This is a genomic window from Photorhabdus sp. RM96S (assembly GCF_042879335.1).
Taxonomy (GTDB): Bacteria; Pseudomonadota; Gammaproteobacteria; order Enterobacterales; family Enterobacteriaceae; genus Photorhabdus; species Photorhabdus kayaii.
The window spans coordinates 115,142-172,812 of the sequence record NZ_JBHFKT010000005.1 but is presented as its reverse complement, the minus strand read 5'-3'; the positions used below and the strand labels follow the sequence as shown (position 1 = coordinate 172,812).

General features: G+C 42.8%; 56 protein-coding genes, 1 tRNA gene, 3 pseudogenes and 1 CRISPR repeat array (2 of these 61 running past the window's edge). Of the genes and pseudogenes, 40 read left to right on the top strand and 20 right to left on the bottom strand.

Annotated features, from left to right (window positions below):
- From ACGF49_RS04970 to ychH, 3 genes are all read left to right on the top strand, one after another.
- Positions 1–37, top strand: partial view of a hypothetical protein gene (locus ACGF49_RS04970; RefSeq protein ID WP_387489938.1) — the final stretch only. 1,289 nt of this gene lie to the left of the window's left edge; only the last 37 of its 1,326 coding nucleotides appear in the window; the start codon falls outside the window, past its left edge; its stop codon occupies positions 35–37.
- Between the two features lie 78 nt (positions 38–115).
- A complete protein-coding gene (locus tag ACGF49_RS04965; protein ID WP_113040682.1) occupies positions 116–1,084 on the top strand; it encodes an Ig-like domain-containing protein in 969 nt (322 codons plus the stop codon).
- Positions 1,085–1,564: 480 nt separating this feature from the next.
- Positions 1,565–1,840 (top strand): stress-induced protein YchH, encoded by a 276-nt coding sequence (ychH, locus tag ACGF49_RS04960; RefSeq protein WP_011146320.1) that lies wholly within the window; start codon positions 1,565–1,567, stop codon positions 1,838–1,840.
- A 105-nt stretch (positions 1,841–1,945) separates the two neighbouring features.
- On the opposite strand, the gene prs is transcribed toward ychH, so the two are convergent.
- The 3 genes from prs to lolB form a co-directional block, all read right to left on the bottom strand.
- Positions 1,946–2,893: a ribose-phosphate diphosphokinase gene (gene prs / locus ACGF49_RS04955; RefSeq protein ID WP_146747441.1), complete on the bottom strand. Its 948-nt coding sequence runs from the start codon at positions 2,891–2,893 to the stop codon at positions 1,946–1,948.
- A 63-nt stretch (positions 2,894–2,956) separates the two neighbouring features.
- Positions 2,957–3,832, bottom strand: coding sequence for a 4-(cytidine 5'-diphospho)-2-C-methyl-D-erythritol kinase (gene ispE / locus ACGF49_RS04950; protein ID WP_113040681.1), 876 nt, complete (start codon positions 3,830–3,832; stop codon positions 2,957–2,959).
- Positions 3,832–4,455, bottom strand: coding sequence for a lipoprotein insertase outer membrane protein LolB (gene lolB / locus ACGF49_RS04945; protein WP_113040680.1), 624 nt, complete (start codon positions 4,453–4,455; stop codon positions 3,832–3,834). Before lolB ends, ispE begins: the two co-directional genes overlap by 1 nt.
- A 377-nt stretch (positions 4,456–4,832) precedes the next feature.
- Here lolB and hemA point away from each other — a divergent pair, with 377 nt between their 5' ends.
- The 5 genes from hemA (at position 4,833) to kdsA (ending at position 9,787) form a co-directional block, all read left to right on the top strand.
- Positions 4,833–6,095 (top strand): glutamyl-tRNA reductase, encoded by a 1,263-nt coding sequence (hemA, locus tag ACGF49_RS04940; RefSeq protein ID WP_113040679.1) that lies wholly within the window; start codon positions 4,833–4,835, stop codon positions 6,093–6,095.
- A 31-nt stretch (positions 6,096–6,126) separates the two neighbouring features.
- Positions 6,127–7,209, top strand: coding sequence for a peptide chain release factor 1 (prfA, locus tag ACGF49_RS04935; RefSeq protein ID WP_262977695.1), 1,083 nt, complete (start codon positions 6,127–6,129; stop codon positions 7,207–7,209).
- A complete protein-coding gene (gene prmC, locus ACGF49_RS04930; RefSeq protein WP_113040678.1) occupies positions 7,209–8,057 on the top strand; it encodes a peptide chain release factor N(5)-glutamine methyltransferase in 849 nt (282 codons plus the stop codon). The genes prfA and prmC overlap by 1 nt, the downstream gene beginning before the upstream one ends.
- Positions 8,041–8,850, top strand: a complete 810-nt coding sequence (gene sirB1, locus ACGF49_RS04925) for an invasion regulator SirB1 (RefSeq protein ID WP_113040677.1) — start codon at positions 8,041–8,043, stop codon at positions 8,848–8,850. Before prmC ends, sirB1 begins: the two co-directional genes overlap by 17 nt.
- Positions 8,851–8,932: 82 nt before the next feature.
- Positions 8,933–9,787 carry a 3-deoxy-8-phosphooctulonate synthase gene (gene kdsA / locus ACGF49_RS04920; RefSeq protein ID WP_113040676.1) on the top strand — a complete coding sequence of 285 codons (855 nt, stop codon included), beginning with the start codon at positions 8,933–8,935 and terminating at the stop codon, positions 9,785–9,787.
- Between the two features lie 146 nt (positions 9,788–9,933).
- Here kdsA and dauA read toward each other — a convergent pair whose 3' ends face one another.
- Entirely contained in the window at positions 9,934–11,649 is a 1,716-nt protein-coding gene (dauA, locus tag ACGF49_RS04915; RefSeq protein WP_113040675.1) for a C4-dicarboxylic acid transporter DauA, read from the bottom strand.
- Between the two features lie 798 nt (positions 11,650–12,447).
- On the opposite strand from dauA, the gene ACGF49_RS04910 reads away from it, so the two are divergent.
- The 6 genes from ACGF49_RS04910 (at position 12,448) to ACGF49_RS04885 (ending at position 16,794) form a co-directional block, all read left to right on the top strand.
- Positions 12,448–12,606, top strand: coding sequence for a hypothetical protein (locus ACGF49_RS04910; RefSeq protein WP_158536462.1), 159 nt, complete (start codon positions 12,448–12,450; stop codon positions 12,604–12,606).
- Positions 12,578–13,144 (top strand): SDR family NAD(P)-dependent oxidoreductase, encoded by a 567-nt coding sequence (locus ACGF49_RS04905; RefSeq protein WP_113040674.1) that lies wholly within the window; start codon positions 12,578–12,580, stop codon positions 13,142–13,144. The genes ACGF49_RS04910 and ACGF49_RS04905 overlap by 29 nt, the downstream gene beginning before the upstream one ends.
- A gap of 400 nt (positions 13,145–13,544) precedes the next feature.
- Complete coding sequence (locus ACGF49_RS04900; RefSeq protein WP_158536461.1) at positions 13,545–13,685, top strand: hypothetical protein; 141 nt, start codon at positions 13,545–13,547, stop codon at positions 13,683–13,685.
- A gap of 19 nt (positions 13,686–13,704) precedes the next feature.
- On the top strand, positions 13,705–15,456 hold the full coding sequence (locus ACGF49_RS04895) for a carbamoyltransferase C-terminal domain-containing protein (RefSeq protein ID WP_228900249.1): 1,752 nt from the start codon (positions 13,705–13,707) through the stop codon (positions 15,454–15,456).
- 96 nt (positions 15,457–15,552) lie between these two features.
- Entirely contained in the window at positions 15,553–15,738 is a 186-nt protein-coding gene (locus ACGF49_RS04890; RefSeq protein ID WP_387489925.1) for a hypothetical protein, read from the top strand.
- Between the two features lie 75 nt (positions 15,739–15,813).
- Complete coding sequence (locus ACGF49_RS04885) at positions 15,814–16,794, top strand: hypothetical protein (protein WP_113040671.1); 981 nt, start codon at positions 15,814–15,816, stop codon at positions 16,792–16,794.
- On the opposite strand, the gene ACGF49_RS04880 is transcribed toward ACGF49_RS04885, so the two are convergent.
- The 4 genes from ACGF49_RS04880 to ACGF49_RS04865 form a co-directional block, all read right to left on the bottom strand.
- Positions 16,754–17,515 (bottom strand): acyl carrier protein, encoded by a 762-nt coding sequence (locus tag ACGF49_RS04880; protein ID WP_387489922.1) that lies wholly within the window; start codon positions 17,513–17,515, stop codon positions 16,754–16,756. The genes ACGF49_RS04885 and ACGF49_RS04880 overlap by 41 nt on opposite strands.
- Before the next feature lie 50 nt (positions 17,516–17,565).
- Positions 17,566–19,266 (bottom strand): beta-ketoacyl synthase N-terminal-like domain-containing protein, encoded by a 1,701-nt coding sequence (locus ACGF49_RS04875; protein WP_387489919.1) that lies wholly within the window; start codon positions 19,264–19,266, stop codon positions 17,566–17,568.
- Between the two features lie 73 nt (positions 19,267–19,339).
- Positions 19,340–19,537: an acyl carrier protein gene (locus tag ACGF49_RS04870; RefSeq protein WP_113040670.1), complete on the bottom strand. Its 198-nt coding sequence runs from the start codon at positions 19,535–19,537 to the stop codon at positions 19,340–19,342.
- 111 nt (positions 19,538–19,648) lie between these two features.
- Complete coding sequence (locus ACGF49_RS04865; protein ID WP_228900243.1) at positions 19,649–20,551, bottom strand: condensation domain-containing protein; 903 nt, start codon at positions 20,549–20,551, stop codon at positions 19,649–19,651.
- Between the two features lie 244 nt (positions 20,552–20,795).
- Between ACGF49_RS04865 and ACGF49_RS04860 the strand changes: the two genes are divergently transcribed.
- Entirely contained in the window at positions 20,796–20,999 is a 204-nt protein-coding gene (locus tag ACGF49_RS04860; RefSeq protein WP_146748033.1) for a hypothetical protein, read from the top strand.
- 220 nt (positions 21,000–21,219) lie between these two features.
- Here the strand turns inward: ACGF49_RS04860 and ACGF49_RS04855 are convergent, their stop codons facing one another.
- From ACGF49_RS04855 to ACGF49_RS04845, 3 genes and pseudogenes are all read right to left on the bottom strand, one after another.
- Positions 21,220–22,734, bottom strand: a complete 1,515-nt coding sequence (locus ACGF49_RS04855) for an MFS transporter (RefSeq protein WP_387489947.1) — start codon at positions 22,732–22,734, stop codon at positions 21,220–21,222.
- Between the two features lie 48 nt (positions 22,735–22,782).
- The gene (locus ACGF49_RS04850) at positions 22,783–23,388 is read right to left on the bottom strand and encodes a DUF1062 domain-containing protein (RefSeq protein WP_228900240.1); all 606 of its coding nucleotides are present in this window, start codon (positions 23,386–23,388) and stop codon (positions 22,783–22,785) included.
- A 537-nt stretch (positions 23,389–23,925) separates the two neighbouring features.
- Positions 23,926–24,084 (bottom strand): annotated as a pseudogene (locus ACGF49_RS04845) (IS630 family transposase); the annotation flags it as partial.
- Positions 24,085–24,634: 550 nt separating this feature from the next.
- Here ACGF49_RS04845 and ACGF49_RS04840 point away from each other — a divergent pair.
- The 9 genes from ACGF49_RS04840 to ACGF49_RS04800 all read left to right on the top strand — a co-directional run bounded on the left by ACGF49_RS04840 (position 24,635) and on the right by ACGF49_RS04800 (position 34,310).
- Positions 24,635–26,077: an acyl-CoA reductase gene (locus ACGF49_RS04840; RefSeq protein ID WP_113040667.1), complete on the top strand. Its 1,443-nt coding sequence runs from the start codon at positions 24,635–24,637 to the stop codon at positions 26,075–26,077.
- A gap of 12 nt (positions 26,078–26,089) precedes the next feature.
- Positions 26,090–27,025 (top strand): acyl transferase, encoded by a 936-nt coding sequence (locus ACGF49_RS04835; protein WP_113040666.1) that lies wholly within the window; start codon positions 26,090–26,092, stop codon positions 27,023–27,025.
- A 90-nt stretch (positions 27,026–27,115) separates the two neighbouring features.
- Positions 27,116–27,262 carry a hypothetical protein gene (locus tag ACGF49_RS04830; RefSeq protein ID WP_228900233.1) on the top strand — a complete coding sequence of 49 codons (147 nt, stop codon included), beginning with the start codon at positions 27,116–27,118 and terminating at the stop codon, positions 27,260–27,262.
- Entirely contained in the window at positions 27,246–28,265 is a 1,020-nt protein-coding gene (locus tag ACGF49_RS04825) for an LLM class flavin-dependent oxidoreductase (protein WP_229015742.1), read from the top strand. Before ACGF49_RS04830 ends, ACGF49_RS04825 begins: the two co-directional genes overlap by 17 nt.
- A gap of 17 nt (positions 28,266–28,282) precedes the next feature.
- Complete coding sequence (locus tag ACGF49_RS04820) at positions 28,283–29,257, top strand: alkanal monooxygenase (RefSeq protein WP_113040664.1); 975 nt, start codon at positions 28,283–28,285, stop codon at positions 29,255–29,257.
- 61 nt (positions 29,258–29,318) lie between these two features.
- A complete protein-coding gene (locus tag ACGF49_RS04815; protein ID WP_271858990.1) occupies positions 29,319–30,431 on the top strand; it encodes a long-chain fatty acid--CoA ligase in 1,113 nt (370 codons plus the stop codon).
- Positions 30,432–31,177: 746 nt separating this feature from the next.
- Complete coding sequence (locus ACGF49_RS04810) at positions 31,178–31,438, top strand: helix-turn-helix domain-containing protein (RefSeq protein ID WP_271858989.1); 261 nt, start codon at positions 31,178–31,180, stop codon at positions 31,436–31,438.
- 168 nt (positions 31,439–31,606) lie between these two features.
- A complete protein-coding gene (locus ACGF49_RS04805) occupies positions 31,607–32,629 on the top strand; it encodes a Gfo/Idh/MocA family protein (protein WP_271858988.1) in 1,023 nt (340 codons plus the stop codon).
- 151 nt (positions 32,630–32,780) lie between these two features.
- Entirely contained in the window at positions 32,781–34,310 is a 1,530-nt protein-coding gene (locus ACGF49_RS04800; RefSeq protein ID WP_113024402.1) for an MFS transporter, read from the top strand.
- A gap of 246 nt (positions 34,311–34,556) precedes the next feature.
- Here ACGF49_RS04800 and ACGF49_RS04795 read toward each other — a convergent pair.
- Both ACGF49_RS04795 and ACGF49_RS04790 read right to left on the bottom strand, forming a co-directional pair.
- Positions 34,557–35,183 (bottom strand): annotated as a pseudogene (locus ACGF49_RS04795) (transposase); the annotation flags it as partial.
- 65 nt (positions 35,184–35,248) lie between these two features.
- A complete protein-coding gene (locus ACGF49_RS04790) occupies positions 35,249–36,013 on the bottom strand; it encodes an aminoglycoside adenylyltransferase family protein (protein ID WP_271858987.1) in 765 nt (254 codons plus the stop codon).
- Positions 36,014–37,123: 1,110 nt separating this feature from the next.
- Between ACGF49_RS04790 and ACGF49_RS04785 the strand changes: the two genes are divergently transcribed.
- Together ACGF49_RS04785 and ACGF49_RS04780 are read left to right on the top strand one after the other, a co-directional pair.
- Entirely contained in the window at positions 37,124–37,534 is a 411-nt protein-coding gene (locus ACGF49_RS04785; protein WP_271858986.1) for a hypothetical protein, read from the top strand.
- A gap of 18 nt (positions 37,535–37,552) precedes the next feature.
- The gene (locus tag ACGF49_RS04780; RefSeq protein WP_181573416.1) at positions 37,553–37,717 is read left to right on the top strand and encodes a hypothetical protein; all 165 of its coding nucleotides are present in this window, start codon (positions 37,553–37,555) and stop codon (positions 37,715–37,717) included.
- A 28-nt stretch (positions 37,718–37,745) separates the two neighbouring features.
- On the opposite strand, the gene ACGF49_RS04775 is transcribed toward ACGF49_RS04780, so the two are convergent.
- The 4 genes and pseudogenes from ACGF49_RS04775 to ACGF49_RS04760 all read right to left on the bottom strand — a co-directional run bounded on the left by ACGF49_RS04775 (position 37,746) and on the right by ACGF49_RS04760 (position 41,726).
- Complete coding sequence (locus ACGF49_RS04775) at positions 37,746–38,834, bottom strand: inositol-3-phosphate synthase (RefSeq protein WP_271858985.1); 1,089 nt, start codon at positions 38,832–38,834, stop codon at positions 37,746–37,748.
- 211 nt (positions 38,835–39,045) lie between these two features.
- A complete protein-coding gene (locus ACGF49_RS04770; protein ID WP_271858984.1) occupies positions 39,046–39,900 on the bottom strand; it encodes an NAD-dependent epimerase/dehydratase family protein in 855 nt (284 codons plus the stop codon).
- A gap of 286 nt (positions 39,901–40,186) precedes the next feature.
- Positions 40,187–41,284: pseudogene (locus ACGF49_RS04765) on the bottom strand (reverse transcriptase domain-containing protein); the annotation flags it as partial.
- 253 nt (positions 41,285–41,537) lie between these two features.
- The gene (locus tag ACGF49_RS04760; protein WP_271859001.1) at positions 41,538–41,726 is read right to left on the bottom strand and encodes a hypothetical protein; all 189 of its coding nucleotides are present in this window, start codon (positions 41,724–41,726) and stop codon (positions 41,538–41,540) included.
- A gap of 306 nt (positions 41,727–42,032) precedes the next feature.
- Between ACGF49_RS04760 and ACGF49_RS04755 the strand changes: the two genes are divergently transcribed.
- The 10 genes from ACGF49_RS04755 (at position 42,033) to ACGF49_RS04710 (ending at position 52,029) form a co-directional block, all read left to right on the top strand.
- Positions 42,033–42,203, top strand: coding sequence for a transposase (locus ACGF49_RS04755; RefSeq protein WP_387489904.1), 171 nt, complete (start codon positions 42,033–42,035; stop codon positions 42,201–42,203).
- Positions 42,204–42,542: 339 nt separating this feature from the next.
- Positions 42,543–43,691, top strand: a complete 1,149-nt coding sequence (locus ACGF49_RS04750; RefSeq protein ID WP_271858983.1) for a Gfo/Idh/MocA family protein — start codon at positions 42,543–42,545, stop codon at positions 43,689–43,691.
- Between the two features lie 14 nt (positions 43,692–43,705).
- The gene (locus tag ACGF49_RS04745; protein ID WP_271858982.1) at positions 43,706–45,049 is read left to right on the top strand and encodes an aspartate aminotransferase family protein; all 1,344 of its coding nucleotides are present in this window, start codon (positions 43,706–43,708) and stop codon (positions 45,047–45,049) included.
- Positions 45,050–45,054: 5 nt separating this feature from the next.
- On the top strand, positions 45,055–45,819 hold the full coding sequence (locus tag ACGF49_RS04740; RefSeq protein WP_271858981.1) for a sugar phosphate isomerase/epimerase: 765 nt from the start codon (positions 45,055–45,057) through the stop codon (positions 45,817–45,819).
- Between the two features lies 1 nt (position 45,820).
- Complete coding sequence (locus ACGF49_RS04735; RefSeq protein WP_113024410.1) at positions 45,821–47,002, top strand: ABC transporter substrate-binding protein; 1,182 nt, start codon at positions 45,821–45,823, stop codon at positions 47,000–47,002.
- A 15-nt stretch (positions 47,003–47,017) separates the two neighbouring features.
- Positions 47,018–48,292 (top strand): DegT/DnrJ/EryC1/StrS aminotransferase family protein, encoded by a 1,275-nt coding sequence (locus ACGF49_RS04730; RefSeq protein ID WP_271858980.1) that lies wholly within the window; start codon positions 47,018–47,020, stop codon positions 48,290–48,292.
- A 2-nt stretch (positions 48,293–48,294) separates the two neighbouring features.
- Entirely contained in the window at positions 48,295–49,200 is a 906-nt protein-coding gene (locus ACGF49_RS04725; RefSeq protein WP_181573418.1) for a radical SAM protein, read from the top strand.
- Between the two features lie 3 nt (positions 49,201–49,203).
- A complete protein-coding gene (locus ACGF49_RS04720; RefSeq protein ID WP_271858979.1) occupies positions 49,204–49,995 on the top strand; it encodes a glycosyltransferase in 792 nt (263 codons plus the stop codon).
- Between the two features lie 64 nt (positions 49,996–50,059).
- Positions 50,060–50,803 (top strand): site-specific DNA-methyltransferase, encoded by a 744-nt coding sequence (locus tag ACGF49_RS04715; protein WP_349010495.1) that lies wholly within the window; start codon positions 50,060–50,062, stop codon positions 50,801–50,803.
- Positions 50,804–51,255: 452 nt separating this feature from the next.
- Positions 51,256–52,029, top strand: coding sequence for an inositol monophosphatase family protein (locus ACGF49_RS04710; RefSeq protein ID WP_271858978.1), 774 nt, complete (start codon positions 51,256–51,258; stop codon positions 52,027–52,029).
- A 230-nt stretch (positions 52,030–52,259) separates the two neighbouring features.
- On the opposite strand, the gene ACGF49_RS04705 is transcribed toward ACGF49_RS04710, so the two are convergent.
- A tRNA-Ser gene (locus ACGF49_RS04705) sits at positions 52,260–52,349 on the bottom strand.
- Between the two features lie 327 nt (positions 52,350–52,676).
- Here ACGF49_RS04705 and ghrA point away from each other — a divergent pair.
- On the top strand, positions 52,677–53,618 hold the full coding sequence (gene ghrA / locus ACGF49_RS04700; protein WP_113040662.1) for a glyoxylate/hydroxypyruvate reductase GhrA: 942 nt from the start codon (positions 52,677–52,679) through the stop codon (positions 53,616–53,618).
- 72 nt (positions 53,619–53,690) lie between these two features.
- Positions 53,691–54,230, top strand: coding sequence for a molecular chaperone (locus ACGF49_RS04695; RefSeq protein ID WP_271858977.1), 540 nt, complete (start codon positions 53,691–53,693; stop codon positions 54,228–54,230).
- 65 nt (positions 54,231–54,295) lie between these two features.
- Here the strand turns inward: ACGF49_RS04695 and ACGF49_RS04690 are convergent, their stop codons facing one another.
- Together ACGF49_RS04690 and mdtH are read right to left on the bottom strand one after the other, a co-directional pair.
- Positions 54,296–54,859 carry a lipoprotein gene (locus ACGF49_RS04690; RefSeq protein WP_387489895.1) on the bottom strand — a complete coding sequence of 188 codons (564 nt, stop codon included), beginning with the start codon at positions 54,857–54,859 and terminating at the stop codon, positions 54,296–54,298.
- 37 nt (positions 54,860–54,896) lie between these two features.
- Complete coding sequence (mdtH, locus tag ACGF49_RS04685) at positions 54,897–56,102, bottom strand: multidrug efflux MFS transporter MdtH (protein ID WP_387489892.1); 1,206 nt, start codon at positions 56,100–56,102, stop codon at positions 54,897–54,899.
- Positions 56,103–56,289: 187 nt separating this feature from the next.
- Here mdtH and rimJ point away from each other — a divergent pair, with 187 nt between their 5' ends.
- Complete coding sequence (gene rimJ / locus ACGF49_RS04680) at positions 56,290–56,874, top strand: ribosomal protein S5-alanine N-acetyltransferase (protein ID WP_387489890.1); 585 nt, start codon at positions 56,290–56,292, stop codon at positions 56,872–56,874.
- A gap of 222 nt (positions 56,875–57,096) precedes the next feature.
- Positions 57,097–57,604: direct repeats of the CRISPR family, unit length 28 nt; unit sequence GTTCACTGCCGTACAGGCAGCTTAGAAA.
- Between the two features lie 14 nt (positions 57,605–57,618).
- On the top strand, positions 57,619–57,671 hold the beginning of the coding sequence (locus ACGF49_RS04675; RefSeq protein ID WP_387489887.1) for a DUF29 domain-containing protein. It continues 382 nt past the right edge of the window; 53 of the gene's 435 nt are visible here — the first part of the coding sequence; its start codon is at positions 57,619–57,621; its stop codon lies beyond the right edge, outside the window.

Sequence of the window (57,671 nt, the reverse complement as noted above, 5' to 3'; positions counted from 1 at the left end):
ATTTTCTATTAATTTTAAACACTTTCCTTTTGTTTAGTGAGCGAGTGCAGCCAACAAAGAGGCAACTTGAAAGATGACGGATATATACATGATAGTGATAAATTAGGAGAATAAAATGAATGACGGTCAAGCACCAAAAGAGGCTAAAACATTAAATTGGCTATCAAGTGAAAAAACGGAAACTGCGGATAAACCGATAGATATCGGTGTAAGCGCAATCCAGGATGGTTATTTATTGCATGGGGTGAATATAATTTTCACGTTAGATAATCAATCTATGGTATTTAAAGAGAATAATGATCGTAAAATTATAAAAGGTACAGGAGTACTGGGTAAGGTATCAGTTGAAATAATCTCTACTGATTCAACTCCGTGTCAAGGGAATGTGTATGCTTGCTTGGAAGATGATACTCAAATAGAAGCCCCTCCTCTCCAGGTCGAGTTTACTGTTGCTCCTCAATCGGTGGCAGTGCTTAATCTTGACTTAGAAAAAAATAATGCATGGATTAATAGTCCCGATGAGAATAAGGTAGTTGCAACGGTGTATGATCGGTTGGGTAATGGAATTAAAAACCAAGAAATAACCTTCTATGCAGATAGTGGGGCAACAGTAGTTCCGTCGTCGGGGATGACAGATAAAGATGGTAAGATAACGGCGTCAATACAATCTAGTAGTGCTGGTGAAGTGATGCTAATGGCACAAGCGGGAGCTATTGAAAAAGCTATAGCTATGTGTTTCACGTATAATCCATATCAGTTAAAGATTATAAAATTTCCGGCTGTGCTGTATTCATTTTCAAGCGGTATTATAGCTGGATATTTATATAAGAATGGCGTAGGTGAACCTAATGTAACCATAGGAGTATCTATGGGATCTTATCTGTCATTGAGTGATCAAGACAAACATATGACTACCGATAAAAATGGCTATTTTAGCTTTAGAGTTTCTTCTTCTTATACTCGTGGGTATTCGCCTCATAATCATGTACATCCCATGAATGAATCTGCATCGGTGTATATAAGTTGTATTGATGGGCGGGTATATTCTCAAGCGTGGATAGAATTAACCCCAGGGCTATATTAGGCGTTGGATATTTGGGGATGCTGATTGATGGTTACTCATTGAAAAATTAGACAAATCCCCTGTTTTTAGCCGTTATCATGCAGTGTGAAAATAAGATGATTTTTATTATCCCGGTAGGAATCATTGATTAAGAATATATAACCTGGGTGGAATTTCACAACTATCATTGTTATACATCAATATTTAGTTAAAAACCTGAACTTCTCTTTAAGCGAAGTTCAGGCTATGTAATTCATTATTTCTTCATGTTATTTCTCACAATGATGAGGGAATTGTTATTAAATCTCCTTTAGTTGTGATCGTGTCCGCAATGACCTTTTATGAAATAGGGCTATACTATAAATAGGCTATAAAGTTATATAGAGTCAATTAACGTTAGCTGTTAAATTTTCGGTTCTTAGTGTTCACGGAGAGTGTGTATTAACGGAGAGTGTGTATTAACGGAAAGTGTGTATTAACGAAGAGTGTTGGAGGTAACATATGAAACGTCAAAGTGCCTTCATAGTCGGTAATGTATTGATGGGTGTCGGTATGTTCACCATAGTGAGTAGCCTGGTTTATACATTACTGCCCCACATCTTCGGTTTTGGCTGGCCTGAGTTTTTATCTGAAGCAGCGCTATTGGGCGTTTTTATTGGTGCGCTTGTTTGGTTAGCTGGTGCCGGTGTGGGAGGCCGGGAAGGTGTGGCAGATCGTTATTGGTGGCTAAGAAACTATGATGAGCGTTATCGTCGTGGTAGTCATCGGTATCCATAACAAAAATGGAGAAGTATTATTCTTCCAGAGTAAGCAGAAAACCCGTTGAAGCTCTTGTACAACGGGTTTTTTCTTAAATAGCGATATATGAGTACAACTTATTTATTAGTGCTCAAACATCGCAGAAATTGATTCTTCATTACTGATACGCCGGATCGCTTCAGCTAACATACCGGACAAAGTGAGAGTACGAACTTTATTGAGTGCTTTGATCTCAGCAGACAATGGGATGGTGTCACAGACAACCACTTCATCAATCACCGAGTTTTTAATGTTGTCCACCGCATTGCCGGAGAAAATCGGGTGAGTAGCATAGGCAAAGACACGTTTTGCTCCGCGTTCTTTTAATGCTTCAGCCGCTTTGCATAAGGTGCCACCGGTATCGATCATGTCATCGACTAGCACGCAGTCGCGGCCAGAGACATCACCGATAATATGCATCACTTGAGAAACGTTAGCGCGTGGGCGGCGTTTATCGATGATTGCCATATCCGTATCATTCAGCAGCTTAGCAATAGCACGTGCGCGGACAACCCCGCCAATATCCGGGGAAACAACGATAGGGTTTTCTAACTCTTTCTGTAGCATATCTTCCAGCAGAATTGGGCTGCCAAATACGTTATCAACCGGAACATCAAAGAAACCTTGGATCTGTTCAGCATGCAGATCAACAGTCAGTACGCGGTCTACACCGACACTGGACAGGAAGTCTGCAACAACTTTGGCGGTAATTGGCACACGGGCGGAACGGACTCGACGGTCCTGACGGGCATAACCGAAATAAGGGATTACTGCGGTAATACGTCCTGCGGAAGCACGACGCAGTGCATCAACCATAACGACTAATTCCATCAGGTTGTCGTTAGTCGGTGCACAAGTGGACTGGATGATGAAAATATCACCACCGCGCACATTTTCGTTAACTTGTACGCTGACTTCACCGTCGCTGAAACGGCCGACAGCAGCATCTCCAAGATTAGTGTACAGGCGGTTGGCAACACGTTGTGCTAGTTCCGGGATAGCGTTACCAGCAAAAAGCTTCATATCGGGCACGAGAAAGACCTCAGGCTTGCGTCCAGAGAGATATTGTTGACCAATGTTAAATAACATATTTATTCATTGGTTCAATAACACGGGTATCCCCGAGCGGAAACTGTGCAAAGGTGAATTGTTAACGCCACGCGCAACAAAACCCTGCAACCACTCAGGGGCTTGATTTAACACCTTACGGGCCGATGCTTCTGATTCAAACTCACCGAATACACATGCACCGGTTCCGGTCAGGCGTGACGGCGCGTATTCTAGCAGCCATGAAAGAAGCTGTTCAACCTTACGGAAACGTTTTCTTACAAGAGATTCACAATCATTTACGTACGGAGCCTTTAATAATGCGGCCAGAGAGCGAATTGGTGTATCACGTTTTAATTCTGGATCTGTGAAGACACGCAGAGTTGAGATTTCAATACCAGGATGCGCAACCAGATACCACTTTTCTTCCGGCTCTGCTATGTGCAGGATTTCACCAATACCTTCTGCGAATGCGGCATGTCCTTTGACAAAGATGGGCACATCAGCACCAAGACTCACGCCGAGGGCTGCCAGTGTTTCGTCTGTGAAACCGGTTTGCCAGTGATAATTCAGGGCAATGAGTACGGTAGCGGCATTGGATGAACCTCCGCCTAACCCACCGCCCATTGGCAGACGTTTGTTGATCTGAATATCAGCACCTTTATGAGCAATACCCGCATGGTGCTTGTCGCTGTAGGATTGTAAAAGACGTGCTGCGCGAACAATCAGGTTGTTATCGTGTTCCACCCCTTCTACGGGGGTCAGTAAACGGATTTCATTATCCTGACGAGGGGTAACCGTAATTTCATCACCATAATTAAGAAATTGAAATAGCGTTTGCAACTGGTGGTAACCGTCAGCTCGACGACCGGTGATATAGAGAAATAGGTTAAGTTTTGCCGGTGAGGGCCAAGTTAATGTCATTATTTTGTGGTCCAGTTATCCATTTTCAGTTTAATGCGGCGATCACCCTGAATCAGTTCCAGACGGTTGGGAAGGGCGGGGGTTGTTGAGGTATCGTAGGATTGATAGTTAACCTGCCATATCGCGCCATTTTGCTGATAATTGACGGTTTTCAATAGATAGCTAGCATCCAGTTTAAAGTTTTTGGCATCACCGGGGAGACCCGTTATCCAATGCCGCAGATTATCTAATGGAATATCCATATTGGTGAACTGATAAATTATCTCTTCGGGATTATCACTAAAATATTTTTTACCTTGGCTATCGGTTAATTGCGTCATGTTTGGCTGAACGATCAGCTCTAATTCAGTGCTGCCCAGTGGGTTAGTCAGTAATAAACGGTAGCGTTCAGGATGATATTGTTGCCAGAAAAAGCGGGCATAAACTTTTTTCTCATTAGACAGATAGGCAAAAGATCCACGTGTTTGATATTGATTTAATTGCTGTAGCTGCTGGGTATGTGTTCGCCATTGGGGAGAATCCGCCGAACCTGTTCCGCCAGGTTGCGTTAATGTACAGGCGGTCAACAGTACACAAGAGAGTGGCAATAGGCGGAATAGTGATAATTTTTGTATTGGCTTCATCGGTAATCCCTGTTTAATAACGTGAAAACTTTTACATCACTTAATAATGAAGAATGAACTATTAATCCAGTTAAATTTCAAAAAAATGTTCTGAATAATGATATCAGACACTGCTGATTGTCTTTTATTGAGCTGAGGTATCAAGTAGAATGCACAGCTTATAAGAGTCCTTATTAAGGGTGATGATTTCATCAATATTATACCCTATGGATTTCAAGATGCGTCGCGACGGCAAGGGAGTGAATCCCCGGGAGCATAGCGAACTATGTGACCGGGGTGAGCGAGTGCAGCCAACAAAGAGGCAACTTGAAAGGTAACGGGTATAGAATGTTTTTTACGATGAACGATCTCTCTGCTGATAACTCAATGAAGTTGATATGACTTTATTAGCACTTGGTATTAACCATAAAACGGCTCCTGTATCCTTGCGTGAACGGGTGACTTTTTCTCCAGACACGATTGGTGAAGCGCTTGATAACCTCCTCCAGCATCCCCTGGTGAAAGGGGGGGTTGTATTGTCAACGTGTAATCGTACAGAGCTTTATCTCAGCGTAGAACAGCAAGATAATCTGTATGAGCAGTTAATTGGCTGGTTGTGTGAATATCATCAACTCAATCCCAGAGATCTAAAATCCAGTATTTACTGGCATTGTGATAATGAAGCTGTTAGCCACTTGATGAGAGTGGCGAGTGGGCTGGACTCGTTGGTACTTGGAGAACCTCAGATTCTTGGGCAAGTGAAGAAAGCATTTGCCGAGTCGCAGCACAGCCGCTCTTTATCGAGTGAACTGGAGCGACTATTTCAGAAATCATTTTCTGTCGCCAAGCGCATCAGAACGGAAACCGAGATTGGTTCGAATGCGGTTTCTGTTGCATTTGCCGCTTGTACTCTGGCGCGGCAGATTTTTGAATCACTTTCTGAACTGAATATTTTGCTGGTCGGTGCCGGAGAAACCATTGAGCTAGCGGCTCGTCATTTGAAAGAGCATCGTGTGCACCATATGATGATTGCTAACAGGACGAAAGAGAAAGCACAGGTACTGGCTGATGAAGTTCAGGCGGAAGTGATCACCTTGCCTGAAATTGACATACGTTTAGCTGAAGCTGATATTGTTATCAGTTCGACTGCCAGCCCGTTGCCTATTATCGGTAAAGGGATGGTTGAACGTGCATTAAAGTTACGGCGTAACCAACCGATGTTGCTCATTGACATTGCGGTTCCTCGTGATATAGAGCCTGATGTGGAAAAACTCAATAACGTCTATCTCTACAGTGTTGACGATTTGCAGGCAATTATTCAGCAGAATCTTGCGCAGCGCAAAGCAGCGGCGGTGCAGGCTGAATGCATTGTTCAGCAGGAAAGCCGTTATTTTATGGACTGGTTGCGTTCGCAGGGCGCAGTGAATTCAATCCGTGAGTATCGTAATCAGGCAGAACAGGTGCGAGCTGAAATGGCTGCTAAGGCACTGACTGCTATCAATCAGGGAGCTGACGTAGAACAGGCAATCAATCAATTGACTCATCAATTGATGAACCGCCTGATACATGCTCCTACCAAATCACTCCAGCAAGCAGCCAGCAATGGTGACCTGGAGCGTCTTAATTTATTACGTGACAGCCTAGGGCTGGAACATAATTAACCATATCTCGGAATAGGGTCTGAAACCAAGAATGAAGCCTTCTATTGTTGCTAAATTGGAAGCATTGCAAGAACGTCACGAGGAAGTTTTGGCTCATCTCGGTGATGCCGATGTGATTGCTGATCAGGAACGTTTTCGTGCTTTGTCGCGGGAATATGCTCAACTGACTGATGTGACGAACTGTTTTAAGGCCTGGAGTGCGGTTCAGGATGATCTTAAAGCAGCCGAAATAATGCTTGATGACCCTGAAATGCGGGAAATGGCACAGGAAGAGATCAGGGACGCTAAGGTTCGCAATGAAGAATTAGAGCAGCAACTGCAATTGTTGCTGTTGCCGAAAGATCCTGATGATGAGCGTAACTGTTTTCTTGAAGTGCGTGCAGGAACCGGTGGTGATGAAGCGGCGATTTTCGCCGGGGATCTGTTTCGTATGTACAGCCGTTATGCTGAATCCCGTCGTTGGAAAGTTGAGGTCATCAGTGCTAACGATGGTGAGCATGGTGGCTATAAGGAAATTATTGCTAAAGTTTCCGGTGAGCAGGTTTATGGTCATTTAAAATTTGAATCGGGTGGTCATCGTGTTCAACGTGTACCGGAAACTGAATCGCAAGGGCGTATTCACACTTCTGCTTGTACCGTTGCGGTTTTGCCCGAGATCCCGGAAGCCGAGTTGCCGGAAATCAGTCCAAGTGATCTGCGTATTGATACATTCCGTTCATCGGGGGCGGGTGGACAGCATGTCAACACCACGGATTCAGCCATCCGTATCACTCATATTCCAACTGGCATTGTCGTTGAATGTCAGGATGAACGTTCACAGCATAAAAACAAAGCAAAAGCGATGTCTGTATTGGCGGCCCGTATTCGCGCTGCTGAAGTTCGTAAACGTCAGGAAGCGGAAGCTTCTGAGCGCCGTAACTTGCTGGGTTCCGGTGATCGTTCAGATCGCAATCGTACTTACAATTTCCCGCAAGGACGGGTGACGGATCACCGCATTAACCTCACTTTGTACCGCCTTGATGAAGTGATGGAAGGCAAATTGGATATGCTTGTTCAGCCGATCGTGAATGAGTATCAGGCTGATCTATTATCGGCTTTGTCAGAGCAGGATTGATGGATTATCTATCTTGGCTTAAACAAGCCACAATACAGTTATCGGCAAGTGACAGCCCTAAACGAGATGCGGAAATTTTGTTGGGGTTTGTCACTCACCATTCCCGAACGTATATATTGGCGTTCGGTGAAACGCAACTGGCGCCAGAGCAGTTCAGCCAGTTGGAGGCTTTACTCGCTCGCCGGGTGAAAGGTGAACCCATTGCCTATATCACCGGTGAGCGTGAATTCTGGTCGTTGCCATTAAATGTCTCTCCCGCTACGTTAATCCCGCGTCCTGATACAGAATGTCTGGTAGAAAAGGCGCTTGAACGGCTATCGTTGACACCTTGCCGCATTCTGGATTTGGGAACGGGAACCGGCGCAATTGCATTGGCAATCGCGAGTGAGCGCCCTGATTGCCGGGTTACCGGGGTTGATATCAATCCTGATGCGGTGATGCTGGCGCAGGGCAATGCTGAAAAACTCAAAATACAAAATGTGGATTTTTTGTTAAGCAATTGGTTTTTTTCGTTGAATAATCAACAGTTTGGTATGATTGTCAGTAATCCGCCTTACATAGATGAAACCGATCCACATCTATCTCAGGGCGATGTTCGGTTTGAGCCAGATAGTGCATTAATTGCGGCAAAACAGGGAATTGCTGATCTAAATACCATTATTGATCTATCTCGCCATTTTTTGTTACCTGGTGGGTGGTTGTTATTGGAACATGGTTGGAAACAGGGAAATGTTGTAAGAAGCCTGTTTTCTGAAAATGGTTATCGGCAGGTAGCTACTTTTCAGGATTATGGCGGTAATGAGCGAATAACACTGGGTCAGTGGAAAAGTGATGAAAGCCATAGCTGATTATGAATTTAATAATACATCGTTAAGTAGCGGTATCCTGTTAATTTCCCGAACATTGCGTTCTGATTTTCCTCAGCATTCAGTGGAAATGCAGCTTCAAGCATTGATTGATGAAGCCAGACGTGAAATATCTCCGCAGCTAAATATAGAAGAACGGTTGGAAAAATTACTGAGGCTTTTTTATCAAAGCTGGAAATTCGGCGGTGCCAGTGGTGTTTATTGTCTGTCAGATACATTATGGCTAGATAAAGTACTGCAAACTCGCCAAGGTTCCTCTGCTGTTTTAGGGGTAATTCTTATCCATATTGCTCAGGCTTTAGAGCTATCGTTTATGCCGGTTGTTTTTCCAACACAGTTGATTTTGCGTGTTGATTATCCAGATAACACGGCGAGGTTTATTAATCCACTCAATGGCGAAGCATTAAGTGAATACGTGCTTGATGTGTGGCTTAAAGGTAATATTAGCCAGACAGCTAAATTAGCAGCCGATGATTTGCAAGGAACTGATAACGCCATCATTGTACGTAAAGTGCTGGATACGATAAAAGTCGCGTTAATGGAAGAAGGTCAAATGGAACTGGCACTGAAAACGAGTGAAGCTGTGCTGATGTTTGATCCCGATAACCCCTATGAAATACGTGATAGGGGGCTGATATATGCGGAACTTGATTGTAATCATATTGCGGTTTCTGATTTAAATTATTTTGTGGAGCACTGCCCGGAGGACCCGGTGGCAGAAATGATCAGAATGCAGATATACGCCATTAAGCAGCAATGCCTTGTTTTACACTGAAATATCGTTTTGCACTGAACTGAATAGTGCACTGCACTGATTTATCTCATTAATTTATTGGTCTCTAATGGAAGGTATAAGTATGCAACAGAAAGTGGTTCATATTGGTGATATCAAGGTCGCGAATGATCTGCCGTTTGTTCTCTTTGGTGGTATGAATGTCCTTGAGTCACGGGATTTGGCCATGAGTATTTGTGAGCACTACGTGACAGTGACACAAAAATTGGGCATTCCTTATGTTTTCAAAGCCTCCTTTGATAAAGCAAACCGATCATCAATTCACTCTTACCGCGGCCCCGGTCTGGAAGAGGGAATGAAGATTTTTCAGGAGCTGAAACAAACTTTCGGTGTGAAAATCATCACTGACGTGCATGAGCCGGCACAGGCACAGCTGGTGGCGGAAGTGGTTGATGTTATCCAATTGCCGGCATTTCTGGCGCGTCAGACTGATTTAGTTGAGGCGATGGCGCGTACTGGTGCGGTGATCAACGTTAAAAAACCCCAGTTTATCAGCCCAGGTCAGATGGGAAATATTGTGGAAAAATTCAAAGAAGGCGGCAACGATCAGGTGATCCTATGTGACCGTGGCAGCAACTTTGGTTATGACAATTTGGTGGTGGATATGTTGGGCTTCAATGTTATGGCTCAGGCAACCGGGGGGCATCCGGTCATTTTTGATGTCACCCATTCACTGCAATGCCGTGATCCGTTAGGTGCTGCGTCCGGTGGTCGTCGTGCTCAGGTTGCTGAACTGGCGCGTGCGGGAATGGCAGTTGGTATTGCTGGCCTGTTCCTTGAAGCGCATCCTGATCCTGCGAATGCGAGGTGCGATGGCCCATCAGCATTGCCGTTGGCAAAACTTGAGCCATTCTTGAGCCAGATGAAAGCCATTGATGATGTGGTGAAAAACTTCCCTCAACTGGATACCAGTAAATAAAGTGGCTTTTTGATGTCATGACATCAAATGATGGCGAGATTTGGTGATAAATAGATTTGGCGCTGGTTTACAGCGCCATTATTTAAAAAAGAGTTTAAAAAAAAGAGTTTTTGAAAACAGAGCTAGCAAACTTTTATCTGGTAATTTCAGCTATCCATTTTGCCATTGAAATTCAACTCTTCCATTGCTCGTGGTAATGTCGCATGGAAGCTAAGGTGATTTTCAACCAACTGGATTCTGGCTCTGGCCAATGTTTTTAACGGCTGAAATGGAATATCACAAACAGCGATATATTTATCTTTTCCCACTTCATCAATAAAACGTTGGAAAGCATGCAGCCCACCTGCATCTAGCACGGGAACGGCATCCCATTGCATGAGGATCGTCTGATAACTGGCACTTTCTTCCTTTAATTCTGTGAAGATACGTTCAGCGGCGGCAAAGAATAGCGGGCCATTGATACGAACAACCAGCAGAGCTTTATCGACATTGGTTTGTGGCAATTGACTGATGCGAGTCATATTGGCTATTCGACGCATAAACAGCAGTGAAGCTAATACGATACCGATCGTAATGGCGATAACCATATCAAACAGTACTGTGAGCGACATACAAAGTACCAGCACAATAATGTCATCCCTTGGTGCGCGGCGGATCAGATCGATAACTTTATGTATTTCGCTCATATTCCAGGCGACCATGAGCAACAAGGCGGACATAGCGGCCAGAGGAAGATAGGAGAGCATGGGGGCCAATGCCAGTAAAGTCAATAAGACGAGCAGAGAGTGAACAATGGCTGAAACCGGTGATGTTGCGCCGGCCCTGATATTTGCGGCTGAGCGGGCGATTGCGGCGGTAGCTGTAATACCACCGAAGAATGGCACGACAATATTTCCCAATCCTTGACCAATCAATTCACTGTTTGAGTGATGCTTCTTACCGGTCATACCATCCAAAACCACGGCACAAAGCAGTGATTCAATAGCGCCTAACATTGCCATTGAAAAGGCGGCGGGTAATAGGGCTGAAACCGTTGACCAACTGATATCAACCTGATGAGCATCCATATCAGGTAAATGCCACGGTAAAACAAATTGCGGTAGGATGGGTGGGATACCTTGCCCTTGTGTACCGTCATTCAATATATAACTAAATTCAGAACCAATAGTAGCAACATGTTGATCGAATAAGTTCATGATCCCCATCACAGCAGTTCCTGCAATGAGAGCAGGAAGATGCCCGGGTAATTTCAGCCCAAGCTTAGGCCAATAAATTAGAACGGCAAGTGTCGTCAGGCCAATTAGCGTATCACTCAAATATAGCGTTGGCAGAGCTTGAAACAGAGCCGCAACCTTATTGATATAATTCTCTGGCATATGTTCCAATCGCAGACCAAAAAAATCTTTTACTTGCATGGTTGCGATAGTTATCGCGATTCCAGAAGTAAAACCGAGCGTTACGGGTAGCGGAATATACTCGATCAATTTACCAACGCGGGCTAATCCCATCACCAGCAAAATAATGCCTGACATTAATGTAGCAATGAGCAAACCACTCAGACCAAATTGTTGAGAGACCGGATAGAGAATGACAACGAAAGCGGCGGTAGGGCCGGAAACACTATAGCGTGAACCGCCGGTTATCGCGATAACTATCCCGGCAATTGCGGCGGTGTAAAGCCCATATTGTGGCGCGACACCACTGCCGATGGCTAGCGCCATAGCGAGAGGGATGGCGATAATACCGACAGTAATACCAGCGATAATATCTTTAGTTAAACGAGCAAAAGAGTAAGATTCCTTCCAACAAGCATCAATTACAGCACTAAACGGCCGTATGCCGTTCATTCTACGAGTTTTCATCTGTGCATAAACCAAAAATATAGAGGGAAAAAAGTAATAAGGTCGTTACAACCAAATTGCAAGACCGAATTGTAAAAATAGTGCTTTTAGTTCAAAGCGATAGCGCTATAGATCAAACTTAATGTTAATAGCTTAACGTCAGGAAAGTGAAAAGTAAAAGGGAGAATAGTGTTCTTATCACCATAAAATAGGCTGAAACCGATTCTATTAAGTATCTATCCTTATTGGTGAATATTATTGAATTAACTTCATAAAGAATTTAATTAATATTTTTAAAATTGAAGCTATTTGGATTCACATAATTGATCACAATTTTTAATTGTTATTGTTAGAAAGTTAAATAATTAATTATGCATTCACCACAAGTATTGATTATGACTGAATTAAACTAGCTGTATTGAATATTTTTACGCAGAATGTTTTTTTATTTAATTTTTGGGTGTAATTTAACCAATGCTTTGATATCTCTTAAATATTAGATTAATAATTTGACAGATATAAGAACTCACCCTATTATTTAAGAATGAGATTGAACAAGTGAGTTGAAAATAGATAAGCTAAAAATATATACGTTAATAATATATGAATTAAAAATGTTTTTTTGTTTAGATAATATTTATTTTGAATGCTTTATTTAAAGTAGGGATTCCTGTTGGAAAATAACTTTTAGATAAGGTGGAAATATTTAAATGCATAAAATACTTATTATTGGTTCATCAAGTGAAATTGGGAATGCAATTTGCCGACATGCGGTTGCAAGTGGTTATCAAGTATTAGGCACTTCACGTAAACCGTGTAATGAAGAAATTTATTTATACCCTATGGATTTCAAGATGCATCGCGACGGCAAGGGAGCGAATCCCCGGGAGCATAGATAACTATGAGACCGGGGTGAGTGAGCGCAGCCAACAAAGAGGCAACTTGAAAGATGACGGGTATAGATGTTATGTCGGATAACAGTGTTAGAGAAGCTATTAGCATTGCCATTGAAAAAATGAAATGTATTGATGCGGTTATCTATACGCCGGCAATGTCATTGGATGGCTTATTACATGCTCAAGATATTGAGGGTTGGCATGATGTTTTTAATGTCAACTTATTTGGAGCAGCAAGAGTGGCAAAATATTTGCTGCCACATTTTATGAAGAATCGTAATGGCGTGATGCAATTTATTTCTTCTACGGCAAGTTTACGTGTAGAGACAGGCGCCATCGCTTATTCTTGTTCGAAAGCAGCCATGAATGCATTGGTAAAAAGTATCTCTAATGACTATGGTCGTTTTAATGTTAGGGCCTACACTGTCATGCCGGGATATGTTGATGGTGGTATGTTGCGTCATATTTCTCCAGAAAAGAAGATGGAATTCGCTAGAAGCACTGCATTAAAACGAATGGCAGATGTTAATGAAATTGCCAGTTTTTGTGTGGGGACGCTGAGTACATCAACTTATATCACAGGAACATCTCTTTGCATTGATGGGGGATTAAGTGGTTAGTGACAATATTATAAATCGTGATCCGTAAGTATGCGTTCATCAATTAGCTGGATTAGCGGGTTGGATTTATAATAAATGTATTTCTTCACTTGGTCTAATATTGCCAATCGTTTTAATGAGAAAAGATTATTGGTTATTATTCCAATGTTGGTTACGCTATTTTGAATAGAAAATGATGATCAGATATCTTTATTTTTATATCGTTTATGAGTTATTTTTTCTGGGTAAATGAGAGTCTATCCCAATAGGCATAATTGTTGCAGGCAGTTAGTCGGAGTGCGTTTTTCGATATATATTTTGCCGGAGGGTTTTAAATATTAATTTAATTGCTTATACCCTATGGATTTCAAGATGCATCGCGACGGCAAGGGAACGAATCCCCGGGAGCATAGATAACTATGTGACCGGGGTGAGTGAGTGCAGCCAACAAAGAGACAACTTGAAAGATGACGGGTATATATACCCTATGGATTTCAAGATGCATTGCGACGGCAAGGGAACGAATTCCCGGGAGCGTTTAATTTTTATGAAAGAAAAATAACAATTTGGAGGTGAAGAAAATGGTTATATTAGGTATCAGTGGCCTTCCTAATGCTCAACGTTTTCTGAGAGAGAATAATCCAGAGGTAAGTAAATTAGACGAACGTATTTGTCAGGGAGTCGATAGTGCGGCCTGTGTGATTATTGATGGAAAAATTGTTGCCGCGGCGGCGGAAGAGCGTTTTACGGGAGAGAAAGGAACAGGGCGGTTTCCTGCTAATGCCATTAATTATTGTTTAGTAGAAGCAGGTCTTACGCAAGACGATATACAGGTTATTGCCCACGGTTTTAATTATGATAATTATCGCCGATTTTTCATGTCTAATGAAGCGTTATTCGAGGAGGTTTTTAGTGGAAAAACCGTGATTAATGCATTAGCTGATAAGGGATGGCAAAATATTGAATCACGTTTTCGAGGGGTAGATCATCATTTGGCTCATGCGGCATCAACCTTTTATCCCAGTGGCTTCCCTTCTGCATTGTGTATTATTTCTGACGGTATGGGGGAAATAGAATCCCTAAGTGTTTATCTTGCTAAAGATCAACAATTCCAGAAATTGTACAGTCAACCAATTAGCTCTTCATTAGGAATATTTTATTCTATCTGTACCCGGTTCCTTGGCTTTGTATTTAATAGTGATGAATATAAAGTCATGGGACTTTCTGCGTATGGTAACCCTGAGCGATACCGCGATATTTTCAATGAATTAGCTCAATTCGATGTAGAGAGCGGAACGATACAGATAAACTGGTTACCGCAAACATTTGATAATGCGGAATATGGTTTTCCCGGTGCAATGGCACAACTTAGCGATATGTTTGGTTTTACGCCGAGAAGAGAAGATGACACTTTACTGGATGTTCATCAGGATTTTGCTGCTGGATTACAAGAAAAATTTACACTGCTGCTGAAACAGTTAGTGACCTATTGGCTGCGAAAAACGGGTGAAACATCCCTCTGTCTTGCTGGAGGAGCATTCTTAAACTGCAAAGCAAACCAAGTCCTTTGTCAGCTTGATGGTGTGGAAAACATCTTTATTCAACCGGCATCGGGGGATGATGGTTCGGCTTTGGGCGCTGCGCTTTTTGTGGCTGGTGAATACCACAATGGTGCAGATCCTTGCTTTAATCCTTACCTCGGTCCTCGTTTCTCCACCGATGAAGTCCGTAATGTATTATTCCGACATGGTGGCAATGCAGGAATGAAATGGCGTTATTTAGGGCTGAATGATGATTATTTTGCTACTGCGGCTAAAGATATTGCAGAAGATAAAATCATTGCCTGGTTCCATGATCGAATGGAATTTGGCCCAAGAGCACTGGGTAACCGTTCTATTTTAGCTCTGCCGGCAGGTGAAGAAATAAAGGACAGAATTAATAGCACAGTAAAATTCCGCGAGGCTTTCCGTCCATTTGCCCCGGCAATTCTAGATGAGGATTGCGACACTATTTTTGAGACACGTAATTTAATGCCGACTCGATATATGCTTTGCACCGCCAAAGTAAAACCAGAAATGATGAAGCTGGTGTCAGGTATTGTCCATGCTGATGGAACGGCGCGTATTCAGCTTGTTGAACGAGCTTTTAACGCAACTTTTTGGCGATTATTGAAAGAGGTACAGAAGATAACGGGTTATGGTTGTCTGGTGAATACTTCATTCAACGTTAGGGGACAGCCGCTTATTATGTCGCCGGAGGTTGCAGTAGATACATTTTTGAAGACTTCACTGGACAAACTTTATATTGAAGGGTTTATCGTATGGAAAGAATAACCCTGATGGCGTCCTGATTAAAATGTCAATTAATTAATTGATTTTGGGATAAAATGTGTGTTTTTACCATCTTAGAAAAATATCTGGAGATGATATTTGATTATATGGAAACACATCCTTATTATCAGTCGTGTCAGTGATAGTTCTATGCATTCCGCTTGTATTGCATTTGGAATTGAGAGATTACTTTTGGCGCTGTTAGCACATACTTTGAATTATGAACCTGATTTACTTGTCGAAAATATAGCACAAGCAGCCGCAATAATATTGGAGGAAAAATAACAGTGATTACAGGGTGTAATATACTTGGTCAGTTATTCATAAATTAGTCCATTGTATCGAGGTGATAAAATACTCATGGAAAATGTGACGGATAAATCATACGCAAATGTTGCGATAAATTGTTTTACCGGTAGCTTGACAAGATTACTTAATCTACAGGGTAAAGAGATTTTTGAGGCAGAGATCTTTGAAGCTGGCAATGGTTATCTATTTCGTAGTGGGTATGATGCACTGAATATGCCTGAATATACTTTTTCGGTTGAAACCGTTGGGCTAACTGGTGCCGCGACTTTGGGTACAAATATAATTTCATTACCGATAGATTACGCTCATTGGCGTCTTCAATTATATGAATTATTATGTCAGAGGAAGGGTGTCGTTGCTTGGGTTAATTCGGTACATTTATCTTATTCTGAGGTTTATATTAATAAACCAGAATATTTGCATGCTGTGTTGATCTCCGCTATTACGGATGATTATTCACAAGCGTGTATCTTTGATTCTTTGGTGGTTGATCGGGAATCCTATGCTTGTGAGGCATGGATGCCATCTGAGCAATTTTATTTAGCGCTTTCTGATAAAGTGCCCAATGAAACTTATGATCATATGGGTAATTTTTATATTATTGACTCACTGAAAGATCAGGAAGCTATACCGGTAAGGGAATTACTGACGCATCAGGCCGAATTATTTAATACCTTGCCTGAATATTATGACGCGTTGAAAAATTATGGCAAATTATGTCTGAACGCGTTTCAGCAGGCAGAGGAAGAAGCTTGCCGGGCGGCTAAAAGATTGTTTGATCATATTAGTGTATTGTATGTGATACCCAATTTGAATTTGTTAAAACATTCTTTAATTAGAGCTGATATTGCACCTTCTCTGATTGAACGTTGCACGGAATTGATTGAACACTGGAAAGTTTTATCTATTCTAGCGTTGAAATTTGAGGCTACATTATCACCGCAAATATTGGATAAAATAGCAGGGCGTTTTGATCATATTGAGAAAATAACTAATATAATGTGGGGAGAGTTATATCGGTATAAAGGTTAAGTTTGAATATTTCAATTGAGAAGGTTAGTGAGATATGATAGGGATTGCCGCTAGCAATAATCGTTTCTGTCACGACCGCCCCAGCACTATGAGCGATAAACTGACGAATATCGATGTAATCATTACCATCAATATCCTGGACGATAGGCCCGGAAAATTTGGTGCAGACTATTGGGTAAAGTAGCTCTTTTATGGAGGGTTTAAAGCCAATCCCAGAGCGGCTATCTGCAATATTTTTACGCACAGCTACCGAATGCGTTTTGGATTTAATCGTTCGCTCGTTATATTTAGGTATGAATGAAGCCAGATACTTTTTTCTCTCCTCAGATTCAATCGATGGCGCACTTCTTGACATCCATTGGAAAAGGCGTTCTTTCTTAACCGGTGGAATATTTAGCGTATCGGATTGTTCAGACCTTTTTTCTTGATCAGCCAAGGCGGGTTGAGTGACTGAATGGTTATCTGCCGTAACCTTATTTTTATCCGCCATCAAGATATATTCACTGAGTTGACGAACCGTTTGTAATTCTGCGAAAAATTGCCGCACTGAAAGTTTTATACCAAATCGTTTATGGATGGGCTCCAATGCTTCGAATAACAAGAGTGATTCCGCCCCCAATTCAACCAACGGTATTTCTAGTTTTATCTCTTCTTTCGGTAAACCAAATGTTTCTGCAAAAATAGCGATTATTTCTCTCTGAATAATTTCAATATCACTCATATCAACCTCACTTTCCTCAAAATGAAGACGATCTCTACCGGTTTTACAGCTCAGATTGCCGTTCTTTCAAATGGATAAGTTGGCAGCGGGAGCCGTTTACGATATTCGCTCTGGTAAAAAATATCCCAATTGATACTTCCCCCGGCCTGCCAGACAGAGGCAGGCGAAATAAACATCTCTTGCAGTTCACTCAATTGAGGGGTCACCACTAGGGCTTTATCTAGCAGGCTCGATATCAGCTCATGGATATCACGTGCGACAATCGCCTTGCGTATGGGTAAATGTCGTCGCCCACGCTGCAAGGTGAATGCCACATCAGCGATATTCGTTTCTGGATTCTGTTCAAGGTATTTCACTAAATCTAAAATTTTTTGCGCTAACGCTGTCTCGGTACGTGCGCTCAGCGGGATCAGATGTACTGCCGCCGAGGAAGGTGTGTCAGGCTTTGCCGCCGGTGGTTCAGCAACGATAACATGAACATTGGTGCCACCGATCCCAAACGAGCTAACACCGGCAATTCTCGCCGCTTTATCGTTATCCCAATCTCTGGATTCAGTAGGCACATAAAACGGGGATTCAGGGTCCCGCAGTTCAGCACAAGGAGATTCACAATTCATTGATGGCGGAATAATGCCTAAGTTGACAGCATAGATGGCTTTTATCAGCCCGGCGATACCTGATGCACAATCAGCATGACCAAGATTGGATTTAATCGAACCTAAAGCACACGATCTGGCCGATACGTCGGCAAATACTCGCCCTAGTGCTCGTAATTCAATCCCATCACCAACAGGTGTGCCAGTCCCATGTGCTTCAATCAAACCAATCTGCTCAGCTCGGACATCAGCCGCAGCAAGCGCACGACGGATCACCTGCTCCTGACCTGAAACACCCGGAGCGCTATAACCCGCTTTGACCGCCCCATCGTTGTTGATTGCCGATCCTTTGATAACCGCTAAAATCGGCTCGCCATTAAGCAGAGCATCCTCCAGACGGCGTAAAACCACGAACGCGGTGGCATCAGAGAAAATCGTACCGTCAGCTTTCTCGTCGAATGCACGAACGCGTCCCGTCGGGGATAATATTCTCCCTGCATGGTAAACATAGCCAACATGAGCGGGATACCTGACGCAAACACCACCCGCCAACGCCATGTCACTTTCACCTAGCAACAAGCTGTTGCAAGCCATGTGCACAGCAACCAGCGAACCTGAACAAAAAGTGCCAACACTGATAGCAGGTCCTAAGCAGTTGAGCTTATACGCCACACGCGTTGCCAAAGCATCTACAGAACTTCCGCCAAATAGCAGCATGGTGTCAGCAGGAGAATGGTTCTGCGTCGATATATCGGTTTGCCAGGTACTCTGGCGAGAACCGACAAACACTGAACAGATCCCTGCGTCTGCCCCGCTGGAATAACCGCTAAGTTCCAGTGCCTCATGGCAAACCTCCAGACAAATCCGTTGCTGAGGGTCCATTTTAGAAACTTCTCTTGGCATCATTTGAAAATAGCTGTAATCAAACGCCTCTGGATCTTGCAGGTACGCACCACGCGGAACGTAATGCAATCCGGTTTCATCAGTATTAACGCCCTGATCGTGAAGTTCTTGATTGGTATAACTCGAAATCAGTTCTCGTTTCCCTAAGATCGCATCCCAAAGATATTGACTTGAATCCGCATTAGGAAAACGTCCAGCTATGCTGGTAATCGCAATATCTGTTGAATAATGCATTTGTGTTTTTGATTTCATGCTAATTTCCTTGCCCGAACATGTTGGTCTTGCTGATCCGCGCTAGAGTACATCACCTTGATTGTGCTTTTTTCTATTTGCATCGTTTTTTCTCTACTTGCATAGAAAGAGACACCACGGTGCTCGATTCGAAAAGATCAACCATAGATACCGCAACATTAAAATGAGCATTAACCTGTCTCACCAACTCCGCCCCGACCAGTGAATCTCCCCCTAAATCGAAAAAGTTCGATTCATGATCAACAGGGCAGCGCAGTACACCATGCCAAATGGCTGTTCAATTCCAAGTTCTCCAATTATGTCTAACCAAAGATCCATTAAACGAGGTGGTAAAATCTGTAGATGGCAATCTGGTCTGGAAGAAATAGTGACCTCCATCGTATCAGCATAGATCTCTATATCCATGCTCAATGGTATCTCTTGCGCATCTTGATCCGGTTTCCCAATATCCCACAAAATGAGGACTGACCCACAACAGCATATTCAGGCTACCTTTCCTAAAAACAGCCGCTAGCGCCTTTAACCAACCACCTAACAACAAATCTGCAACACTGACACGATGGCGTTTGGCCAAAAGGCGTATCCTATTTAAGGCGTCGCCATCAAGCTGCTTGACTTCTGTGACGGTCTCAGACAATCGGCTAATGGGTAGTGACTCAACACTCCGCCCACCGAGAATATTCAAGGTAGGTTGTTCAACTTGTTGTTCACCATCAGGGATAACAGCTTTTACGATTTTCCGATGTCGATCATACAACTCAGCACAAAATTGCTCATAATTTGTGGCATTCTCAAGTGCAAGTGGCTGACCACTCACTGATATTCGGTATGCCTTTGAAAGATCTCGCCATAAGATCCTACTGGAAATACCATCACAAACTAGGTGATTGAATATCAATACTAATCTTTGATCATGTGCACAATTTCCATTAAACAGGCAGTAACGCAATAACGGCGGATTTGCCAAATTCATGGCAGCTCTAACCTCAGCAATGTAGTTTGTTATTAAGCGCCGGCGATCACATGGACTATCGGTTTGCTCTCTGACTTCAAAAGTTTGATGCAATAATTCACTACTAGGCGGCACGAAATCCATCTTCATATCCATCCCGCTACCGACAAACCGTGCTCTCAGGACAGAATACTTATTTAATAGATATTCAATTGCTACCTTAAGGTGTGCCGGTTCCAATCGTTCCAAGGGCATTAATACTTCACCGACACATAATTGATCAACTTTCAGCGAATATCGCAAATCATATAATTGCCCTAATTGAACACGCATAATATTCACCTTTCCATTGCAAGCCCTGCGGGCAGAAACGAAATTAAGACGTTGTGTAGACTCCGTATTTTTCTGTATATAAACTAGTGGGATAACACAACGTTTACTTTTAACTACCAGAGAAAGCGAGCATGCAAAGTAAAAAAACGGGAATTGATAGCCCGGATACCCTGCATATACCCTATGGATTTCAAGATGCATCGCGGCGGCAAGGGAGTGAATCCCCGGGAGCATAGATAACTATGTGACCGGGGTGAGCGAGTGCAGCCAACAAAGAGGCAACTTGAAAGATGACGGGTATAGAATGATAATTAGCGTCATTTACTCAGATACTAAAAACACAGTAACGATTTTAAAAGTAGCAATAAAAAAACAAATCTCCACGAATCAATCCAGATATTTGAGCTGGACCAAAATAATTAATACATTATTACTATCAAATAAGTAATCTGGTTAACGTTTTGTTTTAACCATACTGGCACTTTTCGGCTTTTATGAACTCTTCTACATGATGAAGAAAAGAGGCCGCCCAGAATACTGGGTCGAGGAACTTACCCGACTAGTCGCCGGTGTGTTAGGTCAGGGAACCAGCCAAAAAGCGGTTCCCTTATTCAACCATTAATTTCCTATTAAGAAACGATGAGTACAATCAATCCGGCTCATCTATTTCACTGACGATGAATCGCGGCATGAGATGCATCACTCTGTGAGGAGCGGCGGAAATTGAACCACACCAACACCGCCATCATCAGAAGAAACAGGGACGCAGCACCCATCACAGAAAAAACAGCATCATCAAATGCTGACTTAGCAAGGCTGACCAAAGCCTGCCCCGCATCCGGCGCCATCTCTTTTGCCGCAATCAATGCGCCATCAATACCATCTTTAGCCACATCGTAGATAGGAGAATCCACTGGAATTTCAATAAAATAGCTATAGATGACTGACATAATACTGCCCATGATGGCAATGCCCAACCCACCGCCCAATTCATAGGAAACTTCTTCAACGGACGCCGCCATCCCTGCCCGATTAGGCGGTGCTGCCTGCATGATAGTACTGGATGCCGCAGTCATTGTTGCTCCAAGACATGTCCCGAGCGCAAAAAAGCAAATTATCTGCAAAGGTAGCGGCGCTGAAAAACTCGCCATGAGCGCCAGTATGGCAATGGCATACATCAACAACGAGGTTATAAGGAAGCGTGCACTCCCTAAGCGAGGAAGAACCCAACCACTCACAGGACTTGCAACAATCGCACCCAATGAGAATGGCAGAAAATAGAGCCCGGATTGCAAAGGCGTTAATGATAATACCAGTTGCAAACGCTGGCTTAACACCAGATTAAGGCCCATCAAACAGGCGGAAGCCACCAGCCCGGCGATAACCGCAGATGAGAAGGCCGGGCTTTTGAACAGGTCAAAATCAATCAACGGATGCACACTGCGTTTTTGCCGTCGAATGAACAACGTCAGAAAACCTATCGTCAGGGTGGAAGTTATCAATATTCCGATATAAGAAGGCTCCCGTTTGGCAAATTCTTTGATGGCATAGGCGAAGCTTATCAAGACAACCATGATCTGCAATGAGCCAATAAGATCCCACGGGTGAGACGAATCTGTTTTCGCTGTTGGGACAAACAACCACGACAGAATGAGTGTCAAAATCACCAGAGGAACGTTGATCAGAAACACTGATCCCCACCAAAAATATTCAAGCAATACGCCGCCAATCAGGGGACCTATTGCCGCGCCGCCAGAAGCAACCGCTGTCCAAATCCCAATGGCAAATGATTTCTCATCTTCATCTTCGAATGTCAAAGCGATAATCGACAGTGTGGCAGGCATCATGATTGCCGCCCCAACCCCTAATAATGCCCGAGAAACCACCAACATTTCTGGCGAATAGGAGTAGGCCGCTATCAAGGATGAGAAGCCAAAGATGATGAGACCATAAACAAACAACCGTTTATGCCCGATACGATCTCCCAAGGTACCCGCGCCTAGCAACAGCCCAGAGACGACAAGAGGATAGATATTCACTATCCATAACTTTTCCGTTGTATTCGCCCCCAAACTGTGGGTCAGACTCGGTAACGCGGTATATAACACGGTCATATCGATAGCAACCAGCGATAACGCGACTGAAACAGCAGTGAGCACCCACCATTTTTTTATCGTATTCATTTCATTCATTTTTACTGCCTATGTCATCTCCAGGAAATCTGGCGTCATTTAGACGCCATAATTATCATATTCTTGCAATAAATTGTTAACGTTAACGCTAAGAGTGATATCACGTTTCAACTTTTTGTTTAATTCCGTTTCCGTTACCCCCTGAATAGTGCCTTGCCCAACGAGCTTCTCCACTCGACTACGTGACAATGCGAGCTTTTTGGTCAAGATTGAGATCAACCTGATAGGAATGGGATATTCAAGCTGAATTGTGATCTCTGCCGCTGGAATTTGAGCGATGTCCTGAAGCTTTTTACCTTCGATGATAAAGTCAGGAGCAGCGCCGAGTTCAGCTCTATTTTTTGCCAATACGCGGTAATCAAATGCATACCGTCGTATTTCATCTTGATCATTATGCAAAAACCGTTCATACAAATTGCTTTCCAATTTGTTGACATGAATCCTGGAAAAAATATCAATATTCCAGGTGTAATCACATTTCTCACATTTATAGATACTCCACACATCTAAGACTTTTTTCTGCGCATTAACCCTAAAAGTGCCGGCTGGATAAAACGCCTTTTTTACTTCACAGCCAGGGCAACGTTTCAAAATGGCCTGATAACCTACGGGCCTTACTAACCAGATAACATTTCTATTTGTCATGATAGATCCACGTTTAAATTGGTTAAGTTAGTTACTAGTTACGGCTAAATTGGTCAATTTCAGATCTGATTTTGATGATATTCTATAACATCAGATCTTGAAACCCTTTATCAATTCGTTGCTTAGGTGATATTGATGTTTATGTTTTGCAGATCTCGTTACAGTACACAGCATTCAGATAACAGAAGACTTTGACTTGAATTGCCATAAGCCTGCAAGCAGTGTCTTTTCTGGACAGTTTTTGCATCAGGCGCTGTTCATTTGGGGATATCATAGACATAATTCGAGCCGGTTAGTGTTATGTGTTGATTTAATGATTACTTAAATCGTTCAAACCAGATTGTATTTCCTCAAATGGGGAGACTATTTTGTCGAGCTGTTTAATATCATTAATTATTTCAATTAATACGTTTCGCTATTTTTTTCATAAAAAATATCATGAAAGGGAAAAAGAATAAAACCCAAAAAACTAGAAATTAAAAGATTAATGTTGCACCCTCTAAATAACTTTTTATAATTATGATACACCCTATTTTATTATTCTCTGTTATTCCTATAGGAAAATGAATTAAAAAATATTTTCATTTTTTTGAGCAACTGCCACATATACTGACAGCAATGATTTCGTGTTACTGTTTCACGCAGGGATTGCCACAGGCGTTCAATTTTATTCAATTAGGGTGAATAAACAGGTAATTTTTTTCATCTGGCGTCGTTCATTGCAGAGTATGGGGCTATGACCGGGATAACTCAGTCCATTTAGTAGTTTGAGATTATTTTGCAATTGTTCAGGTCGCAAAAATTGGACTAAGCTCCCTCCAAGTGATCTACTATTTTGAAAAGTTATTATAAGGATTCATTGAATGAATAATCGATTTAATAATCTTCATGAATATTTCTCACATAAAGAAGACCTTGATTTCCCTGATTTAAATTTTTTATTAATAAATTTTGTTGATATGAAAATTTTATTTTGCTATTTTAAAGACACTAAGAATGGAAAGGGAATTATATTTATGAGCGCCGGGTTACATTAATGCTTCTGAGCTGAAAGTTCAGAGTTTTATTATTTATGATTAAATTTATAATTTAAGTTTCTTATAATCATAAATTTTATTTTCTGGATATTTTGTTATTTTCATCATCGTAACATAAAAGTGAAATAAGCAAGTGTTAGGATAACCAGTTTATAAGATGGTTAAACAGCAACTTAAGTTGGAATTACCCTATTAAATGGATGGTAAATATGACTAAAAAAATTTCATTCATTATTAATGGTCAGGTTGAAATCTTTCCCGAAAGTGATGATTTAGTACAATCCATTAATTTTGGTGGTAATAGTATTTACCTGCCAATATTGAATAATTCTCATGTAAAAAACATTATTGATTATAATGAAAATAATAAATTACGGTTGCATAATATTGTCAATTTTCTCTATACGGTAGGGCAACGATGGAAAAATGAAGAATATTCAAGACGCAGGACATACATTCGTGATTTAAAAAAATATATGGGATATTCAGAAGCAATGGCCAAGTTAGAGGCCAACTGGATATCTATGATTTTATGTTCTAAAGGTGGCCTTTATGATGTTGTAAATAATGAGCTTGGTTCTCGCCATATCATGGATGAGTGGCTGCCTCAGGATGAGAGTTATATTAAGGCTTTCCCAAAAGGTAAGTCTGTACATCTGTTGGCAGGTAATGTTCCATTATCTGGGATCATGTCTATATTGCGCGCAATTTTAACCAAGAATCAGTGTATTATAAAAACATCATCAACCGATCCTTTTACAGCTCATGCATTAGCGTTAAGCTTTATCGATGTAGATCCTAATCATCCGATAACGCGCTCTTTGTCTGTTGTATATTGGCAACATCAAGGGGATATATCACTCGCAAAAGAAATTATGCAACATGCGGATGTCATTGTTGCTTGGGGAGGAGAAGATGCGATTAATTGGGCTGTAGGACAAGCGCCACCTTATGTTGACGTGATTAAATTTGGTTCTAAGAAGAGTTTTTGCATTATTGATAACCCAGTTGACTTGACATCAGCAGCTACCGGTGCGGCCCATGATATTTGTTTTTACGATCAGCGAGCTTGTTTTTCCACCCAAAACATATACTACATGGGAAGTCATTATGAAGAATTTAAGCTAGCGTTGATAGAAAAACTTAATCTATATGCGCATATATTACCAAACGCCAAAAAAGATTTTGATGAAAAGGCGGCCTATTCTTTAGTCCAAAAAGAGAGCTTGTTTGCTGGATTAAAAGTAGAGGTGGATATTCATCAACGTTGGATGATTATTGAGTCAAATGCGGGTGTGGAATTTAATCAACCACTTGGCAGATGTGTGTATCTTCATCACGTCGATAATATTGAGAAAATATTGCCTTATGTTCAAAAAAATAAGACGCAAACCATATCTATTTTTCCTTGGGAATCAGCATTTAAGTATCGAGATGCGTTGGCATTAAGAGGTGCGGAAAGGATTGTAGAAGCAGGAATGAATAACATATTTCGAGTTGGTGGATCTCATGACGGAATGAGGCCGTTACAACGATTAGTGACATATATTTCTCATGAGAGGCCATCTAACTATACTGCTAAGGATGTTGCGGTTGAAATAGAACAGACTCGATTCTTGGAAGAAGATAAATTCCTTGTATTTGTCCCATAATAGGTAAAAAGAATGGAAAATAAATCCAAATATAAAACCATCGACCATGTTCTTTGTGTTGAAGGAAATAAAAAAATTCATGTTTGGGAAACGCTGCCAGAAGAAAACAGCCCAAAGAGAAAGAATACCATTATTATTGCGTCGGGCTTTGCCCGAAGGATGGATCATTTTGCTGGCTTGGCGGAATATTTATCGCAGAATGGGTTTCATGTGATTCGCTATGATTCACTTCACCACGTTGGGTTGAGTTCAGGGACAATTGATGAATTTACAATGTCTATAGGAAAACAGAGTCTATTAGCCGTTGTTGATTGGTTAAATACACGAAAAATAAATAACCGTGGTATTTTGGCTTCAAGCTTATCTGCACGGATAGTTTATGCAAGTCTATCTGAAATTAATGTTTCGTTTTTAATCACCGCGGTCGGTGTTGTTAACTTAAAATATACGCTTGAAAGAGCTTTAGGATTTGATTATCTCAGTTTACCCATTGATGAACTACCGAATAATCTGGATTTTGAAGGCCATAAATTGGGTGCTGAAGTCTTTGCGAGAGATTGCCTTGATTTTGGCTGGGAAGATTTAACTTCTACAATTAATAGCATGATGTATCTTGATATACCGTTTATTGCTTTTACTGCAAATAATGACAATTGGGTAAAGCAAGATGAAGTTATCACATTGTTATCAAATATTCGTAGTAAGCGATGCAAAATATATTCTTTGCTGGGAAGCTCTCATGACTTGGGTGAAAACTTAGTGGTCCTGCGCAATTTTTATCAATCGGTTACGAAGGCCGCTATCGCGATGGATAATGATCGTCTGGATATTGATATTGATATTGATATTGATATTATTGAACCCTCATTTGAACATCTAACTATTGCGACAGTCAATGAACGTCGAATGAAAATTGAGATTGAAAATCAAGCAATTTCGTTGTCTTAAAACCTATTACTTAAATAGAAATATACCCTATGGATTTCAAGATGCATCGCGACGGCAAGGGAGTGAATCCCCGGGAGCATAGATAACTATGTGACCGGGGTGAGCGAGTGCAGCCAACAAAGAGGCAACTTGAAAGATGACGGGTATATAAGGACTCACTATGAAATTTGGAAACTTTTTGCTTACATACCAACCCCCCCAATTTTCTCAAACAGAAGTAATGAAACGTTTGGTTAAATTAGGTCGTATTTCTGAGGAGTGTGGTTTTGATACTGTATGGTTACTAGAGCACCATTTCACGGAGTTTGGTTTGCTTGGTAACCCTTATGTCGCTGCTGCGTATTTACTTGGTGCAACCAAAAAATTGAATGTAGGGACTGCGGCTATTGTTCTTCCCACAGCTCATCCAGTGCGCCAACTTGAAGATGTGAATTTATTGGATCAAATGTCAAAAGGACGATTTCGGTTTGGTATTTGTCGGGGGCTTTACAACAAAGACTTTCGTGTATTTGGCACAGATATGAATAACAGCCGCGCTTTAGCGGAATGCTGGTACGGGTTGATAAAAAATGGAATGACCGAGGGATATATGGAAGCTGATAATGAACATATCAAGTTCCATAAGGTAAAAGTAAACCCGACAGTATATAGTAAAGGTGGAGCACCTGTTTATGTGGTTGCTGAATCAGCCTCGACTACTGAATGGGCCGCTCAATTTGGTTTACCAATGATATTAAGTTGGATTATAAATACTAACGAAAAGAAAGCACAACTTGAGCTCTATAACGAGGTGGCTCAAGAATATGGGCACGATATTCATAATATCGACCATTGTTTATCATATATAACATCTGTAGATCATGATTCAAATAAAGCGAAAGAGATTTGTCGGAATTTTCTAGGGCATTGGTATGACTCTTATGTGAATGCCACGACCATTTTTGATGATTCAGACAAAACAAGAGGTTATGATTTCAATAAAGGGCAGTGGCGTGACTTTGTATTAAAAGGACATAAAGATACTAATCGCCGCATTGATTACAGTTACGAAATCAATCCCGTGGGAACCCCGCAGGAATGCATTGACATCATTCAAAAAGACATTGACGCCACAGGAATATCAAATATCTGTTGTGGATTTGAAGCTAATGGAACAGTAGATGAAATTATTGCCTCCATGAAACTCTTCCAGTCTGATGTCATGCCGTTTCTTAAAGAAAAACAACGATCGCTATTATAGTAGCTAAGGAAAAAGAAATGAAATTTGGATTGTTCTTCCTTAACTTCATCAATTCAACAACTGCTCAAGAACAAAGTATAGTTCGCATGCAGGAAATAACAGAGCATGTTGACACGTTGAATTTTGAACAGATTTTGGTGTATGAAAATCATTTTTCAGGTAATGGTATTGTCGGTGCTCCTCTGACTGTTTCTGGTTTTTTACTCGGTTTAACAGAAAAAATTAAAATTGGCTCGTTGAATCACATTATTACAACTCATCATCCGGTCCGAATAGCGGAGGAGGCTTGTTTATTGGATCAATTAAGCGAAGGGAGATTTATTTTGGGGTTTAGTGATTGTGAAAAAAAAGATGAAATGCGTCTTTTTAATCGCCCTGTTGAATATCAACAGCAACTATTTGAAGAGTGTTATGAAATTATTAACGATGCTTTAACAACAGGCTATTGTAATCCTGATAACGATTTTTATAGTTTCCCTAAAATATCTGTAAACCCCCATGCTTATACCCAAGGAGGGCCTCGGAGATATGTCACAGCAACCAGTCATCATATTGTTGAGTGGGCTGCTAAAAAAGGCATTCCTCTCATCTTTAAGTGGGATGACTCCAATGATGTTAGATATGAATATGCTGAAAGGTATAAAGCCGTTGCTGATAAATATAGCATTGACTTATCAGTGATAGATCATCAGTTAATGGTATTGGTTAACTATAACGAAGATAGTAAGAAAGCTAAACAAGAGACACGTGCATTTATCCGTGATTATGTTCTTGAAAGGTATCCTAATGAAAATCTCGAAAATAAACTTGAAGAGATAATCACAGAAAACGCTGTCGGAGATTATACGGAATGTATAGCTGCGGCTAAGCTGGCAATTGAAAAGTGTGGTGCAAAAAGTGTATTGCTATCCTTTGAACCCATGAATGACTTGATGCACCAAAAAAACGTAATCAATATTGTTAATGATAATATTAAAAAGTACCACATGTAGTAAAAGAGTATGGCAGCGTTGTTGCCATACTCTCTAAATTATCGGGAGGGGTAAAACAGGTATGACTTCATATATTGATAAACAAGAAATCACCGCAAGCTCAGAAATTGATGATTTGATTTTTTCGAGCGATCCATTAGCTTGGTCTTACGATGAACAGGAAAAAATCAGAAATAAACTTGTGTTTGATGCATTTCGTCATCACTATAAACATTGTCAAGAATATCGTCATTACTGTCAGGCACACAAAGTAGATGACAATATTACGGAAATTGATGACATACCTGTATTCCCAACATCAGTTTTTAAGTTTACTCGTTTATTAACTGCTCAGGAGAACGAGATTGAAAGTTGGTTTACCAGTAGTGGCACGAGTGGTTTAAAAAGTCAGGTGGCGCGTGACAGACTAAGTATTGAGAGACTCTTAGGCTCTGTGAGTTATGGCATGAAATATGTTGGTAGTTGGTTTGATCATCAAATGGAGTTGGTCAACTTGGGGCCAGATAGATTTAATGCTCATAACATTTGGTTTAAATATGTTATGAGCTTGGTAGAGTTATTATATCCCACGACATTTACCGTAGCGGAAGAACGAATAGATTTTGTTGAAACATTGAATAGCCTTGAACGAATAAAAAATCAAGGTAAAGATATTTGTCTTATCGGTTCACCATACTTTATTTATTTGCTCTGCCAGTATATGAAAGATAAAAATATCTTATTTTCTGGGGATAAAAGCCTGTATATCATAACGGGGGGCGGCTGGAAAAGTTACGAAAAAGAATCCCTGAAACGCGACGATTTTAATCATCTTTTGTTCGACACTTTCAATCTCAGTGATATTAGTCAGATTCGCGATATATTTAATCAAGTTGAACTCAACACGTGTTTCTTTGAAGATGAGATGCAACGTAAACGTGTTCCGCCGTGGGTATATGCGCGAGCACTTGATCCTGAAACATTGAAGCCTGTACCTGATGGAACGCCGGGTTTGATGAGTTATATGGATGCGTCATCAACGAGTTACCCAGCATTTATTGTTACCGATGATGTCGGGATAATTAGCAGAGAATATGGTAAATATCCCGGCGTGCTCGTTGAAATTTTACGTCGTGTCAATACGAGGACACAGAAAGGGTGTGCTTTAAGCTTAAACCAAGCATTTGATAGCTGATACTCTTTGTCCAATGCTTTCGGGGTAAATTTGTCGAATCCTGCTCTAGGGTTCTCGACCTTCCCGGCATCGATACCCTGTGGATTTCAAGATGTTTCGTGACGACAAGAGAGCGAATCCCCGGGAGCATAGATAACTATGTGACCGGGGTGAGCGAGTGAAGTCAACAAAGAGGCAACTTGAAAGATAACGGGTATAATACATATTAGCGAACAAACTGGGGTTAATTTAGGTGTGGAATATGCTGGGATTTCGGTTGAGTAGTTTTATGCGTATAATCATTGTGATATCCATTCTCATTGGATGTGCTTTGGTTTTTATTATGTCGCTTGCAAATATTAACTTGTCATATACAAAAGAGAATTTTATTTATTATAATATGTTTACCTTTGAGGAAATTAAGAATATTCCATTAATTTCAAATGATTATGTCATATACTATGATTCACCTGATGGAATGCCAACAATGACTAACAAAATTGTTTTCTCAAATGTAAATTCGAATAGTAAAGCAGAGTTAATAAAGTATGGGTTTTGAAAAATACTTTGACGAATATTGGAGTGATGGATATTGGCGTAAAGATAATGTACTCATAAATATAAAACAAAATGATACGAAGCGTACGGTTTTGTTTTTAGTTGAGAAGAGTTAAAATACATTATCTTTTCTTATGCTGTAATCTGTGACTTTTTAGACCTTGACTGACCGTTTTATGTCTATTTAACATATGTTAGTTGAGGTTAATATGAATAAGAAAGAAAAACAGGAAGTTAGAAAGAAGCTCAAAATGTTGCTTCATGCTCAAGAAGGCAATAATGTCAGCAAGACTTGTCGTTATTGGGGAATATTTTGGGATACTTTTTACCACTGGAAAAAAGACTATGTCGCCAAAGGAGAAAAAGGGTTAATTAATAACCGTGCTCGGAAAACCCTACTATATCGTTTACCCCTATCATTGAAGAGAAAATTTTATATCTGCGCCAAAATAGTCTGGTATTTGGCTTGAGAAGTGAAAATATCACCTCTATTACGGTGACCAAAATCAGTGTGCCACATCACAGTAATACAATAAAAATCCTTTCTTTCTCCAAGATTATGCCATACTCGCTTCGTATGGCTATTCTGAATAAGTCTCTTGCATGCATGAGTTCCACAATTTAATGAGGTAACCAACATGAAAGGTGCAATTATAGGCTTCGGAGTGATAGCTGCTGGACATCTCGCAGGATATCGGCAGTGTGGTGGGCTTTCGGTAACATCCATTGTCGATGTGTCACCACAGAGACGACGCATAGCGGAAGAATGTTTTGGACTCACTGCGTATCCCACATTTGAACAACTTGTGCAATCTGAAGATCTTGATTTTATTGACGTGTGTACGCCACCTAGCACTCATGCCATCTATAGTGCTCAAGCACTAGATGGCGGGTTCCACACGTTATGTGAGAAACCTGTCTTTCTGCCTGATCTGTCGGGATATCAGGATCAAATATCCAAAATAAAGTCAAGCAATAAACTATTTTATCCTTGTCACGTATACAAATTTTCTCCCATGCTTACCGAAGTGCGAAAAATTGTGCAAGATGGAAAGTTGGGAAAAATCGTACGTGCGGATTTTAAAACGCTACGTCTAGGTCATGCCTTAGGTGTAGAAGATTGGGATCCAGATTGGAGGAGGAAATTGAGCATATCAAAAGGAGGGATTCTTCGTGATCATGGACCACATAGCATTTACGCAGCAATGTATCTAACAAACTCAGTACCTCTATCAGTTTCATGTATCTCTGGGCGGTTTGGTGATGGATTTCTAGAAACTGAGGACACTGCTTTTGTTCGCATGCAGTGCACAAATGATGTAGAAGTCAGCTTTACGTTATCATGGTCGGCAAGTCATAGAAGCACCTGTTACAGCATATCAGGAACTCGCGGATCAATAATAGTAGATGACGATGAACTGACCTATGCATCAGATGGAAAAGTCACTAAAAAGATAATTAATTCTGGATTCAATGACCCTTCACATAAAAGTTGGTTTCGAGACATGTTTCTTGACTTTGAGGACTTAGTTAGAAACCCGGCACGTTGTGTTCCGCTAATAATTGAGTCGCTTGTGACATCGGCGGCTATAGATGCAGCATATAATTCCAGTTGTCAATCTGGGGGATGGGTTGATTTAGATGCTCCTAAATACCCCTAAGCTTGAATCGTGGATTCAAGCTTAAAATAACAAAGGGTTTTTCTTCGGAGAGTTTTGCGAGTAGTCGCGCTTTGTCTTGCTACCTAGAGGCACCTAGATTTAATCGAAACTTATAAAAGGTACAATTCTGGATCGAATAGGAGAGCTTGTAATGTCAATAAAATCGGGTCAGCCAATTACTTCGGACGCGCCACGATCTTGGCTAGCACTTTGCTTGCTTTGCTTACCAACTGCAGTGCTCGCTCTCGATATGAGCGCACTATACTTAGCCCTAGCTCACATCGCTGCCTCTCTTGACACCACATCAGTAGAAGAGTTGTGGATTCTAGACATCTACCCCCTCATGATAGCTGGATTCCTGATACCGATGGGAGGAATGAGTGATCGTTGGGGGAATCGCCGCGTCTTACTAATCGGTGCCGCTGCTTTCGCAGTACTTTCGGCAATAGCCTCCATGGCACCGACAGCCTCTACTCTGATTGTCGTAAGGGCTGCACTTGGTATTGCCGGGGCAGCCCTTATGCCCGCGACCCTCGGATTGATAAGTGAACTATTCCAAAATCCGCAACAGCGGAGACGAGCGATTTCGATATGGACTTCTGCATTTATGGTAGGATTCGCTCTTGGGCCGATAATCGGTGGAGCTTTATTGGAGTTTTTTGGATGGGGTGCAATTTTTCTCTTGGCCGTTCCCGTCATGCTCCCTCTGCTAATGGCTGGTCCGATGGTTTTTCCGAAAGGTTTCAAGCCTGAAGGTCAAAAACAGTACGATTGGTTTAGTAGCATACTTTTTCTTGCTGCTATACTTCCTCTTGTTTATGGGCTTAAAGAACTTGTCGGTGCCGAAACTAAGCTAAGTGCTGCGTTAGGTTTATCGTGGGGATTAGTCGTCGGAGGAGTGTTCGTTGTGCGTCAACTTAAAGCTAGCAACCCTCTCTTGGATCTCAACATGATTTTATCTAATGCCGGGCTAGCGGCTGCCTTGACGGTACTTTTATTGGGACCCGCCATTGTTGGCGGCTTAACCCTTTTTGTGCCGCAGTACCTCCAGCTTACTTACGGATTAAGTGCTGTTGCCGCGGGTGCATCAGTCGCACCGGCATCTCTTGGGCTAATTATCGGGGCGCTTATATCTCCCGCTCTTTCAAGAAAAATGAGAAGCAGTGGAGCGATTATTGGAACGGGGTTTCTCGTGATGTCAGTAGGTCTTGTTACTATAGCGTTTGGAGTCCAACTAGGTCCAGCATGGGTAGTGGCCGGCTTTGTTGTAGTGTATTTGGGGTGTGGTCCTTTCGACGCACTCGGTACTGACATCGTGATTTCCTCGGTCCCTGAAGGCAAGAGTGCTTCAGCTGGTGCGGCGGCAGAGACAGCGTCTGAACTCGGCATGGGACTGGGCATAGCCCTTTTCGGTACGTTAGGAACAGCTGTTTACCAGCGAATTTTGACAGACCGCCTCATTGGTGGTGGTATTGATAGCTCTGTTATAGAACGTGTTGCGAATTCGTTTTCGATCGCTATGGCAGAAGCCTCCTCGTTTGGGGGGGCGGAAGGTGCATATCTCCGAGAACAAGCAAGTGGAGCCTTCGCGTCGGGCTTTGCGACAGTGGCCGGTTCCACCGTAATACTTGCCATATTTTTATCCATACTATCTTTTGCTTTTCTTCGAAAAATTGCTTGAAGCAATTTTGGGCGGCCGTCTGTATGCTACCGCAATTTCAGCCTGCCCCATTGTGTCTCGTCACTACCCCTTTTGGTATACGGATTTAATGGTTGATGGGGCACCTTCACCCCACCAACCTGATACCATCCTCAGATGGTTGATAGATTGACCTCGTAGTTGAGTTCTTCTGCGAAGTCTGGCTCCCCATAGCCGATGGTTTTCTTGTAGAACGGAGAGACCTTCGCAGTCGGGGCCTTATTCTTGTTTATCAACCACGATACGGGCTTATGGCAGCACCACCTTATCGCCTCGTAGTGGGAGTTCCACATGTCCATGCTGACGATCTTGACCTTCTGCCTGTTTTTCATCCGCATCAGGTAGTTGGTCACTACGTCCTGACGACGGCTGGCCAGCAGGTCGATCAGAGTTTTCTATTTGGTGTTGGTGAGGATGCAGAGATAATGTTGGTTCAGGTATTATTCGCTGATGCCTAGAATACGGGAAGTCTCGAAGCGGTGCCAGCGGCTCAGGTACTCGGTGCGGGCATTGAAGATGTTCTGCACCGTCTTCTTGCGTCCAGGCCAGTCTGCTTGGCTACGTAGGTGTAGGGGGGGGGAAAAGATTCCTTCTCCATGTATTCATGTAGACGCAGCGTCATGTGGAAGTCGTTCACCATTCCCGGTAGTTGAGCCTGAAGGTGGTCTTGCAGGTACGACAAATGTAACGGCGACGGATTATCTATGAGGGGGGACCCGTTTGCCGAACCGCACGGAACTCGCCTTGAACGCCGCATTCCTCACCGGCGATGGGATCAGGCGCGTCTACCTGTAAGTGTATTTCGTCGTCGGTGGATTTGCAGTTCAGCACCTGGTATTCCGACAGATGCTGGATGTTGTCGGGCTTTCAGTCATGCGGGGCCTATGTTGTGAACACATAGCGGCAGCATGATGGGAGTGTTATAGATTTGTTAGCACACAATCGCGCAATGAACTTACTGTGAGCTGAAGTTCTTGCCGGCGATTTTGCCAATCTTCTTCACGTTCTCTCAAATAGGTCTCCCGCGCATAGGCTAAAACTGAGGCTTGTATGGCTGGAAGGCGAGCAACTGCCCAATCGGCAGCAACATCCTTAGAGACAAACTCTCCAGTAACTAACGTTCGCCACATACGCGCCAGCGTTAGCAGAACATTGCGTTCATCTCCCTGTAGAGTCTCAATTAAATTCGGCAGGACATCTTTAATAGCTCGACGAATGTCCAATCTTGGAATAGCTGGTATAAGACTGCTTGCGTTCGGACCGACCAAGGGTATCGCTTCTTGTCGTGATTGAGCCAACACTAAGGTAAGTTCTGGATCATAAACAGGCTTGGGAATTTCTCCTACCTCATATTCGTGACGCAGCCATTCACCGTAAATGAATTCGCTCCGGGCTGGATAAAGCGATGCAGCGAGATCGGAGTGCAAGAAAACAATCAGTTCAACAGGGCGACGCCCATCAGTATCAGAAGGATATCGGCCCGATATCATCATTAAATCGGCAGCAAGGCATTCCCGAATCTCAGGCGTCATAGGTTGGTCAATAACCACGAGCAAATCTACGTCGCTGTGGGGACGAAGACCACCAACTACAGCCGAACCATGAAGGTAGACAGCCACCAGCGATTCCGTTAATCGCTTCTGGACAATTAACAACGTTTTATCTGCTTCGGAAGGAATAGTCACTAAACAGCTCATCTTGAATATAGCTAGAATGATGTTTCTGAGGATTCTATCTCTTCATGCGGCTCCGTCAACTATATTTTTTGTTGTTCGTATAAACATTACAAGCTACCCTATTGAACACATTGACCAGATTTTCCGAATGCCATTTTTAAATAAAGGTGTATTACAGTGCACAGTGGCTGGGAGAAACATCAGCAGTTAAGTAAGGTAGAGAAAGCAGCGAGACGGAACATGTTGAAGTAAATTGGGATAGTGCCAATATTCGTCTCTCGAAACGGGTTATGGTACATTTCTAGGAGTAATTCTGTGTTAATAAGGCTACGCAGGTGTTTCAATTCCATACCAAAGCCTAGATCTGCAAGTCAAGACACTCAAAGAAGCAGGGGAACGACAAAATCTTCACTGATATTGCCAGTGGTGCTAAAGCAGTTAGGCTTGGTCTCAAAGATACTGAAATGGTTCTTCGGGAGGGTAATGCGTTGGTGGCCTAGAAACCGGATCGTCTGGGGCATTACATCCAACATTTAATCGAGCCCATCAATAACCTTAAGGAAAAAGACATTGGCTTTTGCAGTCTCTAGGAAGCCATCGACACACAAACCAGTGGCGGCAGACTGATTCAGTGTGCTGGCTGAGTTTGAACTTGATCTAATCCAGGAGTGAATGTTAGGTTGGAAGTCGTACGCGCTCAGGGTGAAAAGGGAGACGCCCTAAGTCATTGGTTCAGTCTAAAATTGTTAAGCTTCTTAAGCGGATGCAGCAGATGCGTGCAGATCCAAATTACTCAATTAGGTGATATTTGCAAACCCTTGGATATTTCACGTTCCGCCTTTTACCGCTATTTAAAGTCCGATAATAATGAGAGGACGACTAATGGAACGAATTTGGGATATTGATGAGTTGGTGGAGTATTGGAGTTTAAAATTCGAAGAAACGCAGCTACTCAAAACCAAAATCGGCGAGGGATCATCTAGCGTTTGTTGCACAGCTTAAGTACTATCAGAGCATAAGACGTTTTCCTCTCACAACGAACAACATGCCAGATATCCCTCTGCATTACCCGGCTGACCAGTTGGAAGTTACCGTCACTCAGATCCATGAGTGGATTGGTTGGAACGAACCGGTACACGGCACCGGAAGGAAATCCTCGAATTTCTCGGTATTCGTCGCGTATCAGTGTCTGACAAAAGTGTATTTTCAAACTGGCTGATTGGCAGTCTATGTCCACATGGAGTTGATGCTACGGACGCCACTGGCTCAGCTTTCGAATGGTTCAAAAAACACCAGGTGGAATACCCGGCAGGTAAAGAGCTTGATCGTCTGGTATGCTCAGCCTATCAGCAGCTTGAATTCAACCTGTATGAACATATTGCCAATCGCCTATTGATGGAAAGCAAAGTACTGGCCGGAGTTTCTGGGCTAGGAATTTTGCTGATCTGTCGGCCGCATGCTAGTAGGCCGACTTCGTCCGCTGGTACAATGGGAGCATTGCCATGGCGGCCTGCTTTATGTCAGCCCTGAGCAACGTCATGCTGGGCAGTGCAAAGTTATCCTGTCGGCACTACATCAACTGTACTAACAGGCGCACCAGACCCGCAACTAGATGCAGATTCCGGCGGTGGCGCTCAACCCGGAGAAGGAGGCCATCGTCACGGCGCACACCGTCGAATTTGTTACACCTGCTTCTTGGGAACACTAGGCTAGCAATAGGATAAAGTTGTCATAAAAGCATTCACCTTTGTATCTCGCCTCGTATAAAAGCCTCGACTTTTTCGTAGGCGACTTCGTCGGAAAATTGTTCCGGTGGCGACTTCATGAAGTAACTGGAAGCGGCAATTAATGGCCCTCCGATCCCACGGTCTAAGCCAATCTTTGCCGCCCGCACAGCATCAATGATCACACCAGCGGAATTAGGAGAATCCCAAACCTCAAGCTTATATTCTATTGAGATAGGAGCGTCACCAAAGTTACGGCCCTCCAGTCGGACGAAGGCCCACTTCCGATCATCTAACCACTGGACATAATCAGAAGGACCGATATGTACGTTCCTCTCCGACAACATAGCCGAGGTATTTGAAGTGACAGCTTGGGTCTTGGAGATCTTCTTAGACTCTAGACGTCCTCTCTCCAGCATGTTTTTGAAATCCATGTTGCCACCTACGTTCAGTTGATACGTGTGATCGAGAGTAACTCCTCGCTTTTCAAAGAGCTGTACCAACTCGCGGTGAGTTATCGTCGCACCAATTTGGGATTTAATGTCATCACCTATAATTGGGATTCTCGATTCCTCGAATTTCTTAGCCCATTCGGGTTCACTAGCGATAAACACTGGTAACGCATTCACGAAGGCAACACCTGCATCAATTGCAGCTTGTGCATAGAAACGGGCTGCTTTTTCAGAACCTACCGGAAGATAGCAGACTAGAACATCAACTTTGGCACTTATTAATGAAGCGACCACGTCAACCGGAGATACGCTAGACTCTTGAATAAGCTGCCGGTAGTAATATCCTAATCCGTCAAGCGTTGGGCCGCGAAGCACCTCTATGCCAGTCGGCGGAACATCGGAAATTTTGATAGTGTTGTTTTCAGACGCATTAATTGCCTCCGATAAGTCGAGACCGACCTTGGCCGCGTCGACATCGAAGGCCATGACAAACTCAATATCAGAGACGTGATACTTTCCAAAGCGGACATGCATTAGACCTGGAACCTTCTGGTCATCCGGTGCATCCTTGTAGTACTCAACACCTTGGACCAACGAAGACGCACAGTTGCCAACGCCAACAATTGCCACACGGATGGGATTTTTTTGACTCATCATATTTCTCCTTGCAAGTACCTGTGGATGATAGCTTATGATCACTATTACGACTTTAAAACGTATCTGGTAATTCATTCAGTTCCCGCAGATGAACTACACAATTCCTTGACTACGCCGATTAAAATAATATGAGGCTGAGTTAGTTATGATTTTTTATTTATTTACTTGGTCTCGTCTAGACCCATCAATAATGTTGGATACGGTTACCTCATGTTTTATTTTTAGATGAGAAAGCAGCCTCTAACACACCTTTTACTCCTACATCGAGTGGGATTTTGGGCTGCCAATTAAACAATTTCTTCGCTAAGGAAATATCGATTGAAACAGAGTTTGTATCAAACGCTCTAGCTGGTTTTTTGAACACATTAATTGGCCGACCTGCGGCTTTTACGAAGGTTTCATAAAGATCGCTAAGAGTAACTGTATCTCCAGATCCTATATTGACAGTTAATCCCGCATAACACGACTGGGAGCTGCTCATAATTTTTAGTGCGATGTCTACTAGGTCAAAGATGCTGAGATAATCCCTCCCTGAATTTCCCATCATTTCTATTGATTCGTGACTGCATACCTTTTGCGCCCAATGGGCTATGACCCCAAATCCCGGCTTGGGTTTCTGGTGAGGCCCGTAGATGTTCGAAAGTCTCAATATAAGAGGGTCCACCCATTCAGATTGTCGCACCACTGCTTCTTGATCTAACTTGCCTCGTCCATAGAGGTTGACCGGTGATAGCTGAGAAGATTCTCTATAAGGCTGAGGCCCGGAAGGGTCATATATTGTTCCTGCTGAAGAAGCAAATACGAACAAAGGGCGTGTTTTAAGATTTTTTAATCTATTTAGAAATCGCATAAGACTATGCAAATCAAAATCGACATGTTCGACGTTATCTGCCGCGTTATGTGGTGTGGACGATCCAGCTACATAGAACACGATGTTTGTATCATAATTTTCGATTTTACTACTGCGGATGACAGTGACTGGGTTGTAGCCGTTTTGACAGAGTCCCTTGACCACGGCGCTTCCGATAAACCCATCTGCTCCAACCACTGTGACATTTTTCATCGGACTCTCCTTAATTTCACTAACGACTTTTCTTTCATGAAAGTTTTGCCGTTTTGATCATGTTTAAGAGTACCTTTTAAACTTGCCTCGTAGCTCATTGAGGCAAACTAATAAGCCCCACTATAGCGTAGGTGCACCGCCCCGGCTTTCGCAAAGGCAGCTTGGGCTGGCCCGCTTGTTGCCGATAACAAGTCGCTTCGGTTTTCCGCTGGTGGGACGTGCCAGAGCGGCCCCTCCTACAGGCGGTAGACGAACTGGACGTGCTCCTTTCAGAGCATCCGGCTCTCCAGTTACCCGACAACATTTGGGTTAGCGAGGTAGCGAAGTTCCTGGCCTTATACCGGGGAATGGTGCTGACCACCCGCATATCACTGTAATGGCTGCGTTTGCGGATGATCCGGTGTACAAAGGAGGTGAAGCCATCATTAACATGGGTAATTTGGGTCTTTTCCATGTTCAGCCTCAACTGACCTTCGAGCTCTTGATGACATTTGTCCCGAATAGCTTCATCCTGAGCTTTGGTCTCTTTGACTATGATGATGAAATCATCAGTATAGCGGCAGTAGGTGACTCTTGGCAGACACTGCCAATGGCCTTTGATAGCAGAACTGCGTCTGAGCTTGATGCTGTAATTGTGATACCATCGATCTTTTCGTGTTTTCTGGCTTAGGTAATGTTGTTCCAGATACTGGTCGAACTCATACAGCATGATATTCGCCAGTAGCGGAGAAATAACCCCACCTTGCGGCACTCTTTCGTTGGCTGCACAAAACAGCTCAGAGTCAACATGGCCGGCCCTCATGATTTTCCAGAGCAGTGACAGAAACTGCTGATCGCAGATACGCCGCCACACGGCTTGCATCAATAATCGGTGATGCACCGTATCAAAGTAGCTGGAGGGATCTCCCTCAATTACCCACTGTCCCCAAGTCTCATGGTTATCTGTCAGTTGAAGCTTCATCGTACGGATTGCATGATGAACACTATGCTCAGACCGAAATCCACAGGAAAGCGTGTGAAAATCACTCTCCCAAATAGGCTCTATCACCATCAGCATGGCGCGCTGGACGATACGATCCTGTAACGTCGGGATCCCCAGCGGGCACTGCTTGTCGTTGGCTCTCGGGATATATACCTGCCGGCCAGGTGCCAGTTGATAGTCTCCTATCAGCAATTTCTGTCGAAGCTGGGCTAGGGTTTCCGATAGCCGACTTTGCATATACTGTTCGACCATGCCATCAATCCCCGGCGTCAGGCTGCCACGGGACGTCAGTGTTTTCTGGACTGCTTCTGCCAGCCACTGTGGGTGGGCAATCAGACGCAGCAACCTATCGAACTTGCGTTTGGCCTCAGCTATCGCCCACGTTGCGAGCTTGTGTTGCATTTCACTGATTATCAAAGGTCTTCACCTCACTAAAGTCAGATAATTTGCTTTGCAAGCTTGTATAAACTGCTCCCTATAGCGGACTATTACGGGAGCTCCGCTAGTCTGTTTGTTATCGTGGTCATGCTCTCTTGACAGCCAAACAGACCTTCCCCCGGTTTACGGGTTTGAACTCAAACATATTGATGGGGATGCCGGCCGCAATCTTTGACCTCATCGTGTTGTAAGGCGATAACGCACTGATGTCGCCGTATCAGCCTCCCCACGGTGCAACGTGCCACCCTTCCCGCACCAGCCGCAACTCACGTACCTCGTGTGCAAGCGCCTTAAACCGTGCCTGCTCGTCATTCATCAGTCCTAGCCGTTGGCCTTGATCACGCTCGAAATCTGCGGCTGCGGAGATAGTACAGCTAAAGTGCAACCACAACTGAGGTATAATCAAAAATACTTTGGCTAAAAATGAACAGTGAACTACATTAAGTTATATATTAAAAAAAATGAACAGTGAACTACACTAAGTTATATATTAAAGAAGTAATAATGTCTAGAGCAGTTCCAGAGAGAAGGCAGAGATATTTCCCATATTAAGAATTTTATGAAAAACAAAGAGTTAAAGCATATTCATGACCATGTTGTACAGGAAGTTCTCTAGACCAGTGTAGGAGCTCCCCAGCTTTGCTCTGGGAGAGTAATTCCGAAGTAGCTAAGGAAGGCGTTATTCGGGCATATATGCGGAGATCTGAGCGAAGTGCTTCATCGTCTGACGGAACAGAAGCAAAGCCAGATCGAGGAAGGCCGTCTTATGTCGGATCATGTGTACATAGTGATTATGGTTACGTCGAAGTACGCGATGACGCAGATTGTCGGATTTATCAAAGGGAAGAGTGAGATTCGTATCGTGTGGACGTACATGGAGTGATCGCAAAACTACAAATAAACATTTCTGAGGGCGAGGCTATTTCGTTTTGACGGAGGAGCGAGATGAGCAAGTGATTCGTGAGTGTACATCCGTCATCAAGAGAAGAAGGATTCGGAGCTGGCCAGTTGCAGATGCCAGTTTGAGAGTTTCTCCCGTCAGGGGAGCACAAGTAATCGTTTAGTGGTTCATGTTCTGAAAGTCCTGATTTTGCTGGGGATGGTTACTGTTATTTAACTGAATCATTGTATAGATTTGATTATAAATGAAATATATTGGCTGCACCATGATAGCGGTGGTTTATTTGGTGTTTTCCCTTCATCAAGGCGGAGCGAGATAAAAATGCCAGAGATATGTCGCATTAAAGTAGGAGTAGTTGGATGTGGTGCAATTGCTCAGATCATGCACCTTCCGCATTTAAAAGACCTCAACGAGCTTTTTGAACTTAAAGCCATATGCGATTTTTCTATTCACCTTTTGAACTCTATAGGGCAAAAATATGGTATTGACGCTAACTATAGATATACCGACTACACGTCGTTTCTTGAGTCAGATATTGATGCAGTATTTGTCCTAACCGAAGGCTCTCATGCCCCGCTTGTTTCGCAAGCTTTAAAGGCAGGAAAACATGTTTTCTGTGAGAAGCCACTTTGTTTTACGGTGAAAGAAGCCGAAGAAATTGAAGGACTTTTAGAGCAAACTGACAAAATCGTAATGGTTGGCTATATGAAACGTTATGATCCTGGATTTAAATACGCTCTTGATCTTGCTAAGCAGATTGAAAACCCTCGTTATACGCAAGTGACAATTCTCCATCCGGACGAGCAGCAGTACTTCGACATGCATGGAGTTCTCCGGTTCGATGATGTATCCGAAGATGTAAAAGAAACTAAAATTCGAGAGCAAAATAGGATTGTAACTAGTGCCGTGGGGAATATTGAGGAAAACCTTAAATATGTTTACCACGATGCTATGCTCAGTAGCATGGTCCATAATATCAATGTAATCCGTACTATCTTTGGCGAACCAATCAAGGTGCTGTCAACGCAAATATGGCCTATACATTCTTGTTACCCGACCATAACTACGGTTTTAGATTACGGTGAAAGGCACCACATAATATTGACTTGGTCATACTTATCCGGGGTTCGAAACTATGTTGAAGAGCTCTCAGTGTATTCAGACTCTGAACGTATAAAGGTAAAATTCAGCTCTCCATTTTTGAAAAATGTACCAACCATAGTGTCCCAAGAATACATGCAGAACGGGAATCTAGTAACCAGTGAGGTAGAGGTTTCTTATGATAATGCATTCAAAGAAGAGCTACGAGTTTTCTATCAATGTATTACTACTAACAAAAACGTAGCTACTGATGTTATTGATGCCAAAGCAGATATAAAAATACTCCAGTCTATATTGGCAGCTAACCAGCCGAAAGGGCTTGGCGGGGAAGCCTTCGCACGACTAATTACTTCCAAAAAGTCTGAATAATTCTAGGGGATCACATGGTAAGCAGAAGGAATAAGCATCTATCTCCCACAACTCAGAAAATAATTTCGCAATTCTCGAGATACTCGCTACCAGGGGGGGCATCAATTACTGAATATGCAGGTATCGTAGTAGACCATGCTGAAAATGCGTACATTTGGGATATGGAAGGGAATCGGTACATCGACTTCTTTACTGGAGTCGGTGTTTGTAACATTGGACATTCTCACCCGAAGTTTCAAGAATGTATGATGAAGCAGCTTGCGCGGTTTACTGTCGGCAGTTTCTATACAGATGTACGTGCCCAACTCCATGAAAGTATAATGGAGTTTTTGCCGTCAAACCTGAAGCAAATGCACATGTTTTCTACTGGCAGTGAAGCGGTAGAAACCGCTATTCGATTTGCACGGGCTGCAAGCGGTCGAGAAGAAATAGTTAGTTTCTGGGGTGGTTTTCACGGCAAGACCCAAGGAGCGATAAGTCTCCATGCCGGGCCACGAAAACGAGATGTAGGCCCCTTGCCGACAGGCGCTCATCATATTCCCTACGCCTACTGTTATCGATGTCCATTAAACCTCAGCTTCCCAGATTGTCATTATGCCTGTGTTGAACTTGCAAGAAACACAATAAAACAGAGTACTACAAACAACATCGCAGCCATAATTATAGAACCTGTTCAAGGTACTAATGGAAATATCGTTCCCCCTCCGGGGTATCTTAAAGAGATACGCAATCTGGCCGACGATTTGGGGGCATTATTGATTTTCGACGAAGTAATTACGGGATTTGGAAGAACTGGGCGATTTTTCGCTTATGAACATGAGGGCGTAGTACCCGATATTTTGGTGCTTGGTAAGGCTATGGGCTCTGGTATACCCACGAGCGCAATAATTAGTGATGCAGCCCTAGTTGAAAATACGTCATTTTCTTCTCCAAGTGCTGCTTCTTCAACATTTGGTGGAAACCCTTTAGCCAGTGCAGCAGCCTTAGCAACGGTTGAAATCATCCGCGATGAACATCTAATCGAACGAAGTCGTGAGTTAGGCAAGCTAGCGGAAAGTATCATTGAGTCATGGTCCAAAGATCTGGCAGTGGTCGGGAATACTGGAATCTTAGGGCTCATGATCGGCTTAGAGTTAGTCTTTCCAGGCACAAACCGTCCTTTACCTTCTGAGGTAACGCGCCTGTTTTTTTCCTCTTTGCTGAGTCGCGGGGTTATCGCTATGGCGTATGACAGCCGGATAAGATTATATCCGCCACTATCTATCAATGATTCTGATCTCCAAGAGGGGTTGTTAGCTATACAGAGTGAACTTCAATTGCTTTCGAAGTTTATCGATGATTATCCTTTTCAGGATTAATTATTATGCGTATTGGATGTGTTATTTCTGATAGTAGACATTTAGCATGGACTGAAGAATGCGCCTTTGATTACCTAGAAATAAAAGGTGACTTTCTTCTTCAACTTTCTAGGGCCGGAAATATCGAGAAATTGTTAGGGTTAGAGCGTATATCTTTCGAAGCTATGACATCACCATTGCCGCGAGGGCTTGGCGCTAGAATTGTTGGAGATGACGCTGATCACACATATGCGCTTAACGTTTTTACGCAGATGGTTGATCTCTCTGCCACGTTAGGTGTACGAAAAATTGTTCTTGGTAGCGGCCAAGCACGTACTGTACCTAAGCATTTCAAACGGGACTGGGCATACGAGCAGCTTATTGATTTCATAAATAAAGCCAAGAGTGTGTGTATTGAGAGAAAGCAAATGCTTAGCATTGAGCCATTACACAGTGGTGAAACAAATCTAATAAACTCTTGTATTGAAGCCCAGAAGGTAGTGAGCGATATTCCTGAAGTTTCAATAACGGCTGACTGCTACCATATTTTTACCGAACAACTGAGCGTTAACGACGAACTATATAAGAGCAAAATAATGCATGCTCACACATCATACCTTCCACGTGGATCAGGAATATTTCGAGAGAAGTATCAACGGTCGTTTTTAAAAAAATTACAGTCCATTGGTTGTAATGATATATCAATAGAAGAAATATTTGATAGCAAGAGGAATATGCATGAAATGCTATTAAAAATACGCAAATTAAGCAGCAATAGCGCAGGAGGTTAAGATGACTATTTCATTTATAACAGACCAAATTACACCGGTGACAAAATCTTTTATAAAGCAGGTGGTGGACTGTTGGAATAGCAATCAATCAAATAGATCCGTTAATCTTATTTTCATAGATCATGAGGAACTTAGAGACTCGCTTGAAAGTTACCTCACCCGAGTAAGCCCGCCTGATGTTCTGACTTGGTTTTCAGGAAATCGCATGAAGTCTTTCATGGAGCGTGAACTCATGATTAAGACTGAATCAATCAAAGGAATTGAGAAGTTTTATGAGCTGCTCCAGCCTAGATTTCAGAAGATGTTTGATGAAGGAGATGCACGATATTTTGTTCCAACATCTTACTTCTGGTGGGCCATATATTATTGCCCATCAATTTTTAGACAAGTGGGAATAGACACGCCAATCAACAATTGGCAGGAACTTACCGTCGCGGCTGAAAAACTACGTTCAAGTGGTATTGTCCCTTTTTCGCTAGGTTCACGTTACCGTTGCCCTGCGGTAGCATGGTTCGACTACCTTAATATGAGGTTAAATGGCCCAGATTTTCATCAGCAACTTATGGATCTAAAAATACCATATACAGATGAAAGAATTAAAACGGTGTTTTCATTCTTTAGAAAGCTGCAAGACAACGGTTGGTTTCTCGGTAAAGCAAATTCTTATGATGAAGAAGAAGCTGTAGAGGCGGTGTTGAGTGGTAAAGCTGGAATGACTTTGATCGGAAGTTATGTCCAAGATGAATACGTGCCTTCTGACTGCATCGAAAAGCTAGATTTTTTTAGATTTCCTATAATAAATGAACATGTTGCAGTTGGAGAAGACACCCCAATAGATGGATTTTTTGCTGCGGGACGTTCAAATAATCCACGAGACGCTGGAGATTTTTTACTATATTTAGGTTCCCGGGACGTTCAAGCACTAGCAACAAAGTTAATCACAGCTTTACCTACTCGCTCAGATATTGATATTAGAAATCTTAAAGGCGATTTAGCCAAGGGGCGCGAAATAATAGATCATGCTGATAATCTTTTTCAATTTTATGATCTTGATACACCGTGGGAAATCGCTGATGTAGGCATGTCTTTTATAAATGACTTCGCTAGTTATGAGGTCGATGAGTCTATAGTTCAACATCGTATTGAAGACGCCCGCCTAAGATTTTTAGGCTGTTTTGATTAAAATGGAGAAATTTCTATGAGTGTTTCTGAACTTGTAATTACTGGAGGAAATCCGGTCCGCACTTCACCATGGCCCGCATGGCCGATCGTTACTAAGCAAACCATGGCTAACCTTGAAGCTGTAATGCTCTCGGGACGATGGGCGATTAGTGGATGCTACACTGGTGCGAAGGGCTATGAGCAAAGGTTCTGCCGAGCATTTGCTGACTACCAAGGTTCCCCTTACGCTATAGCGACTACGAATGGGTCTGCTGCGATCAAGATTGCATTGCAGGAGGTTGGTGTGGGGCCGGGGACTGAAGTTATTGTACCCGGATTGACTTGGGTAGCTTGTGCATCGACAGTTGTCGAACTGGGGGCTGTGCCAGTACTTGTGGATGTCGATCCGAACTCGCTTAGCATTTCTGTACAAGCAGCGGAAGCGGCCCTTAGTGACAAAACCGTTGCAATTCTTGTGGTGCATGCTTACTGCTCTGCCGCTGATATTGATGGCTTTATCGACCTTGCAAATCGAGCCGGTATAGCTTTGATCGAAGATTGTTCACAAGCTCATGGTGCTGAGTGGCGAGGACAAAAGCTAGGATCATTTGGGCAGCTTGGTGTTTTTAGTTTGCAGCAAACAAAGGTATTAACTTGTGGGGAAGGAGGAATTGTAACATGTGGTTCACCAGATGCTTATAGCCGTCTTCAACAGTATCGCTCAAATGGTCGAATTTACATCACTCACCCTGTGGTGGGACAATTGGAACTCGTTGAAATGGGAAAAGTATGCGGTGCTAATCATGCTTTGTCAGAAATTCACTCTGCGATCGCACTTGCTCAGTTTGAGCGATTAGATGAACAAAATGCAGTGCGTGAGGCTAATGCTTCATATTTAACGAATGCCTTAGAAACAATATCTGGTGTGAATACCGTCATTCCACCTATTGGACTGACCAGACGGACTTATTATGATTACGTGATTCAACTAGATGCTGATATTGTAGGACCGTTCTCTATACATCGAGTAGTCGAAGCGATGTCCGCAGAGCTGGGTACTTTTATTGAAACATTAGACGCGCCGATGAATTCAAATATTCTCTATAACCCGCTATTATTTAAGACTGCCAATACGAAAGAATTGATTCACCAGTTAAACCCGAAGAGATTTGATTTACCCTTTGCGCATAAAGCTTATGATACTAGTTTCGCATTTCTTCATCACCTTCTCCTAGGTACCACTAAAGATATGGATGATATTGTATCTGCCGTATTAAAAATACTAAGATGCATGGAAAAACTGCGAGGTTAAAAATGAAAAATATCCGGCTCCGAGACGGCAAAGTTTTTAACCCTGAGGGAATTGAGATTAACGCAGTCTTGCATTGCAACATGAGTTGTAAGTCTTGTGCGCATTTGTCGCCTTTGTTTAGAAAAAAAAATGCCGACCTTGGCATGATGCGTCGCTATTTAGAAATTCTCAGTCACTCGTATCATGCATCTTATGTGAAAATTATGGGAGGTGAACCACTTTTAAATCCAAACTTACTTGAGTTGATCAAAGCGGCGGCTAGCTCCGGTATTGCTGATGAAATTTTGTTAACTACAAATGGAACACTTCTTCACAAGGCACCAGAAGAATTGTGGGAGATAATAGATAGCCTTGAGCTTTCACTTTACCCTAGCAGACTACCTAACGAGGAAAAGATTGAATCCTTCAAGTCCAAAGCTGCGTCACATAAAGTTAAATTACTGATTAACTATTACGATAATTTCCGTTTCAGTTACTCAGAAAAAAGAAATGAAGATTTTCCCCTAGTTCAAGATGTTTACGATACTTGTAAGATGGCTCATTTCTGGCATTCGCACACGGTTATAGACGGTTGGTTTTTCCTTTGTCCTCAGAGCGTTTTTATCCCACAGCAAGGTATAGCTGGGGGTTGGAATAGTGAAGTAGATGGTCTTCGTATTAGCAGTGAACCGGGGTTCGTAGAATCCCTGTATAAATTTCTTACACGTTCGCAACCGCTTAAGGCTTGCGAGTATTGTTTGGGGAGTGTCGGAAAACTTCACTCACATAGGGAATTACGAAGAGCCGACTGGCGACCACTAGAGAAATATGAAGATCTAGTTAGCCGTGAGTTTTTAGAAGTTTGCCGAAAAGACATAACAACCGATGATGGCTGTGTGCGGTCATCCGAAATTTACCTAGTGGAGTAGATTATGGCTGGAATTTCAGTAATTACGCTGACACGTTATAGGCCAATAGAGGTTAGAAGGGCGATACTGAGTGTGCAGCGCCAGACTGAGTCTGCTGCGGAACATATTGTGCTGGTCGATGGGGATCGTTGGATTGAGGAAAGTATAAAAGAGTTTATTGATTCTAGTGGTATTGATCGATGTAAGGTTCACTTTGTGCCTCGGGCATCAAATGATGTGTCTGGCCCCGGCCGATCGTCGGTTTTAAGGAACATAGGGATACACATGGCGGAGAATCCTTGGATAGCTTTCCTTGACGATGATAATGAATGGTTGCCCAATCATCTGTCGTCACTCAAGGCACTTGCCTTCCAGAGCGATTCTCCTGCGGTATATTCAGAAGTCGCTCTTTTAACTACTACGGGGGAACCGTATCTCGAACATAGATGGCCTTGGGCGCGCACACGTGAGGAAGGTGAACAGAAGTATTGGGCTTATGTGGAGCAAAGAGTCTTAGTTCCGGGGTCCAATGTGATCCATGACCGCCCTGAAGTTCGAGATGTGCCGGTTGATACGAGCGCTTGGCTTTTGGACCGAGATTTGCTCTTGTCCGTGCCATTTCATGAAAAGTTTAGCATAGATGACGCTAGAACGCTTACAAGTGAGGATGACAAACTGTTCCACTCGCTACTCGAACGCGAAGTGCGGTTCGCATGTACCTATCAGCCTACTTTGCTTTATTACTTGGGAGGGTATTCTAATAGTGGTGCCACAGTACGAACAGGCGAGACCATTGAATGGTCAAACACCGAATAATAAATCTTTGGTATAGGAGGGATGTTTAATGATCAAGGATATATGTATTGAGACGGATTTAGGGGTGTACCTATGGGGCGATAGTTTATCTGTCATGCGTGATATTTCGGATGGCAGCGTTGATGCAGTGATATGTTCTCCACCCTTTGAAGGAGACTTGAGTATTCGTGATGCTGACCGATTGGGAGAAAGGTTTGTCAATTGGTTTGCGAAGTTTCTTAATGAGTTCGAACGATTATTGACCACTCATGGAGTAGTTGCGTTTGAGCTTGGCGGTATGTGGCTTGATGACGCGTCGGGCAAGTCTATACAACAGTCTTCTTTTTTGCGGTACCTGATTTCTCGCGGCTGGAAGTTAATTCAGGAGCTTTTTTACTTTAATCCTCAACTCCTTCGTCCTCAGCCTAACGTTGGATTATCTCGGTTGCCAGACTCGATTACTCCAATCTGGGTGGTGAGTAGAGATTATACTGGATATTACCAAGTGTCGGTCGCTGAGCGAGAGCCGTATGCGCGATATATTCGAGGAAATTTGCTTGAATTTGATACCTCGGATAAGTATGACCAACAGTATGAACTATTTCTTGCGGAAAGAGGAGAAAGTGCCTACGTGGATCGTTGGCCGAGTATTCTTCCGGCTTTTTTAATTGAACTATTGACGATGCCTGACCAGACCATTTTAGACCCTTTTGCAGGTACTGGTGCCACTTGTCATGCGGCGAATCGCCTTGGACGTCATTGGATTGGTATCGAGCGCGACAGATCTCTTTCTCGGCATGTAGATGCAATGTTCTCTAACCTTGTTTGAGTTCTAACTTCATTGAAGGTAGCCCATGTTGTTAGACCAAGAAGGGGAACTGATCCATGAATCCCATCTATAGGGGGCTGATTTAGGCTGGTAGGTTGAAAAAAGCGGCCAATGGATATACCGAACCTACCGCCACTGCGCTATATCTCTACTCTACCAGATGGGTTGGGTCGTCGAGGAAACCTGATTGAGTACTCTATCGGGTTTGTCAGCCTTGCCTTTGGGCTGAAGCAGCTAGGCTTCGGCGAACTTGGGTCGTGCATGTGCCAAGCAACCGGTATGGGTGATGCCGTTGCGGCGTAAGCGCTCCGCATGCGCTTGGCATAGCCTTTGTAGCTATCGGTGACGGTGAACCGCATTAAATTTGAAGGTTCCTCCAGCCACCTTGATGGCAGTGACTCTCAACAGCATTTAAGTTGTCATCACGCCGCCAGACTTACGCAGGAGAAAATATGGAAACTTGCCTTACAAAAGAAATCATTACAAGTCTAGTTACGCGTTGTGCTACAGCTGCACGTGAGGCAGCTAGATATCTGCCTAGTACTACGAGTCAAGAGTACTTAATAGCGGCCAGTAAAGGACCTTATCGAGAGGAAGTAACAATATACGATAAAGAGCTTGAGGAAAAAATTCTGCAAAATTTAATATTGTCAGACAAGGATGACGGCTATTTGGGAGAAGAGACAGGTCACTACAATGGGAGTTCTGGAATTAAATGGATAATTGATCCAATTGATGGAACATCAAATTTTATTCGCCGAATTCCAGCCTATGCTATTTCAATAGCAGCTGAAGTCGATGGAAAAGTTGTCGCGGGAGCGATATATGATCCATCTCATCGAGATATCTTTACAGCCGGCCTCGGTTTAGGCGCTAGATGCAATGGTTATAAAATTAAATCCAGTAACACTTTTAATCTATCAGACGCCATTGTATCGACTGGTTTCTCGAAAAATCCAGAAATTCGTCGAAAGCAGGCTAAAATAATATCTAGACTTCTGACTGAAGTGCGAGATATTCGAAGTTGTGGCTCGGCTGCCTTGGACCTTTGCTGGCTCGCAGCGGGGAGATTAGATGCTTACTACGAGCATGACCTAGGCTATTGGGATTTAGCCGCAGGATCGTTAATAGCCAGCGAAGCCGGAGCAGATATACTAGTTCAAGGTAATTTCGTTATTGGGGCCGCTCCAGCGATATCACAGAAACTTAATATTCTCTTGAAGTAGTCGTCCTGCAAAATTCTTACACCCGCATGACCTCACGGCGCATAAGGAGATTGCCAATGGGTGGCAAGAGTGTACTAGGTTTCGTATGCTTGGCTCTACGGGCCGCCGTTGGCGGTCCAAAACGGCAGGTCGTTTTGTCAAACCCTAGTCGAGGGTTCTCGACCCTCCCTGCATCAGGGGTATATACAAGAAAAAAGCCCAGGTATTTAACCTGAGCTTTCTTTCGAATTTGGCGGTGAGGGAGGGATTCGAACCCTCGATACGTTTTCACGTATACACACTTTCCAGGCGTGCTCCTTCAGCCTCTCGGACACCTCACCATTTTTTTCATTCCAGCAACTTTGTCTAACATCGTCGCTGCAACGGGGCGCTACTATAGGGAAAAGCGTTACAAGCGTCAACACTCTTCTGATATTTTTCTTTGGTTTTTTGATTGGTTAGCTAAATAAGAGTCAATTCGGTGGATTGATATCCACCTGATGCCGATGAAATAGAAAATGTACAAGTCCTTTGATAAGAAAAAAATGAATTCGTTAACTACTTAACATTCTCAAAATTTTCGTAATGATGATTAACAAAGGGACTTGCAACCTACACTCAATCATCAGATAACCCTGTATGAAAATGTAAGATGAGGATAAATAGTCATGGAGATTATCTTTTACCACCCCTTTTTTGATGCTGCTCAGTGGATTCAAGGTATGCAGCAACGATTGCCCAATGTCAATATCCGCCAATGGAAACGCGGCGATAATAAGCATGCGGATTATGCAATGGTTTGGGCTCCCCCCTATGAGATGTTGGAAAATCGCTCTGGATTGAAGGGGATTTTTATTTTAGGCGCAGGAGTAGAGGCGATTTTAAAGCAGGAACAGCAAAAACCAGGGATGTTACCCGCCGGTGTGCCACTGATGCGGCTTGAAGATGCAGGCATGGGGCTGCAAATGCAGGAGTATGCGGTAGCAACGGTTTTACATTATTTGCGACGCATGGATGAGTATAAGCTGCAACAAGGGCAGAGGATGTGGAAACAACTCGAACCTCATGATCGCAAGGATTTTGTTGTGGGTGTGTTGGGCGCCGGTGTTCTGGGCAGCCGTGTTGCACAGACGTTAGTTGAATGGGGCTTTATTGTGCGTTGTTGGAGCCGTACTCCAAAACAGGTTAATAATGTAGGTAACTTTCACGGTGAAGATCAATTGGGCGATTTTCTCTCCGGTAGCAAGGTGCTTATCAATTTGCTGCCCGATACACCAAAAACCCGTGGTATTCTGAATTTATCGCTGTTTAGCCAGCTAAAACCAAAGTCATATCTGATTAATATCGCACGAGGAGCCCATTTAATAGAACATGATCTGTTGGTGGCGATTGATAAAGGTTATATCGCTGGAGCTTCATTGGATGTGTTTGTTGAGGAACCACTACCAGAGATGCACCCATTCTGGACTCACCCCCGTATAACGGTGACGCCACATATTGCGGCTATTACTATTCCCGATATTGCTATGGATACGATTAGTGAAAATATTCGACGAATTGAAAAAGGGGAATTATCAACCGGCGTTGTGGATATAAAACTAGGATATTAATAACGTCTCTTTACAATAGGGGCGGCTATTGGAGACAATAACAGCAAAATTGCTATTTATTTGGAAACTGAGATGAATGAATTTTCAATAGTCTGCCGTATTTTAGGGACTTTATTTAATCGTCAACCGCAAGACCCGATTTTGAAACCACTTCTGACGATGATTGTCGAAGGTAAATTGAAGCAATCATGGCCATTGGAGCAAGATGCATTGTTGGATCGTTTGCAACAAAACTGCGATCTATCCGCAATGCAAGCTGATTATATGGCACTGTTTTATGGAGATAATGCTAACGTACCAGACCGCCGTTCTGACTATACCGGGGAGAGTGAAAACGATATTCGTCAATTTTTGACTGAACGAGGAATGCCATTGTCCGATGGGCCAGTCGATCAGTTTGGTTCTCTGTTATTAGGGGCTTCATGGCTGGAAGATCAGGCAGCAGAAGATGAGGTTCAGGGGCAAATTGTGCTGTTTGATGAATATTTGCTGCCATGGTGTGGGCAATTTCTGGGGAAAGTGGAAGCCCATGCAATAACTGTTTTCTACCGGACATTAGCAATGATAACCCGTGAAGCATTACAGGCGTTAAGAGAAGAACTGGATTCTTAATTTTTAAATGATAAAAAGGCAAATAATGTCGAATTATTTGCCTTTTTACTATATTTTGATGAAAATTATTTATCGGTCAGCATAATAACTAATTTGCCAGGTTTCACTTCTAACCTTTTTGCTAATGTTTTAGCCGCGGCTTCAGCTTTACTGTGATCTGCTTTTATTACATAAATAGGATGAATATCAAAGAAAGCACTGAGTGATTTATTCAGATAAGGAAGTAATGCGTTAATCGGTTTTTCCATTTTTTCCTGCGTAATTTGGTAATCAACGATTTCCAACTCTTTCAGAAAAATAGCCCCTTTTTCCTGCTCAAAAACAGGTTGTGCTTTCAGGGTGAGTTTCATATCGGCTTTAGCTGGGCCAAGCAAGGATGTAATATTTACATTTGCACGGCCAGTTAACGCTATTTTGTTTGGTTCTGTTCGACCAATTTGGCTGGATAGTTCTGTCAATTCAATATCCGCATTGGCAATACCATGTAATTCGATCTGTTTCTGGTAATGGACGTGTTTTGCTAGATAACCATTAATTAACTCTTCGCTGATACTGACATCTTTGAACTGATCACAACCACTGATTAACCCCGCTAGCAGCAAGACTGCCCCCAAGAAAAATTTTCTCATATCGACTCCTTTATTTTGGAGGGCAGATTTTACCTCATTAATTGCCACTCAGCATGGCAGATTCAATCTTACGTTGGTTAAATTGACGGTGCAGGGCATACAGCGTTATCAAGCCAATAATCCCAAGCAGAAACCAAGGTAATTGCGGAATGTTCAGCGCATGGCCGGTATCATATAACCAACCACCGCCGGTATAACCCAAGGCGCCACCCAATGCCAGACCAAGACGGCTGAATCCCATATAACTACCACGCGCACGTGGATCAGCTAGTGAAGCACTTAATGTCTCACGGGCAGGTTCAGCGGTGATGGTGCCGAGATAGAACAGGCAAATAAGGCCAAACAAGGTATTTATTTCACCAATCAAACCGACAGGGAACATACTCAGGCTCATCAGGAAAAGCCCGGCCATTAGACGCTGTTCTAGCCGGAATCGTTTTTCGCTCCAACGGGCGATCGGATACAGCAAAGTGAGCGATAGGGTTGCTTCAATTGCGTACATCCATTTTACCGCAGCGGGTGTTCCGGCGATTTCGTTGACGATAATCGGGAACATTAACATCACCTGGACAGACAGCATAAAGTAGCCGGTCAACGTCAACACATAGGTGAAGAAGCGACGATCTTTAATAACGCGCTCCATCCCTTCCCAGATGGGAGTGCGGGTAGTAGAAATCCGGTAGGCAGGGAGGAATAATGCATTCCAGATGGCTGCCAGAACGAAAACACCGGCACCTGTCCAGCAGACAAGTTGGAAATCATATTGCAGCAGCCAGCTACCAATCAGTGCGCCGATAACCGCACCGGCACTGTCCTGCATCAACAGCAGCGAGAAGAAGCGGCCACGTTCGTGCGGTCGGGTTAGTTTGATGACCAGTGCGGTCCGGGGAGGATCAAATAAGGTACCCCCCAGTGCGGATAATATGCAGGCGAACCACAGTATCCACGGTTCGGTGGCTAAGGCGATTAAAGCAAAACCAAGAGCGCGTAACAGCATGCCGGTGACGATCATCGGCTTCGCGCCAAAACGGTCTGCAATTGCGCCACCAAAAATACCTAAACCTTGTTGTACAAACTGACGTAAACCAAGCGCAAAACCGACAACCAGCGCCGCCCAACCCAGTTGCTCAACGAAATGTATTGATATTAAAGGAAAAACGACGAAGAAACCTAGAACGACCAGCATGTTATCGAATAACAGGAAGTACTTACCCAGGCTACGTGCTTGTGAAACCAGTGACATTGCTCACCATTGGAGTAGTAAGAAGAGAGGAAATATAGTTCTTTATATATTCTGTACTTAATTCGGACATTAGGATAGTGAATCATGGATAATATTTTTTTGTCGTAAGGTAATGACTGGAAGCTGTTTTTTACAGATAAATAACTTAAATTTTTAACGGATAAATTAACATAGTTAGGGAGAAATAATGTTTGGTTATCGTTCCACTTTACCGAAAGTTCGTCTGATCACGGAACGAATGGTGGTGCGTTTGGTGTACGAGCGGGATGCTTATCGTTTGGCTGAGTACTATTCAGAGAATCACGAGTTTCTTAAACCTTGGGAGCCGACCAGAGATAGAAGTTATTGTCAGCCTTCCGGTTGGATAAATCGATTGAATTTAATCATAGAAATGCAAAGGCAGGGTGCGGCTTTTCATTTTCTGCTGCTTGATTCAAATGAGAATGAAGTTATTGGTATTGCCAATTTCAGTAATATTCTGCGTGGTGCTTTTCATGCTTGTTATTTGGGATATTCGCTTGGTGAAAAGTGGCAGGGAAAAGGGTTGATGTATGAAGCCTTACAACCAGCTATCCGTTATATGCAACGCCAACAGGGGATGCATCGGATTATGGCTAATTATATGCCGGATAATCATCGTAGTGGGAAGTTGTTGGAACGATTGGGTTTTGAACGTGAAGGCTATGCTAAGAAATACCTGATGATTAATGGCGTTTGGCAGGATCACGTATTAACCGCATTGACAGATGAAAAATGGAGTGGAAAAAGTTGATTGTTAACCTGTGCTGTCACCAGATAAAGTAAATTGGTCATGATGAATTAAATCACCATTGAAAATCTGCCTTCTCCACACCTTATTTTTGACCCTTTTTTGAGGGTGGATTTTAATCTATTGATTTTTAATGGAATATTATTTCTCTTGTAAAAAAGGGTTTTTTCATTGTTTTATCAATATATGCTTTAACTGTCAGTAGCTTAAAGTTAATATGTAACAGTTCACTGCCGTACAGGCAGCTTAGAAATTCGGCAACTACAATAACTATTTCAATGGCATGTTCACTGCCGTACAGGCAGCTTAGAAAAATTCACTGAGCTGGCATTGTGGCATCTTGATGTTCACTGCCGTACAGGCAGCTTAGAAATATTAAAGATTCTCAAGCTTTCACATCGGAAAGTTCACTGCCGTACAGGCAGCTTAGAAAAAACATCAAAGGAGCGTTGTCCAAATCAGTATGTTCACTGCCGTACAGGCAGCTTAGAAAGCCACGCAAGTGATACGGGATGGCTCTCCTACGTTCACTGCCGTACAGGCAGCTTAGAAATGACTCCTGACAATTTGTGATAAAATCTTACAGTTCACTGCCGTACAGGCAGCTTAGAAATTGCTAGCTTTAATGTGCAGATAAACGGAGCAGTTCACTGCCGTACAGGCAGCTTAGAAAATTTTAAAAGGTGGGACAACAAAACTGCCATAGTTCACTGCCGTACAGGCAGCTTTATATTAACGGAGGCAACTATGAGTTATACCCGTTACGAAACTGATGTGGTCGTTTGGGCGAATGAGCAAGC

What these genes read in the sequence shown, in the direction of transcription:
- ACGF49_RS04965 (WP_113040682.1), top strand. Translation starts at nt 116, where the DNA reads ATGAATGACGGTCAAGCACCAAAAGAGGCTAAAACATTAAATTGGCTA.
- ychH (WP_011146320.1), top strand. Translation starts at nt 1,565, where the DNA reads ATGAAACGTCAAAGTGCCTTCATAGTCGGTAATGTATTGATGGGTGTC.
- ispE (WP_113040681.1), bottom strand. Translation starts at nt 3,832, where the DNA reads ATGACATTAACTTGGCCCTCACCGGCAAAACTTAACCTATTTCTCTAT.
- lolB (WP_113040680.1), bottom strand. Translation starts at nt 4,455, where the DNA reads ATGAAGCCAATACAAAAATTATCACTATTCCGCCTATTGCCACTCTCT.
- hemA (WP_113040679.1), top strand. Translation starts at nt 4,833, where the DNA reads ATGACTTTATTAGCACTTGGTATTAACCATAAAACGGCTCCTGTATCC.
- prfA (WP_262977695.1), top strand. Translation starts at nt 6,127, where the DNA reads ATGAAGCCTTCTATTGTTGCTAAATTGGAAGCATTGCAAGAACGTCAC.
- prmC (WP_113040678.1), top strand. Translation starts at nt 7,209, where the DNA reads ATGGATTATCTATCTTGGCTTAAACAAGCCACAATACAGTTATCGGCA.
- sirB1 (WP_113040677.1), top strand. Translation starts at nt 8,041, where the DNA reads ATGAAAGCCATAGCTGATTATGAATTTAATAATACATCGTTAAGTAGC.
- kdsA (WP_113040676.1), top strand. Translation starts at nt 8,933, where the DNA reads ATGCAACAGAAAGTGGTTCATATTGGTGATATCAAGGTCGCGAATGAT.
- dauA (WP_113040675.1), bottom strand. Translation starts at nt 11,649, where the DNA reads ATGAAAACTCGTAGAATGAACGGCATACGGCCGTTTAGTGCTGTAATT.
- ACGF49_RS04910 (WP_158536462.1), top strand. Translation starts at nt 12,448, where the DNA reads ATGAAGAAATTTATTTATACCCTATGGATTTCAAGATGCATCGCGACG.
- ACGF49_RS04905 (WP_113040674.1), top strand. Translation starts at nt 12,578, where the DNA reads ATGACGGGTATAGATGTTATGTCGGATAACAGTGTTAGAGAAGCTATT.
- ACGF49_RS04895 (WP_228900249.1), top strand. Translation starts at nt 13,705, where the DNA reads ATGGTTATATTAGGTATCAGTGGCCTTCCTAATGCTCAACGTTTTCTG.
- ACGF49_RS04885 (WP_113040671.1), top strand. Translation starts at nt 15,814, where the DNA reads ATGGAAAATGTGACGGATAAATCATACGCAAATGTTGCGATAAATTGT.
- ACGF49_RS04880 (WP_387489922.1), bottom strand. Translation starts at nt 17,515, where the DNA reads ATGAGTGATATTGAAATTATTCAGAGAGAAATAATCGCTATTTTTGCA.
- ACGF49_RS04875 (WP_387489919.1), bottom strand. Translation starts at nt 19,266, where the DNA reads ATGAAATCAAAAACACAAATGCATTATTCAACAGATATTGCGATTACC.
- ACGF49_RS04865 (WP_228900243.1), bottom strand. Translation starts at nt 20,551, where the DNA reads ATGCGTGTTCAATTAGGGCAATTATATGATTTGCGATATTCGCTGAAA.
- ACGF49_RS04855 (WP_387489947.1), bottom strand. Translation starts at nt 22,734, where the DNA reads ATGAATACGATAAAAAAATGGTGGGTGCTCACTGCTGTTTCAGTCGCG.
- ACGF49_RS04850 (WP_228900240.1), bottom strand. Translation starts at nt 23,388, where the DNA reads ATGACAAATAGAAATGTTATCTGGTTAGTAAGGCCCGTAGGTTATCAG.
- ACGF49_RS04840 (WP_113040667.1), top strand. Translation starts at nt 24,635, where the DNA reads ATGACTAAAAAAATTTCATTCATTATTAATGGTCAGGTTGAAATCTTT.
- ACGF49_RS04835 (WP_113040666.1), top strand. Translation starts at nt 26,090, where the DNA reads ATGGAAAATAAATCCAAATATAAAACCATCGACCATGTTCTTTGTGTT.
- ACGF49_RS04825 (WP_229015742.1), top strand. Translation starts at nt 27,246, where the DNA reads ATGAAACGTTTGGTTAAATTAGGTCGTATTTCTGAGGAGTGTGGTTTT.
- ACGF49_RS04820 (WP_113040664.1), top strand. Translation starts at nt 28,283, where the DNA reads ATGAAATTTGGATTGTTCTTCCTTAACTTCATCAATTCAACAACTGCT.
- ACGF49_RS04815 (WP_271858990.1), top strand. Translation starts at nt 29,319, where the DNA reads ATGACTTCATATATTGATAAACAAGAAATCACCGCAAGCTCAGAAATT.
- ACGF49_RS04810 (WP_271858989.1), top strand. Translation starts at nt 31,178, where the DNA reads ATGAATAAGAAAGAAAAACAGGAAGTTAGAAAGAAGCTCAAAATGTTG.
- ACGF49_RS04805 (WP_271858988.1), top strand. Translation starts at nt 31,607, where the DNA reads ATGAAAGGTGCAATTATAGGCTTCGGAGTGATAGCTGCTGGACATCTC.
- ACGF49_RS04800 (WP_113024402.1), top strand. Translation starts at nt 32,781, where the DNA reads ATGTCAATAAAATCGGGTCAGCCAATTACTTCGGACGCGCCACGATCT.
- ACGF49_RS04775 (WP_271858985.1), bottom strand. Translation starts at nt 38,834, where the DNA reads ATGAGTCAAAAAAATCCCATCCGTGTGGCAATTGTTGGCGTTGGCAAC.
- ACGF49_RS04770 (WP_271858984.1), bottom strand. Translation starts at nt 39,900, where the DNA reads ATGAAAAATGTCACAGTGGTTGGAGCAGATGGGTTTATCGGAAGCGCC.
- ACGF49_RS04750 (WP_271858983.1), top strand. Translation starts at nt 42,543, where the DNA reads ATGCCAGAGATATGTCGCATTAAAGTAGGAGTAGTTGGATGTGGTGCA.
- ACGF49_RS04745 (WP_271858982.1), top strand. Translation starts at nt 43,706, where the DNA reads ATGGTAAGCAGAAGGAATAAGCATCTATCTCCCACAACTCAGAAAATA.
- ACGF49_RS04740 (WP_271858981.1), top strand. Translation starts at nt 45,055, where the DNA reads ATGCGTATTGGATGTGTTATTTCTGATAGTAGACATTTAGCATGGACT.
- ACGF49_RS04735 (WP_113024410.1), top strand. Translation starts at nt 45,821, where the DNA reads ATGACTATTTCATTTATAACAGACCAAATTACACCGGTGACAAAATCT.
- ACGF49_RS04730 (WP_271858980.1), top strand. Translation starts at nt 47,018, where the DNA reads ATGAGTGTTTCTGAACTTGTAATTACTGGAGGAAATCCGGTCCGCACT.
- ACGF49_RS04725 (WP_181573418.1), top strand. Translation starts at nt 48,295, where the DNA reads ATGAAAAATATCCGGCTCCGAGACGGCAAAGTTTTTAACCCTGAGGGA.
- ACGF49_RS04720 (WP_271858979.1), top strand. Translation starts at nt 49,204, where the DNA reads ATGGCTGGAATTTCAGTAATTACGCTGACACGTTATAGGCCAATAGAG.
- ACGF49_RS04710 (WP_271858978.1), top strand. Translation starts at nt 51,256, where the DNA reads ATGGAAACTTGCCTTACAAAAGAAATCATTACAAGTCTAGTTACGCGT.
- ghrA (WP_113040662.1), top strand. Translation starts at nt 52,677, where the DNA reads ATGGAGATTATCTTTTACCACCCCTTTTTTGATGCTGCTCAGTGGATT.
- ACGF49_RS04695 (WP_271858977.1), top strand. Translation starts at nt 53,691, where the DNA reads ATGAATGAATTTTCAATAGTCTGCCGTATTTTAGGGACTTTATTTAAT.
- ACGF49_RS04690 (WP_387489895.1), bottom strand. Translation starts at nt 54,859, where the DNA reads ATGAGAAAATTTTTCTTGGGGGCAGTCTTGCTGCTAGCGGGGTTAATC.
- mdtH (WP_387489892.1), bottom strand. Translation starts at nt 56,102, where the DNA reads ATGTCACTGGTTTCACAAGCACGTAGCCTGGGTAAGTACTTCCTGTTA.
- rimJ (WP_387489890.1), top strand. Translation starts at nt 56,290, where the DNA reads ATGTTTGGTTATCGTTCCACTTTACCGAAAGTTCGTCTGATCACGGAA.